Source organism: Xanthomonas sp. LMC-A-07 (genome assembly GCF_030208825.1).
GTDB lineage: Bacteria > Pseudomonadota > Gammaproteobacteria > Xanthomonadales > Xanthomonadaceae > Xanthomonas > Xanthomonas campestris.
This window is the reverse complement of sequence record NZ_JARVTF010000008.1, coordinates 517,687-572,900: the sequence shown is the minus strand read 5'-3', so window position 1 is coordinate 572,900 and position 55,214 is coordinate 517,687. Positions and strand designations below refer to the sequence as shown.

55 protein-coding genes, 2 tRNA genes and 1 other RNA gene (1 of these 58 running past the window's edge) are annotated in these 55,214 nt (G+C 66.5%); 36 read left to right on the top strand and 22 right to left on the bottom strand.

Annotated features, from left to right (window positions below; translation table 11 throughout):
* The first annotated feature begins 168 nt into the window (after window positions 1-168).
* From rpe to QRM89_RS09860, 11 genes are all read left to right on the top strand, one after another.
* The gene (gene rpe / locus QRM89_RS09910; protein ID WP_016945174.1) at window positions 169-870 is read left to right on the top strand and encodes a ribulose-phosphate 3-epimerase; all 702 of its coding nucleotides are present in this window, start codon (window positions 169-171) and stop codon (window positions 868-870) included.
* Window positions 867-1,358: a GNAT family N-acetyltransferase gene (locus QRM89_RS09905; protein ID WP_115575989.1), complete on the top strand. Its 492-nt coding sequence runs from the start codon at window positions 867-869 to the stop codon at window positions 1,356-1,358. The genes rpe and QRM89_RS09905 overlap by 4 nt, the downstream gene beginning before the upstream one ends.
* A 374-nt stretch (window positions 1,359-1,732) precedes the next feature.
* Entirely contained in the window at window positions 1,733-2,662 is a 930-nt protein-coding gene (gene yegS, locus QRM89_RS09900) for a lipid kinase YegS (protein WP_014509219.1), read from the top strand.
* A 468-nt stretch (window positions 2,663-3,130) separates the two neighbouring features.
* Entirely contained in the window at window positions 3,131-4,606 is a 1,476-nt protein-coding gene (gene trpE, locus QRM89_RS09895) for an anthranilate synthase component I (protein ID WP_285447913.1), read from the top strand.
* Window positions 4,606-5,682 (top strand): aminotransferase class I/II-fold pyridoxal phosphate-dependent enzyme, encoded by a 1,077-nt coding sequence (locus tag QRM89_RS09890; RefSeq protein WP_103700925.1) that lies wholly within the window; start codon window positions 4,606-4,608, stop codon window positions 5,680-5,682. The genes trpE and QRM89_RS09890 overlap by 1 nt, the downstream gene beginning before the upstream one ends.
* An 18-nt stretch (window positions 5,683-5,700) precedes the next feature.
* On the top strand, window positions 5,701-6,489 hold the full coding sequence (locus tag QRM89_RS09885; protein ID WP_103700926.1) for an SIMPL domain-containing protein: 789 nt from the start codon (window positions 5,701-5,703) through the stop codon (window positions 6,487-6,489).
* 10 nt (window positions 6,490-6,499) lie between these two features.
* Window positions 6,500-7,078: an aminodeoxychorismate/anthranilate synthase component II gene (locus QRM89_RS09880; protein WP_103700927.1), complete on the top strand. Its 579-nt coding sequence runs from the start codon at window positions 6,500-6,502 to the stop codon at window positions 7,076-7,078.
* A gap of 125 nt (window positions 7,079-7,203) precedes the next feature.
* Window positions 7,204-7,836 (top strand): flavin reductase family protein, encoded by a 633-nt coding sequence (locus tag QRM89_RS09875; protein ID WP_285447971.1) that lies wholly within the window; start codon window positions 7,204-7,206, stop codon window positions 7,834-7,836.
* Window positions 7,837-7,960: 124 nt separating this feature from the next.
* Window positions 7,961-8,998 (top strand): anthranilate phosphoribosyltransferase, encoded by a 1,038-nt coding sequence (gene trpD / locus QRM89_RS09870; RefSeq protein ID WP_115541161.1) that lies wholly within the window; start codon window positions 7,961-7,963, stop codon window positions 8,996-8,998.
* A gap of 123 nt (window positions 8,999-9,121) precedes the next feature.
* Window positions 9,122-9,919 carry an indole-3-glycerol phosphate synthase TrpC gene (gene trpC / locus QRM89_RS09865; protein ID WP_042597307.1) on the top strand — a complete coding sequence of 266 codons (798 nt, stop codon included), beginning with the start codon at window positions 9,122-9,124 and terminating at the stop codon, window positions 9,917-9,919.
* A complete protein-coding gene (locus QRM89_RS09860) occupies window positions 9,912-10,628 on the top strand; it encodes a haloacid dehalogenase-like hydrolase (RefSeq protein WP_014509211.1) in 717 nt (238 codons plus the stop codon). Before trpC ends, QRM89_RS09860 begins: the two co-directional genes overlap by 8 nt.
* Window positions 10,629-10,968: 340 nt before the next feature.
* On the opposite strand, the gene crp is transcribed toward QRM89_RS09860, so the two are convergent.
* Window positions 10,969-11,661, bottom strand: coding sequence for a cAMP-activated global transcriptional regulator CRP (gene crp / locus QRM89_RS09855; RefSeq protein ID WP_011035725.1), 693 nt, complete (start codon window positions 11,659-11,661; stop codon window positions 10,969-10,971).
* Between the two features lie 137 nt (window positions 11,662-11,798).
* Here crp and speD point away from each other — a divergent pair, with 137 nt between their 5' ends.
* On the top strand, window positions 11,799-12,593 hold the full coding sequence (gene speD, locus QRM89_RS09850) for an adenosylmethionine decarboxylase (RefSeq protein ID WP_042597304.1): 795 nt from the start codon (window positions 11,799-11,801) through the stop codon (window positions 12,591-12,593).
* A gap of 163 nt (window positions 12,594-12,756) precedes the next feature.
* Complete coding sequence (locus QRM89_RS09845) at window positions 12,757-13,071, top strand: multidrug efflux SMR transporter (RefSeq protein WP_011035726.1); 315 nt, start codon at window positions 12,757-12,759, stop codon at window positions 13,069-13,071.
* A gap of 329 nt (window positions 13,072-13,400) precedes the next feature.
* Here the strand turns inward: QRM89_RS09845 and coq7 are convergent, their stop codons facing one another.
* Entirely contained in the window at window positions 13,401-14,054 is a 654-nt protein-coding gene (coq7, locus tag QRM89_RS09840) for a 2-polyprenyl-3-methyl-6-methoxy-1,4-benzoquinone monooxygenase (RefSeq protein ID WP_011035727.1), read from the bottom strand.
* 183 nt (window positions 14,055-14,237) lie between these two features.
* On the opposite strand from coq7, the gene rplM reads away from it, so the two are divergent.
* Together rplM and rpsI are read left to right on the top strand one after the other, a co-directional pair.
* Window positions 14,238-14,666 carry a 50S ribosomal protein L13 gene (rplM, locus tag QRM89_RS09835; RefSeq protein ID WP_003483082.1) on the top strand — a complete coding sequence of 143 codons (429 nt, stop codon included), beginning with the start codon at window positions 14,238-14,240 and terminating at the stop codon, window positions 14,664-14,666.
* Between the two features lie 2 nt (window positions 14,667-14,668).
* Window positions 14,669-15,061 (top strand): 30S ribosomal protein S9, encoded by a 393-nt coding sequence (rpsI, locus tag QRM89_RS09830; RefSeq protein WP_011035728.1) that lies wholly within the window; start codon window positions 14,669-14,671, stop codon window positions 15,059-15,061.
* Window positions 15,062-15,870: 809 nt separating this feature from the next.
* Here rpsI and QRM89_RS09825 read toward each other — a convergent pair.
* A tRNA-Gln gene (locus QRM89_RS09825) sits at window positions 15,871-15,945 on the bottom strand.
* A gap of 54 nt (window positions 15,946-15,999) precedes the next feature.
* Window positions 16,000-16,076: transfer RNA gene (locus tag QRM89_RS09820), tRNA-Met, on the bottom strand.
* A 117-nt stretch (window positions 16,077-16,193) separates the two neighbouring features.
* Here QRM89_RS09820 and QRM89_RS09815 point away from each other — a divergent pair.
* The 3 genes from QRM89_RS09815 to bfr all read left to right on the top strand — a co-directional run bounded on the left by QRM89_RS09815 (window position 16,194) and on the right by bfr (window position 17,794).
* Window positions 16,194-16,811, top strand: coding sequence for an RNA pyrophosphohydrolase (locus tag QRM89_RS09815; protein ID WP_011035729.1), 618 nt, complete (start codon window positions 16,194-16,196; stop codon window positions 16,809-16,811).
* Window positions 16,812-16,891: 80 nt separating this feature from the next.
* Window positions 16,892-17,101: a (2Fe-2S)-binding protein gene (locus QRM89_RS09810; protein ID WP_042597299.1), complete on the top strand. Its 210-nt coding sequence runs from the start codon at window positions 16,892-16,894 to the stop codon at window positions 17,099-17,101.
* A 222-nt stretch (window positions 17,102-17,323) separates the two neighbouring features.
* A complete protein-coding gene (gene bfr, locus QRM89_RS09805) occupies window positions 17,324-17,794 on the top strand; it encodes a bacterioferritin (protein ID WP_011035731.1) in 471 nt (156 codons plus the stop codon).
* Between the two features lie 304 nt (window positions 17,795-18,098).
* Here bfr and QRM89_RS09800 read toward each other — a convergent pair whose 3' ends face one another.
* The 3 genes from QRM89_RS09800 to QRM89_RS09790 are packed head-to-tail and all read right to left on the bottom strand — an operon-like array spanning window position 18,099 to window position 23,026.
* Window positions 18,099-20,363, bottom strand: coding sequence for an ATP-binding protein (locus tag QRM89_RS09800; RefSeq protein WP_285447970.1), 2,265 nt, complete (start codon window positions 20,361-20,363; stop codon window positions 18,099-18,101).
* A gap of 39 nt (window positions 20,364-20,402) precedes the next feature.
* Window positions 20,403-22,361 (bottom strand): EAL domain-containing response regulator, encoded by a 1,959-nt coding sequence (locus tag QRM89_RS09795; protein ID WP_285447912.1) that lies wholly within the window; start codon window positions 22,359-22,361, stop codon window positions 20,403-20,405.
* Between the two features lie 38 nt (window positions 22,362-22,399).
* The gene (locus QRM89_RS09790) at window positions 22,400-23,026 is read right to left on the bottom strand and encodes a DUF4126 domain-containing protein (protein ID WP_011035734.1); all 627 of its coding nucleotides are present in this window, start codon (window positions 23,024-23,026) and stop codon (window positions 22,400-22,402) included.
* A gap of 127 nt (window positions 23,027-23,153) precedes the next feature.
* Between QRM89_RS09790 and QRM89_RS09785 the strand changes: the two genes are divergently transcribed.
* From QRM89_RS09785 to QRM89_RS09765, 5 genes are all read left to right on the top strand, one after another.
* The gene (locus tag QRM89_RS09785) at window positions 23,154-23,891 is read left to right on the top strand and encodes a DUF6776 family protein (protein ID WP_116891132.1); all 738 of its coding nucleotides are present in this window, start codon (window positions 23,154-23,156) and stop codon (window positions 23,889-23,891) included.
* Between the two features lie 3 nt (window positions 23,892-23,894).
* A complete protein-coding gene (locus QRM89_RS09780) occupies window positions 23,895-24,347 on the top strand; it encodes a polymer-forming cytoskeletal protein (protein WP_011035736.1) in 453 nt (150 codons plus the stop codon).
* Window positions 24,348-24,426: 79 nt separating this feature from the next.
* Window positions 24,427-24,813 carry an iron-sulfur cluster insertion protein ErpA gene (erpA, locus tag QRM89_RS09775; protein ID WP_011035737.1) on the top strand — a complete coding sequence of 129 codons (387 nt, stop codon included), beginning with the start codon at window positions 24,427-24,429 and terminating at the stop codon, window positions 24,811-24,813.
* A 76-nt stretch (window positions 24,814-24,889) separates the two neighbouring features.
* Window positions 24,890-25,789: an NAD(+) diphosphatase gene (nudC, locus tag QRM89_RS09770; protein ID WP_285447911.1), complete on the top strand. Its 900-nt coding sequence runs from the start codon at window positions 24,890-24,892 to the stop codon at window positions 25,787-25,789.
* Between the two features lie 136 nt (window positions 25,790-25,925).
* Window positions 25,926-26,819: a membrane protein gene (locus QRM89_RS09765; protein WP_012437204.1), complete on the top strand. Its 894-nt coding sequence runs from the start codon at window positions 25,926-25,928 to the stop codon at window positions 26,817-26,819.
* 233 nt (window positions 26,820-27,052) lie between these two features.
* Here the strand turns inward: QRM89_RS09765 and QRM89_RS09760 are convergent, their stop codons facing one another.
* The 5 genes from QRM89_RS09760 to QRM89_RS09740 all read right to left on the bottom strand — a co-directional run bounded on the left by QRM89_RS09760 (window position 27,053) and on the right by QRM89_RS09740 (window position 31,232).
* Window positions 27,053-27,232, bottom strand: a complete 180-nt coding sequence (locus tag QRM89_RS09760; protein ID WP_076053453.1) for a hypothetical protein — start codon at window positions 27,230-27,232, stop codon at window positions 27,053-27,055.
* Window positions 27,233-27,250: 18 nt separating this feature from the next.
* Window positions 27,251-27,661: a DUF2752 domain-containing protein gene (locus QRM89_RS09755; RefSeq protein ID WP_273677322.1), complete on the bottom strand. Its 411-nt coding sequence runs from the start codon at window positions 27,659-27,661 to the stop codon at window positions 27,251-27,253.
* Window positions 27,661-28,005, bottom strand: a complete 345-nt coding sequence (locus tag QRM89_RS09750; RefSeq protein ID WP_014509198.1) for a CD225/dispanin family protein — start codon at window positions 28,003-28,005, stop codon at window positions 27,661-27,663. The genes QRM89_RS09755 and QRM89_RS09750 overlap by 1 nt, the downstream gene beginning before the upstream one ends.
* Window positions 28,006-28,339: 334 nt before the next feature.
* Window positions 28,340-30,262 (bottom strand): MFS transporter, encoded by a 1,923-nt coding sequence (locus QRM89_RS09745; RefSeq protein ID WP_115007246.1) that lies wholly within the window; start codon window positions 30,260-30,262, stop codon window positions 28,340-28,342.
* Between the two features lie 67 nt (window positions 30,263-30,329).
* On the bottom strand, window positions 30,330-31,232 hold the full coding sequence (locus QRM89_RS09740; RefSeq protein ID WP_285447910.1) for a LysR family transcriptional regulator: 903 nt from the start codon (window positions 31,230-31,232) through the stop codon (window positions 30,330-30,332).
* Window positions 31,233-31,333: 101 nt separating this feature from the next.
* On the opposite strand from QRM89_RS09740, the gene QRM89_RS09735 reads away from it, so the two are divergent.
* Window positions 31,334-32,524 (top strand): MFS transporter, encoded by a 1,191-nt coding sequence (locus QRM89_RS09735; protein ID WP_285447909.1) that lies wholly within the window; start codon window positions 31,334-31,336, stop codon window positions 32,522-32,524.
* A 61-nt stretch (window positions 32,525-32,585) separates the two neighbouring features.
* Window positions 32,586-32,651: non-coding RNA, sX9 sRNA (locus QRM89_RS09730), on the top strand.
* A 180-nt stretch (window positions 32,652-32,831) separates the two neighbouring features.
* Here QRM89_RS09730 and yccS read toward each other — a convergent pair.
* From yccS to purH, 4 genes are all read right to left on the bottom strand, one after another.
* Window positions 32,832-35,045 carry a YccS family putative transporter gene (yccS, locus tag QRM89_RS09725; RefSeq protein ID WP_285447908.1) on the bottom strand — a complete coding sequence of 738 codons (2,214 nt, stop codon included), beginning with the start codon at window positions 35,043-35,045 and terminating at the stop codon, window positions 32,832-32,834.
* Between the two features lie 117 nt (window positions 35,046-35,162).
* On the bottom strand, window positions 35,163-36,458 hold the full coding sequence (gene purD / locus QRM89_RS09720) for a phosphoribosylamine--glycine ligase (protein ID WP_285447907.1): 1,296 nt from the start codon (window positions 36,456-36,458) through the stop codon (window positions 35,163-35,165).
* A 33-nt stretch (window positions 36,459-36,491) separates the two neighbouring features.
* Window positions 36,492-37,337: a hypothetical protein gene (locus QRM89_RS09715; protein ID WP_285447906.1), complete on the bottom strand. Its 846-nt coding sequence runs from the start codon at window positions 37,335-37,337 to the stop codon at window positions 36,492-36,494.
* 23 nt (window positions 37,338-37,360) lie between these two features.
* Complete coding sequence (gene purH, locus QRM89_RS09710; RefSeq protein WP_285447905.1) at window positions 37,361-38,944, bottom strand: bifunctional phosphoribosylaminoimidazolecarboxamide formyltransferase/IMP cyclohydrolase; 1,584 nt, start codon at window positions 38,942-38,944, stop codon at window positions 37,361-37,363.
* Between the two features lie 75 nt (window positions 38,945-39,019).
* Here purH and QRM89_RS09705 point away from each other — a divergent pair, with 75 nt between their 5' ends.
* The 8 genes from QRM89_RS09705 to QRM89_RS09670 are packed head-to-tail and all read left to right on the top strand — an operon-like array spanning window position 39,020 to window position 46,966.
* Window positions 39,020-39,634 carry a CDP-alcohol phosphatidyltransferase family protein gene (locus tag QRM89_RS09705; RefSeq protein WP_285446034.1) on the top strand — a complete coding sequence of 205 codons (615 nt, stop codon included), beginning with the start codon at window positions 39,020-39,022 and terminating at the stop codon, window positions 39,632-39,634.
* Between the two features lie 54 nt (window positions 39,635-39,688).
* A complete protein-coding gene (locus QRM89_RS09700; RefSeq protein WP_285447904.1) occupies window positions 39,689-41,452 on the top strand; it encodes a bifunctional alpha/beta hydrolase/class I SAM-dependent methyltransferase in 1,764 nt (587 codons plus the stop codon).
* Window positions 41,449-42,786: a phosphatase PAP2/dual specificity phosphatase family protein gene (locus QRM89_RS09695; protein WP_285447903.1), complete on the top strand. Its 1,338-nt coding sequence runs from the start codon at window positions 41,449-41,451 to the stop codon at window positions 42,784-42,786. The genes QRM89_RS09700 and QRM89_RS09695 overlap by 4 nt, the downstream gene beginning before the upstream one ends.
* On the top strand, window positions 42,783-43,226 hold the full coding sequence (locus tag QRM89_RS09690; RefSeq protein ID WP_285447902.1) for a hypothetical protein: 444 nt from the start codon (window positions 42,783-42,785) through the stop codon (window positions 43,224-43,226). Before QRM89_RS09695 ends, QRM89_RS09690 begins: the two co-directional genes overlap by 4 nt.
* On the top strand, window positions 43,223-44,719 hold the full coding sequence (locus QRM89_RS09685; protein WP_285447901.1) for a TIGR04222 domain-containing membrane protein: 1,497 nt from the start codon (window positions 43,223-43,225) through the stop codon (window positions 44,717-44,719). The genes QRM89_RS09690 and QRM89_RS09685 overlap by 4 nt, the downstream gene beginning before the upstream one ends.
* Complete coding sequence (locus QRM89_RS09680) at window positions 44,719-45,366, top strand: CDP-alcohol phosphatidyltransferase family protein (protein ID WP_161962069.1); 648 nt, start codon at window positions 44,719-44,721, stop codon at window positions 45,364-45,366. The genes QRM89_RS09685 and QRM89_RS09680 overlap by 1 nt, the downstream gene beginning before the upstream one ends.
* Window positions 45,363-45,995 carry a lysophospholipid acyltransferase family protein gene (locus tag QRM89_RS09675; protein ID WP_042597267.1) on the top strand — a complete coding sequence of 211 codons (633 nt, stop codon included), beginning with the start codon at window positions 45,363-45,365 and terminating at the stop codon, window positions 45,993-45,995. Before QRM89_RS09680 ends, QRM89_RS09675 begins: the two co-directional genes overlap by 4 nt.
* Window positions 45,992-46,966 carry a phosphatidate cytidylyltransferase gene (locus QRM89_RS09670; protein ID WP_012437216.1) on the top strand — a complete coding sequence of 325 codons (975 nt, stop codon included), beginning with the start codon at window positions 45,992-45,994 and terminating at the stop codon, window positions 46,964-46,966. Before QRM89_RS09675 ends, QRM89_RS09670 begins: the two co-directional genes overlap by 4 nt.
* A gap of 281 nt (window positions 46,967-47,247) precedes the next feature.
* Here QRM89_RS09670 and fis read toward each other — a convergent pair whose 3' ends face one another.
* The 3 genes from fis to QRM89_RS09655 form a co-directional block, all read right to left on the bottom strand.
* Window positions 47,248-47,520 (bottom strand): DNA-binding transcriptional regulator Fis, encoded by a 273-nt coding sequence (fis, locus tag QRM89_RS09665; protein WP_011035757.1) that lies wholly within the window; start codon window positions 47,518-47,520, stop codon window positions 47,248-47,250.
* A 115-nt stretch (window positions 47,521-47,635) separates the two neighbouring features.
* Window positions 47,636-48,910 carry a DUF3426 domain-containing protein gene (locus QRM89_RS09660; protein ID WP_285447900.1) on the bottom strand — a complete coding sequence of 425 codons (1,275 nt, stop codon included), beginning with the start codon at window positions 48,908-48,910 and terminating at the stop codon, window positions 47,636-47,638.
* 478 nt (window positions 48,911-49,388) lie between these two features.
* Window positions 49,389-49,766 (bottom strand): helix-turn-helix transcriptional regulator, encoded by a 378-nt coding sequence (locus QRM89_RS09655; protein WP_011035759.1) that lies wholly within the window; start codon window positions 49,764-49,766, stop codon window positions 49,389-49,391.
* Window positions 49,767-49,914: 148 nt separating this feature from the next.
* Here QRM89_RS09655 and QRM89_RS09650 point away from each other — a divergent pair, with 148 nt between their 5' ends.
* Window positions 49,915-50,409, top strand: coding sequence for a hypothetical protein (locus QRM89_RS09650; protein WP_285447899.1), 495 nt, complete (start codon window positions 49,915-49,917; stop codon window positions 50,407-50,409).
* Between the two features lies 1 nt (window position 50,410).
* Here QRM89_RS09650 and prmA read toward each other — a convergent pair whose 3' ends face one another.
* The gene (gene prmA / locus QRM89_RS09645) at window positions 50,411-51,331 is read right to left on the bottom strand and encodes a 50S ribosomal protein L11 methyltransferase (protein ID WP_285447898.1); all 921 of its coding nucleotides are present in this window, start codon (window positions 51,329-51,331) and stop codon (window positions 50,411-50,413) included.
* Between the two features lie 409 nt (window positions 51,332-51,740).
* Here prmA and QRM89_RS09640 point away from each other — a divergent pair, with 409 nt between their 5' ends.
* A complete protein-coding gene (locus QRM89_RS09640; protein WP_115007220.1) occupies window positions 51,741-52,661 on the top strand; it encodes a hypothetical protein in 921 nt (306 codons plus the stop codon).
* Window positions 52,658-53,023 (top strand): hypothetical protein, encoded by a 366-nt coding sequence (locus QRM89_RS09635; RefSeq protein WP_228440502.1) that lies wholly within the window; start codon window positions 52,658-52,660, stop codon window positions 53,021-53,023. Before QRM89_RS09640 ends, QRM89_RS09635 begins: the two co-directional genes overlap by 4 nt.
* Window positions 53,024-53,557: 534 nt before the next feature.
* On the opposite strand, the gene accC is transcribed toward QRM89_RS09635, so the two are convergent.
* Together accC and QRM89_RS09625 are read right to left on the bottom strand one after the other, a co-directional pair.
* Window positions 53,558-54,925, bottom strand: coding sequence for an acetyl-CoA carboxylase biotin carboxylase subunit (gene accC / locus QRM89_RS09630; RefSeq protein ID WP_014509173.1), 1,368 nt, complete (start codon window positions 54,923-54,925; stop codon window positions 53,558-53,560).
* Window positions 54,915-55,214: the 3' portion of a four helix bundle protein gene (locus QRM89_RS09625; RefSeq protein WP_223646827.1), read on the bottom strand. Its footprint extends 135 nt past the window's final position; only the last 300 of its 435 coding nucleotides appear in the window; the start codon falls outside the window, past its right edge — the gene reads right to left on this strand; its stop codon occupies window positions 54,915-54,917. Before QRM89_RS09625 ends, accC begins: the two co-directional genes overlap by 11 nt.

The window sequence follows — 55,214 nt, the reverse complement described above, 5'->3', positions numbered from 1 at the left end:
CTGCCGGCAGCGGTTCTAGCCGATGGAGGGCAAAGCGGCCGGTGTTGGCTGCGCTAGGCGCCCATCGCCGGCAGGCAACGCCAAGCCGGCCCGAAGCTCCACCGCACGCCCGCTTGCAGAGCAGCTGCCGCCGCGCTCGGCTTTCCTCGCCGCGCCACGGTTGCGACAATGGGGCTCCTGCATTTTCCCGAGCTGCCCATGCAACCGACGGCGATCGCCCCGTCCATCCTGTCTGCCGATTTCGCCCGCCTGGGCGAGGAAGTGGACAACGTCCTGAAGGCCGGTGCCGACTGGGTGCACTTCGACGTGATGGACAACCACTACGTGCCCAACCTGACCATCGGCCCGATGGTCTGCCAGGCGCTGCGCAAGCACGGCATCACTGCACCGATCGACGTGCACCTGATGGTCGAACCGGTGGACCGCATCGTGCCGGACTTCGCCGACGCTGGTGCCACCACCATCAGCTTCCATCCCGAAGCCAGCCGCCACGTGCACCGCACCATCCAGTTGATCAAGTCGCATGGCTGCCAGGCCGGGCTGGTGCTCAACCCGGCCACGCCGGTGGATATTCTCGATTGGGTGCTGCCCGAGCTGGATCTGGTGCTGGTGATGTCGGTCAATCCCGGGTTCGGCGGCCAGGCCTTCATTCCCTCGGCGCTGGACAAGCTGCGCGCCATCCGCAGCAAGATCGATGCGCTGGGCAAGCCGATCCGCCTGGAGATCGATGGCGGCGTCAAGGCCGACAACATCGGCGCGATCGCTGCCGCCGGTGCGGATACCTTCGTGGCCGGCTCGGCCATCTTCAATGCGCCTGATTACGCGCAGATCATCGCGCAGATGCGCGCGGCGGTGGATGCAGCGCGATGAGTCAGGCGCCGCTGCAGATCCGCTCCGCCACGCCCGCCGATGCGGCGCTGCTGCATGAACTGGTCACCGCGCTGGCGGTGTACGAGCGCGAGCCCGACGCGGTGAAGGCCACGCCGGAGGATCTGCGCGCCAGCCTGTTCGGCGACGGTGCCACCGCGCACGCGCTGCTCTGCGAGCAGGGGGGGCAGGTGCTTGGGTTCGCGGTGTATTTCTTCAATTACTCCACCTGGCTGGGCCGCAACGGCCTGTATCTGGAAGACCTGTTCGTGCGGCCGCAAGCGCGCGGGCAGGGCGCCGGCCTGGCGCTGCTGCGGCACCTGGCGCAGCTGGCGGTGGATAAGGGCTGCGGACGCTTCGAGTGGTCGGTGCTGGACTGGAACCAGCCGGCGATCGAGTTCTACCAGGCCGTGGGTGCGCGCCCCATGGAAGGCTGGACCGTGTACCGGCTCGACGGCGAGCGCCTGGCGGCGTTTGCTGCAGGTAGCTGAGGCGGCGGGGCAAGGGACGAGCCGCGCGTAGGCCGGGCTTCTAGCCTTGCCTGGCGGTTGACGCCCGCTTAGGCGCGCAGCGCAGGCTCTGCCCAGGGCATCCTGCTTCGACCATGCGGCCCGTGGCCAAGCGACCGCGCGTCACCTCGCCACCCCTGCGAAACACGCATAAAAAAAAGGCCGCCCCAATGGAGCGGCCTTCAAGAAAATTTGGAGGCTGATCCTGCCTCCGCCCGTCGTCCCTGCTATGGCCTTCTATCCTCCGGGTCATCGATGACATGCCGATGACAGGTGCGGGCGCTGCGTATTCACGATCCACGCATTTCGCCGCTGCTAGCCTGCGCGCACCACACCTCCTCCCATCGGCAGCGCGCATGGCCCCGTCCCACTGGCGACTGATCCTCAACGGCAAGTCCACCGACAACGAGGATCTGCGCGAGGCGGTGGGCGTGCTGCGCAAGCGCGGCATCCAGCTCGATGTGCGCGTGACCTGGGAAGAGGGCGACGCCGAGCGCTACGTGGCCGAAGCCATCGCCGATGGCGTGCAGACCGTGGTCGCCGCCGGCGGCGATGGCACGCTGAGCGAAGTGGCCGCCGCACTGGCCCACCACCAGGACGACGCCGCCACGCTGCCATCGTTGGGCCTGGTGCCGCTGGGCACCGCCAACGATTTCGCAACTGCCGCCATGATCCCGCTCGAACCGCTCGGCGCCCTGGGCCTGATTGCCGAACGTGCGGCCGAGCCCATCGACCTGCTGCGTATCGACGCCGACCACGGCCCGCACTGGTGCGCCAATGTGGCCAGCGGCGGCTTCGGCACGCAGGTCACCGTGGAAACCGATGAGGGCCTGAAGAAGATGCTCGGCGGGCTGGCCTACCTGATCACTGGCATGTCGCGGCTGGGGCGGATCGACCCGATCAGTGCCCGCTTCACCGGCCCGGATTTCAGCTGGGAAGGCGAATTCATCGCACTGGGCCTGGGCAACGGGCGCCAGGCCGGCGGTGGCCAGGCGCTGTGCCCGGAGGCACTGATCGACGACGGCCTGCTCGATGTCACCATCGTCCCCGCGCTCAACGGCGAGGTCGCCGCCACGCTGGGCACCCTGGTCACCGGCGGCAAGCAGGCCGCGCTCGAACGGGTCGCGGTGCGCACCCGGCTGCCCTGGCTGGAGATCGCCTCCGTGCAACCGCTCACCTTGAATCTGGATGGCGAACCGGAGACCTCGCGGCATTTCCGCGTCGAATGCGTGGCGGCCCGCCTGCGCATGCATTTGCCGATCGATTGCCCGTTGCGGAGCGTTTGAAGCTGGGAATGGGGAATGGGGAATCGGGATTCAAGCGAAGCAACTGCGGCTCAAGCGAAGCAACCGCCAACGCACCGCTGTAAGCCCCTCTCCCTTTGGGAGAGGGGTTGGGGTGAGGGTCCCTTTGCCTACACACATGCCGCTACCAGGTAGCTCGCTCTGCACTGGCGCACGGCAATGTCTCACCTTGTGCGAAAAACGCGCTCCACAACAAGGACGCGCTATCCGGAGCAGATGTCGGTCAGCCTGAGACGCCATAACCAACACCGCCCAACCTGGCACAACCCACCCTCGCAATTCCCACAGTTTTCGCCTTGGCACCTGCTGCCCTAAACCGGCAGTTGCGCTACAGTACCCACGTGTCTCGCCTGACGACCCCACGCTCCTTCTCTTCCGCTCGCCGCTGGTGGCGATGGTGGCCCGTTGCCGTCGTCCGCCCCGCCACAGAGTCCCGGAAGGAAAGTCGTCTTGATCACTGCAGAGCAGTTCCAGCGCCAGGCCGCTGAAGGCCACACCCGTATCCCCGTTGTCCGTGAAGTGCTGTCCGACCTGGACACGCCCCTGTCGGTCTATCTGAAACTCGCCGACGGCGCCTACACCTACCTGTTCGAATCGGTCGAAGGCGGTGAGCGCTTCGGCCGTTATTCCATCATCGGCCTGCCGGCGCGACGCGTGTACAGCTTTCGCGGCCACACGCTGGAAGTCAGCGAACACGGCGAAGTGCTGGAGACCCGCGAAGTCGCCGACCCGCTGGCCGAAGTCGACGCCTTGCGCGCCGAGCATTCGGTGCCTCAGCTCGATGGCCTGCCCGGCTTCACCGGCGGGTTGGTCGGTTGGTTCGGCTTCGAATGCATCCAGTACATCGAACCGCGCCTGGGTAGCGGGGAGAAGCCCGATGAACTGGGCACGCCGGACATCCTGCTGATGCTCTCCGAAGAGCTGGCGGTGTTCGACAATCTCAAGGGCCGCCTGTACCTGATCGTGCATGCCGATCCGCGCCAGCCGCAGGCCTATGTGCGCGCCAACCGCCGCCTGGACGAACTGGCGCATCGCCTGCGCCAGGGAGGCGCCGGCTATCCGCAGGCGCAAATTTCCGATGCCATCGACGAATCGGATTTCCACTCTTCGTTCACCCGCGAGGAGTACCACGCGGTGGTGCGCGAGGCGCAGGAATACGTACGCGCCGGCGACATTTTCCAGGTGGTGCCGTCGCAACGATTGCGTGTTCCGTTCCGTGCACGTCCGGTGGATGTGTATCGCGCGCTGCGTGCGTTGAACCCTTCGCCGTACATGTATTTTCTCGATGTCGGCGGCACCCAGGTGGTCGGCTCCTCGCCGGAAATCCTCGCGCGCCTGCGCGATGGCGTGGTCACCGTGCGTCCCATCGCCGGCACCCGCCCGCGCGGCGCAACACCGGAGCTGGACAAGGCGCTGGAAGAAGAATTGCTGGCCGACCCGAAAGAGCGCGCCGAGCACGTGATGCTGATCGATCTCGGTCGCAACGATGTCGGCCGTGTGGCCGAGCCGGGCACGGTCAAGGTGGGCGAGCAGTTCGTGATCGAGCGCTATAGCCACGTCATGCACATCGTCAGCGAAGTCACCGGCACGCTCAAAGCCGGCCTGAATTACAGCGACGTGCTGCGCGCGACATTTCCCGCCGGCACTGTCAGTGGCGCACCGAAGATCCGCGCGCTGGAAATCATCCGCGAGCTGGAGCCGGTCAAGCGCAACGTGTATTCCGGTGCCGTGGGCTACATCGGCTGGCACGGCGACGCCGATACCGCGATTGCGATCCGCACCGCCGTGATCCAGGACGGCTATCTGTATGTGCAGGCCGGCGGCGGCGTGGTCTACGACTCCGACCCCGATCTGGAATGGCAGGAAACCATGAACAAGGGCCGCGCCCTGTTCCGCGCGGTTGCTCAGGCCGCCAAGGGGCTGTGATGGACGGGCAGGGCAGCGATGCACGCATCAGCTTTCGCAACGATTACAGCGAGGGCGCACATCCGCGCGTCTTGCAGGCATTGGCGCAGGCCAGTGCCGAGCAAAATGGCGGCTACGGCACCGATCGGCATAGCGAACGTGCTGCGGCATTGATTCGCCATGCCATCGCGCAACCGCAGGCCGCCGTGCATCTGCTGGTCGGCGGCACGCAGACCAACCTGATTGCGATCAGCGCGTTTTTGCGCCCGCATCAGGCGGTGATTGCAGTCGAGGCAGGACATATCGCCACGCACGAAACCGGTGCCATTGAAGCTACCGGGCACAAGGTGCTCACCGTGCCCGCGCTGCACGACAAGCTGACGCCTGCCTTGATCGCGCCACTGCTTGCGGTGCACAGCAACGAGCACATGGTGCAGCCGCGGCTGGTCTATCTCTCCAACAGCACCGAGAGCGGCACCATCTACACGCGTGCCGAACTTGAGGCGCTCGCGCAGTTCTGTCGCGCGCATGACTTGCTGCTGTATCTGGATGGCGCGCGCCTGGGCGCGGCATTGACTGCCCATGGCAACGATCTGGATCTACCGACGATTGCCGCGCTCACCGATGCGTTTTACATCGGCGGCACCAAGAATGGCGCCTTGCTCGGCGAAGCGCTGGTCATCGTGACGCCGGCGTTGCAGTCCGATTTTCGCTACCTGATCAAGCAACGCGGCGCGCTGCTGGCCAAGGGCATGGTGCTGGGTGCGCAGTTCGCTGCGCTGTTCAAAGATGGGCTGTTCTTTGAATTAGCCGCGCATGCCAATGCAATGGCGCAGCGGCTGCGTGCCGGCTTGCTGGCCGCCGGCGCCGAATTCACCAGCAACTCGCCGACCAACCAGCAATTCATTGCCGTGAGCGCGCAGCAGGCCGAGCAGATCGCGCAGCGCTACGACTTCGAACGCTGGGAAACGCGCAGCGACGGCCGCCTGGTAATTCGCTTCGTGACCTCGTGGGCCACCACGCCTGCCGCGGTCGATCGTCTGTGTGCGGAGGTTGCCGCGCTTTTGCAAGACCCAAAATTTCAGGACCGTTTGTAGGACACAAGGATGATTACGATGAAAAGAATCGTAGGTTGGATGCTCGCTGGCGCCCTGATGTTGCCCGTGATGGCATCGGCACAGATCAACACGCTGCCCTCCCAACCGCACTTGCTGGTGAAAGGGCAGGCATTTCGTACCGTCGATCCGGATCGTTTCATCGTCGACCTCAAGATCAGCAAGATCGACCTGCAGCCAGATCTGGCACGGCAGTTCGTCGAGGAGCGCGCCAAACTGGTCTTGCAGGGGCTTCAGCGAAATCACGTCATGAAGGATTCGCTCTACGCCTCGGCACTGTCGATCTCTCCGCAATCGCGCTACGAAAACGGCAAGCTGGCTTTCCAGGGAACCCAGGTGGAGCGCAAGATCCGCGGCACCTTCACGTCCTTGAAGGACGTGCGCGCCTTCCTCGGCGGGCTGGATGCCAACGAGAATGTCCAGGTGCTGTCGATGCAGACAGCATTCGCCGACGCGGCCGCCTTGCGCGCAGCACTCAAGCGCGAAGCGGCCACGCAGTCACGCGAATCTGCCCAGGGTCTGGCCGCCGCCTACGGCGTTCGACTTGGCGGGATTTACAGCATCTCCGATGTAGCGCCGAGTTTTGCTTACGGTGTCGAAGCAGGCACTTGGTCCGCCCCTGCAGTGCCCAGGCCCGGCTCGGCAGTATCGCCGCCTTCGCCACAGGCACCGCCCCCTCCGCCGCCACCTGCTCCAGGTGCGGGTGCGCAGGGTCTGGGCGAAAGTCTGCTGACCGGCACCATCACCTACACCGAAAACATCTATGCGGTCTTCCTGATCGCGCAATGAGTCCCTTGCCATGCTGCTGATGCTCGATAACTACGACAGCTTCACCTACAACCTCGTGCAGTACCTGCAGGCGCTGGGTGCCGAGGTCACGGTGGTGCGCAACGATGCGATGAGCGTCGACCAGATCGCCGCGCTCAAGCCCGAGCGCATCGTGATTTCGCCGGGGCCGTGCACGCCGAACGAGGCTGGCATCTCGCTGCAGCTGATCGAGCAACTGGGCCAGACCACGCCGATTCTCGGTGTCTGCCTGGGTCACCAGAGCATTGGCCAGGTCTACGGCGGCGATGTCATTCGCGCCGGCAACATCATGCATGGCAAGACCTCGCCGATCCGCCATGAAGGCAAGGGCGTGTTTGCCGGGCTGCCGGATAGCTACCAGGCCACGCGCTACCACTCGTTGGTGGTAGACAAGACCACCTTGCCGCCAGACCTGGAAGTCACCGCGTGGACCGAAAATCCGGACGGCTCGATGGAAGAGATCATGGGCCTGCGCCATCGCAAGTTTCCGGTCGAAGGCGTGCAGTTCCATCCGGAGTCGATCCTCACCCAGCACGGCCATGCGTTGCTGAAGAATTTCCTGGAGCGATGAGCGTTGCTGCCTGCGCCAACGCGCATGCCGCACAGCACACCATGCCTGGCGCAACGCACAGCTCTTCCCATCGCGGCGCCAACGCATCCACTTCCCGCACTAGCACCGCAATGCCCTGGACCACGATGAACCCGCCCAGCGACACCTTCCATTTCTACGAGCCAGCCAACGGGCACGGGCTGCCGCACGATCCGTTCAATGCCATCGTCGGCCCGCGGCCGATCGGCTGGATCGGCTCGCGCAGCGCCGAGGGCATCGTCAACCTGGCGCCGTACAGTTTCTTCAACGCCTTCAACTACACCCCACCAATCGTCGGCTTCGCAAGCATTGGCTGGAAGGACAGCGTGCGCAACATCGAGGCCACCGGGGTGTTCACCTGGAACCTGGCCACGCGCCCGTTGGCCGAGGCGATGAATGCCAGCGCCGCGTTGGTGCCGCAGGAGGTCGACGAGTTCGAGTTGGCCGGCCTGCAGGCCGCGCCGTCGCGGTTGGTCGACGTGCCGCGTGTGGCGGCCAGCCCGGTGAGCTTCGAGTGCCGGCTCAGCCAGTTGATTCCGTTGCAGGCTGCCGATGGGCAGCCCATCCAGACCTGGCTGGTGCTGGGCGAGGTGGTCGGCGTGCATCTGGCGCACGCAGCGCTGAGCGATGGCATTTACGATCCGGCCGCCGTGCACACCATCCTGCGCGCCGGTGGCCCGGCCGATTATTTTGAAGTGCAGGCGCAGGCGCGCTTTCGCATGCGGCGCCCGGGGCAGTGACCAGCGGGTGGCACTGATTCGGTCCTGCGCACGCAGGCGTACGCACGGGGTTTGCTCGGTCACGCTGGCCCCGCACACTGCGCGCATCGCCTGAAGTCTTTCTTCTTACTCCACGGTTGGTTCCATGCCCATCACCCCACAACAAGCCCTGCAACGCACCATCGAGCACCGCGAGATCTTCCATGACGAAATGGTTGATCTGATGCGGCAGATCATGCGCGGCGAGGTGTCCGATGCCATGGTCTCGGCCATCCTGACCGGCTTGCGGGTCAAGAAGGAAACCATTGGCGAGATCGCCGGTGCGGCCACGGTGATGCGCGAGTTCTCGCGCCGCGTGGAGGTCACCGATCGCCGCCACATGGTCGATATCGTCGGCACCGGGGGCGACGGTTCGCACACCTTCAACATTTCAACCTGCGCCATGTTCGTGGCCGCTGCCGGCGGCGCAAAAGTCGCAAAACACGGTAACCGCAGCGTGTCGTCCAAGTCGGGCAGTGCCGACGCATTAGAGGCGTTAGGCGCGGTGATCGAATTGCAGCCCGAGCAGGTGGCTGCATCGCTGGCGCAGACCGGCATCGGTTTCATGTACGCACCCGTGCATCACCCGGCGATGAAAGTAGTGGCACCGGTGCGCCGCGAGATGGGCGTGCGCACCATCTTCAATATTCTCGGCCCGCTGACCAATCCCGCCGGTTCGCCAAACATCTTGATGGGCGTGTTCCATCCTGATCTGGTGGGCATCCAGGCGCGCGTGCTGCAGGAGTTGGGTGCCGAGCGCGCGCTGGTAGTGTGGGGCCGCGATGGCATGGACGAACTCTCGCTGGGTGCCGGCACCCTGGTTGGCGAGTTGCGCGACGGGCAGGTGCACGAATACGAGGTGCATCCGGAGGATTTCGGCATTGCCATGTCGGCCAGCCGCAATCTCAAGGTGGCCGATGCCGCCGAGTCGCGCGCCATGCTGTTGCAGGTGCTCGACAACGTGCCCGGCCCGGCGCTGGACATCGTGGCGCTCAACGCTGGCGCGGCGCTGTACGTGGCCGGCGTGGCCGACAGCATCGCCGATGGCATCGTGCGCGCCCGCCAGGTGCTTGCCGATGGCTCGGCACGTGCCTGTCTGGACGCCTATGTCGCCTTCACGCAGCACGCCACCGCACAAGGCTGATTCCCGTGTCCAGCCACGCTGGCCGACACCCTCACGGCGGCGCTGGCATGCTGCGCAGCGCGCCCTGGTCAGGTCGCCGCCATGATCTTGACCGATAATGCCCGCCCGCCAGGACCCGACACGATGAGCGATATTCTCAACACCATCCTTGCCCGCAAGGCCGACGAAATCGCCGAGCGCAGCGCACGCGTGCCTCTGGCCGAGCTGGTCGCGCGTAGCGTAGACCTGCCGCTCACCCGCGGATTTGCCGCCGCCATGAAGGCCAGCATTGCCGCTGGCGAGCCAGCCGTGATTGCCGAAGTGAAGAAGGCCAGCCCGTCCAAGGGCGTGATCCGGCCCGACTTCCACCCGGCTGACATCGCGGTCAGCTACGAGTTCGGTGGTGCCAGCTGCCTGTCGGTGCTGACCGATGTGGATTTCTTCCAGGGCTCCGATGCGTATCTGCAGCAGGCACGCGAGGCCTGCACCTTGCCGGTGCTGCGCAAGGATTTCACCGTCGATCCGTACCAGGTCTACGAGGCGCGCGTGCTTGGCGCCGACTGCATCCTGCTGATCGTCTCGGCGCTGGAGGACCAGCAACTGGCCGACCTGTCCGGTCTGGCGATGCAGTTGGGCCTGGATGTGCTGGTGGAAGTGCACGATATCGACGAGCTCGAGCGTGCGGTGCAGGTGCCGGTGCCGCTGGTGGGCATCAACAACCGCAATCTGCGCACCTTCGAGGTGTCGCTGCAGACCACCCTGGACATGCGCGCAGCTGTGCCGCGTGATCGTGTCCTGGTCACCGAAAGCGGCATCGTCACCGCATCCGACGTGCAGTTGATGCGCAGCAACGGCGTGAACGCGTTTCTGGTCGGCGAGACCTTCATGCGCGCGCCCGAACCCGGCGAAGCACTGCGTCAGCTATTCTTCGCGCATGACTGAGTCGTATCCCGCCCCGCGCGAGGACGCACCGCTGGTGGTCTTCGACTTCGATCACACCCTGTACGACGGCGATTCCGGCAGCCATCTGTTTGCCTGGCTGATCCGCCGCAACCCGTTGCGCCTGCTGGTGGCGCTGTTGGCCTCGCCGATCCTGGGGCCCATGGTGGCGATGCTGCCCACGCGTCGGCGCGGCGTGTCCGGGTATGTCTGGATCGCCACCTTCGGCCTGCACCGTGCACGCGAGTTCAATCGCTTCATCGACGCCTACGTGCTCAAGCATGAAGCGCAGATCCGGCAGCGGCTGCTGCCGCACGCACTGAAGGTCTTCACCGAACATCGCGCCGCAGGCGATCGGGTGGTCGTGGCGACCGGTGCGCCGCCGGAGCTGGCGCGCGCAATTCTGGGCTTCGTTGCGCATCAGGACGTGCCGGTGATCGGCACCTTGGTGGGCCCGCGCCTGGGTGCAGTGACCGCACGCCGGCACTGCCACAACGAAGAAAAGATGCGCATGCTGCGCGAACGCGGCTATGCCGATATCGCTATTGCCTATTCGGACAGCACCGCGGATCTGCCATTGCTCAAGGCCGCGCGCGCACCGGTCGTGGTCAACCCCAAGGCCAATCGCGAGAGCCTGTTCCGCCAGGTGCTGCCCGTCGGTACTCCGATTCTCAACTGGGGCTGTCGCGATCGCGGTGGCAAGGCGCTCTAGCCGCGCCGATCACCGGCAGCCCGTACGCGCTTGGTGATCACTATAGAAAGCGTCGCTGCGGTCATTCGATGATCTCGCCCGCGTTCGATGGCGTGGATCACTGTCGAACTGCTGTACGCGGATAACGCAACAACTGTGACGCAATCGATGCGCAGTAGCTGCCGTACATCACCCACAGGTCCTGCAAAGCAATGTTGTGATCTGTGGACTGGGTCGCGCTACGGATGGGCTCGCTAAGGCGATATGCAGCGCTCCGGCGCAGCGTTTGGCCGGTTTTGCGCCGGCGCCACCGGTATTGCGAAGCGATCGGTGCACCAGCGCACCGATCGCCCCCACACGCTTAGCGCGTGCCGTACAACACGACGGTCTTGCCGCGTGCGTGCAACAGGCCATCGGCCTGCAACTTCTTCAGGACGCGTCCGGCCATTTCGCGCGAGCAGCCGACCAGGCGCGCGAGTTCCTGCCGCGAGACGCGCAACTGCGTACCCTGCGGATGGCTCATCGCCTCCGGCTCCTTCGACAGATCGTGCAGCGTGCGCACGATGCGATCGGTCACATCCAGGAACGCCAGGCGGCTGGCTTTCCTTGTGGTATCGAGCAGGCGTTTTGAAAGCTGAACGCCAATGGCGTAAAGGATTCGCGGCGCATCCGGCGACAGACTCGTCTGAAACAGCTGCTGCAGGCGCTCGTAGCTGATTTCAGCCAACTCGCATTGCGTGCGGGTGCGCAGGATCACTTCGCGCGTATCGGATTCGATGAACAACCCCATCTCACCAACGAACTCGCCGCTACCGAAGTAGCCCAGCACCAACTCACGATCGTCATCTTCCTCGGCAATGATGCTCACCGAGCCGCTGATCACGTAGTAGAGGGTGCCAGCGGGGTCTCCCGGCCGGAACACATCGGTCCGGGTCGGATAGCGCCTGCGGTGGCTGTGCGCCAGGAATCGCTCAATGGTGCCCGCGTCCAGCGTCAGTGAGGGGGTAGCGTTACGTACCGTCGTAGTCACAACCGTCGTGTTCCCTAGGCTCATGGTAGTTCCGCGTGTAATTCCTGAAGCTTAACGGCATGAGTCATGCAAGGTAAACCATTCTCAACGCCGGCATTTCGTTGATGAGAGCTTTGGCCCATAATTGCCCCCTTTCCCGTCTTCCCAAAGGACCGACCGCCGTGGTCAAGCCGTTGCCTCGTCTGAGGCTGCAGGGGTTCAATAACCTCACCAAGGCGTTGAGCTTCAACATCTACGACGTCTGCTATGCACGTACCGAAGAGGAGCGTCAGCGCTACATCGAGTACATCGACGAGCAGTACGATGCGGACCGTCTGACCCAGATCCTGACGGATGTGGCCGAAATCATCGGCGCCAACATCCTCAATATCGCGCGTCAGGATTACGATCCACAAGGTGCGTCGGTGACGATCCTGATCTCGGAAGAGCCGGTGATCGACAAGAAGCAGGCCGGCAAGGAGCTCATCTCCGACGCCGTGGTTGCGCATATGGACAAGAGCCATATCACTGTCCATACATACCCCGAGACACATCCTCAGGAAGGCATCGCCACCTTCCGCGCCGATATCGATGTCGCCACGTGCGGCGTGATTTCGCCGCTGAAGGCGCTGAACTACCTGATCGAGAGTCTTGAGTCCGATATCGTGATCATGGACTACCGTGTCCGTGGCTTTACCCGCGATGTGAAGGGCAAGAAGCATTACATCGATCACAAGATCAACTCGATCCAGCACTTCCTCGCCAAGAACGTGAAGTCGCGCTACGAGATGTTCGACGTCAACGTCTACCAGGAAAATATCTTCCACACGAAGATGCATCTGAAAGATTTCGACCTGGATCAGTACCTGTTCGAAGAGCGTGCGAAGAACCTCTCGTTCAAGGAGCGCATGAAGATCGAAGCACTGCTCAAGCGCGAGATCGAAGAACTGTTCCACGGCCGCAATCTGAGCGAATAAGCGCAGCTTCGACCGTTGCGCCGCTGCTTGCAGCTGCGCAATCACATGACACGGCGGGACGGCCCGCCACGCGATGACCTCGCGTTCCATAGCCGACGGCGGCCCGGTGTGCAGACACCGGGTCGCTTTTTTTTTGTCCGTTTTTTCTGTGAGGAGTGATGTGATGCCCTGGATCTATCTGGTGTTGGCCGGCCTGTTCGAAATCGGCTTTGCCCTGGGACTCAAATACAGCGACGGCTTCAGCCGCCTGTGGCCGAGCGTGCTGACGATCGGCCTGGCCGGCGTGAGTCTGTGGTTCCTGACCCAGGCGCTGAAGACCATCCCGGTGGGCACCGGCTACGCCATCTGGACCGGCATCGGCGCACTGGGCGTGACCATCGCCGGGATCGCGCTGTTTGGCGACAGCGCCTCGTGGTCGCGGCTGGCCTGCATCGGCTTGATCGTGGCCGGCGTGATCGGTTTGAAGCTGGTGTCGTAGTTGTAGTCAGTCCCGCTTCGCAGGCCTGCCTCCCGAGGTTTGCTGCGCAAACCTTGGGCCCCACTCCGTCGCAGCCTATCCCCGCGCCTTTGGTGTGCCTCCCCAACAAAAGGGGGCTCTGCTTCAGTGGCGTGCGCCGAGGCATGCGCCGCGATTGGGTCAGGCTGCAGAGTCGTCGTCGGACACTCATACCGAAGTCGCCGTTGGCGTACACGGCATGGCGCGCGTCTCACTGTGCGATCTGCGTGGGGATGCACGCAAGATTCTGATCGCCAGCCGCCAGCCGCCAGCCGCCAATCCCCAATCCCCAATCCCCAATCCCCAATCCCCTAGAAACGGTAGGCGATGGTCTTCATCAGCTTGGAGGCCAGGGCCATCGCGCTGGGGATCGGTGGCGGCAGAATGCGTGCGCCGGCCTGCTCGGCGTGATCGGCGTGGCGTGCTTCGTCGATCTTCATCACGCGCAGGATCGCGCGGCTGCGCTGGTCGGTCTCCGGCAGGGTCTCCAGGTGTTCGTCCAGATGGGCTTCCACCTGCCGTTCGGTTTCCACCACAAAGCCCAGGCTCCAGTCGTCGCCACGCAGCCCGGCGACAGCGCCGAGCGCGTAGCTGCCGGCGTACCAGAGCGGGTTGAACAGGCTGGGGCGGCTCTCCAGCTCGCGTAGCCGGTCCGCGCACCAGGCCAGGTGGTCGGTCTCTTCCTGCGCGGCGGTGAGCAGATGCTGGCGGGTGTGGTCATCGCGCGCCACCGCGGCCTGGCCAAAATACAGGCCTTGCGCGCAGACCTCTCCGACGTGGTTGATCCGCATCAGCCCGGCGGCGTGCTGGCGTTGCGCAGGTGCCAGAGCGGCATCGGGAGTGTCGCCGGCGGGATTGGGGCGCTCGGCCGGCGGATTGCCGAACACCGTGTCCAGCGCGCGCTGGGCTTCGACCAGCAGGCGGTCGAGCGGGCTGTGCAGTCGGGAAGGGGGGATCTGGGTCATGTGGGGATTCTCGCCCCCGGTCGACGTGCTGCCAACCACTGCCGGCCATGTGATGCCTCGACTTGCGCCGCGGAGGGGCGTCCCGTACAATCCCGCCTCTTCTGTTTCGCCTTCACAACGCGTGGCAAAGTTCCAGCGGTCATTGCCGCTGCAATCCGCCCGACCACACTCAAGAGTTTTCTCATGACTACGTTCACCGCCAAGTCCGAGACCGTCCAGCGCGACTGGTATCTCGTTGACGCCGCCGGCAAGACGCTCGGCCGTCTGTCCACCGAATTGGCTCGCCGCCTGCGCGGCAAGCACAAGCCTGTTTACACCCCTCACGTCGATACCGGCGATTACCTCGTGGTAATCAACGCCGAGAAGATCGTGGTCACGGGTAACAAGCTGAAAGACAAGAAGTATCACCGCTTCACCGGCTACATCGGTAACTTGAAGACCGAGAGCCTGGAGCAGGCGCTGCAGCGCCACCCGGAGCGCGTGATCGAAATCGCCGTCAAGGGCATGCTGCCGAAGGGCCCGCTGGGCCGCACCATGTACCGCAAGCTCAAGGTCTATTCGGGTGCCGAGCATCCGCACGCCGCTCAGCAGCCGCAAGTTCTGGATATCTAATCATGGCTATCACGCAAAACTACGGCACTGGCCGCCGCAAGTCCTCCACCGCTCGCGTGTTCCTGCGCAAGGGTACCGGCAACATCACCGTCAACAACCGTCCGCTGGACGAGTTCTTCGGCCGTGAGACTGCGCGCATGATCGTGCGTCAGCCGCTGGAACTCACCAAGAACACCGAGAGCTTCGACATCCTGGTCACCGCCTCCGGCGGCGGCACCACCGGCCAGGCCGGTGCGATCCGTCTGGGCATCGCCCGTGCACTGGTCGAGTACGACGAAACCCTGAAGTCCGAGCTGCGCAAGGCTGGCTTCATGACCCGTGACGCCCGTGAAGTCGAGCGTAAGAAGGTCGGTCTGCACAAGGCGCGTCGCGCGACCCAGTTCTCCAAGCGCTGATCCATCGCGTTTGCTGCGTCCCGGTTCGCCGGGATGCTTCAAAAGCCCCGGCAATGCCGGGGCTTTTGTCGTTTTGGGCACGTCATTTTTTGGTCTGATTATTGGCGGCCGTTGTGTCATGCGGCGTGGTGCTGGTTTGGTCGAACGATCGGGCGTTTGCCTCCGTCATACGCATTTGGGTCTGTGTAAGGCTCGCCTTCTGTTCGACTGGGAGTAGCGGCATCGACGCCGTTTTGAGACTGATGCAGGCAAGTCACAAATCGGATGTGGCGAAGCGTGCCGCTCTGGGATAGCGGTTCTTGCTGGTTGCCGGTGTTGTGGAAATCTTGACGAGGTCGCCGCTGTGGGAGCGCACGTGGGCGCGATGTTTGTGATGGGCGTTACCTGGAAAGCTTCGTCGCGCGCTAGCGCGCTCCTATAGATGCTTGCTTGGCCCGCACTTCCGCGAGTAGCAGCTGTAACGTGGTGGAGCCGTTGCAGCGCGATCGTCGCGCACGAACCGGGTGCTCTAGCCGCGCTGCGGGTTTTCTGATTGCCGGTGTTGTGGCAGCCGTGTCCGCTTGCTTCGGTAGGAGCGCGCTTGAGCGCGATGGGGTTTTACTGGGAAAGCTTCATCGCGCGCGCGCTCCTACAGGCGCTTGCTCTGAACGTGCTTTCGCGCGTGTAAACACTTGCAACGCAGGTCTGTTGCGAGAGGCGATCTCGGTGAGAGCGGGTGCCGCTCTACGCCAGCACGCTGTCGTTTACGTGCAGCGGCGAGATGGCGCGCAACAAAAAAGGCCCGATCGTTAGATCGGACCTCTCGTGTTTGGCTGCCCCGGATGGATTCGAACCACCGAATGCCTGAGTCAGAGTCAGGTGCCTTACCGCTTGGCGACGGGGCAATATAAAACGTGTTGGTCCAAGAGTATCGCATGCCTGTGAGGGCCTGAACACCTTGGTGGCTATGGGTGGACTCGAACCACCGACCCCAGCATTATGAGTGCTGTGCTCTAACCGGCTGAGCTACATAGCCTAGGGAACCGCCAATTTTACGATGGGCGGAGATGTTGTCAAGCATTTCGTTTTCAGCTTGTGAGCCGGGCGTCGCCGTGGCAGAGTCGGTGACAGTAGATTTTCAGGAGTCCGCATCGTGATCGATCCGGACGGTTTCCGGCCAAACGTCGGCATTGTGCTGATGCGTGAGGATGGTCAGGTGTTCTGGGCACGACGTGTGCGCAGGGATGGCTGGCAGTTCCCGCAAGGCGGCATGAATACCGATGAGACTCCGGTGGAAGCCATGTACCGCGAGTTGCGCGAAGAAACCGGGTTGTTGCCCGAGCATGTGGAATTGCTCGGTGCTACCCCTGGTTGGCTACGCTATCGCCTACCCAGCCGGGCGGTGCGTCGCAACGAACGCCAGGTGTGCATCGGCCAGAAGCAGGTCTGGTTCCTGCTGCAGTTCACCGGCCAGGAATCGCACCTCAAGCTCGACCATACCGACAGCCCGGAGTTCGATCACTGGCGCTGGGTGGATTTCTGGTATCCGGTGGAGCACGTGGTGATGTTCAAGCGCGGCGTGTATGCACGTGCATTGCGTCATCTCGCGCCACTGGCCCAGACCGTGGCCGGGCCAGCAGCGGTGGGCGTGATGCCGCAGCGTGCGCTGGAAGCCTGGCTGCCGGGCAGCAGCGCTGCCGGCCACGACCGGCCGCGTAAGCGCCCACGTAAGCGCGGCGGGGTTTTGCCCGTGCGGATTAATAATGATTAACGTTTGGAATTGACACCTATTCTCGTTTGCGGTGCAATCAGTCCCGGTCTCCTCCGGACCGCCAGCACCTGACCGATACCGTGTACGTCTGCATCTGTAATGGGGTCACCGACCACCAGATCCGCGAAGCGGCCGAGAACGGCTGCGCCAGCCTTGCCGAGCTGACCATGCGCACCGGCTGTGGCTCCAACTGCGGGTCCTGTTTGGAAATGGCGGGCGATTTGCTGAGCCAGGCACATGCCAGCCGCACATTGCCCTTGCCGATGTTGGGATTCGCCAGCGCTGCCTGAGTCTGGTTGTTGGCGTAGGTGCTGAGGCGCCACGCTTGGAGGCAAGCGGCGCCTAATCCTCTGCGGCCATCGCGCTTGGTAATGCCATTGGTGGCTGCGGCGACAGCAGGCCAGCGAGTGACGCGCCAGCGGCGCGTTCCGCAACTGATCACGATTCGCGTTCCTTCATGCGCGGCGGCAACGCGTTAGAGTGCGGCCGGCTCACTGTCTCGGAGACATCGCATGAAGGGCGATACCAAAGTCATCGAGTACCTCAACAAGGTGCTCTACAACGAACTCACTGCGATCAACCAGTATTTTCTGCACGCCAAGATGCTGAAGAACTGGGGCCTGAAAGAACTGGCCGAGCATGAGTACAAGGAATCCATCGACGAGATGAAGCACGCCGACAAGCTGTCGGACCGCATCTTGTTCCTCGAGGGGCTTCCCAATTTCCAGGCGCTGGGCAAGCTGCGCATCGGCGAGAACCCGACCGAGATGTTCCGCTGCGATCTGGCGCTTGAGCGCGAGGCGGTCGTGGTGCTGCGCGAAGCGGTGGCCTATGCGGAGACCGTCAAGGACTACGTGAGCCGCCAGCTTTTTGTGGACATCCTGGAGTCCGAAGAAGAGCACATCGATTGGCTGGAGACCCAGCTGGATCTGGTGGCGCGTATCGGCGAACCGAATTATCTGCTGACCAAGCTGGACGACTGAACGCGCTGAGGGCAGCCGCAGCTCCTGCGGCTGCTGTGGTGAGTCGCTTGCGCGCGCGTGGCGTCTGCCCGTGCCCGCCTGCTGTTGCGGCTTCTCAACGTCGGTACCGTGGGCGCGATGATGACCAATGCAGGGGCGCATCGTTATCAACCTGTTGCTGACTTGCGCGCTCAAGCGCGCTTGCCCAGGACTGGCAAAGGCCAAGACGCGGTTGACGCCCGTTGAGAATTACGACGCTCGATTGAACAACTACGACGCTGCGATCTTGAGAGAGAGCTGCGCCACGCAGCCAACCAACCAGCAATCAGCCCGCAGCGCGACTGGCGGCTTGCAAACGTGTGACTTGGCCTAGCAGCGCCAGGCGGGCGCGGGCGTATTCGGCGATGACCAGGGCGACCATGACCGACGGGCGTTCGATGGTGCCGGTGCGTGCGGCCAGTTCGATGCGGCGGGCGGCGTTGGCCAGCGCCTGGGCGCCGACGTTGGCGCTGGAGGACTTCAGGGTGTGGGCCAGATCGCGCAGCTGCATGCTGTCGCGATTGCTGGCGGCCGCTTCCAGCCCTTCGATGATGCCGGGGGCGTCTTCCAGGAACAGCTGCAGGATGCGGATGGTGTCCGCGCCTGCTACTTCGTACAACTCGTCGATGACGCCGCTTTCCAGGATCGGCAGCGCGCGCGCTTGTGCGGCGCTGGCAGCGCTCTCGGCATCCGCGCTGGGGGCTCCGGTGCTTGGGCCTGGCAACAGGGCCTGGCGCGGCAGCCAGCGCTGCAGGCAGGCATCGAGCTGTTCGCGGGCGACCGGCTTGGAGAGATAGTCGTCCATGCCCGCGGCCAGGCAGCGTTCGCGGTCGCCGGCCATGGCGTTGGCGGTCATCGCCACGATCGGGATCGGGCGGCCACCGCTTTCGGTTTCCATGGCGCGCCAGCGGCGGGTGGCGGCATAGCCGTCCAGCACCGGCATCTGGCAATCCATGAAAACCATGTCGTAGCGGGTGGATTCCATGCTGCTCAGCGCGGCTTCGCCATCGGTGGCGGTGTCGGCCTCGAAGCCGAGCACGCCCAGCAGTTTTTGCGCGACCAGCAGGTTGACCGGGTTGTCTTCGACCAACAGGATGCGCACGTCGCGCGCGTGCGCCACTGGCGACGGCAGTGGCTCGGGGATCATCGCGGACGCCAGCGTGGGCGCCACGGGCGGCTTGGGCTCGGGTGGCAGCACCAGCGCGCGCAGGGTTTCGTCCGGGCTCTGGCGCGGCACCAGGGTGGCGTTGGCCTGCAGTTCGTCGGGCACCGGCTCGTCGCCGTAGAGCCAGATCAGCCGTGAGCCGCTAAGGTCTTCCGGCCGTGCCAGGGCGCGATGCACGGCGCGCGCGCTGTAGCGCAGCGTCTCGTGGTCGGCGATGACGCAGCGGAAGCCTTCGTCGTCGGTGTGGCGGCGCACGCGCTCCAGCGCTTCCTGGGTGGTTTCCATCAGCACGTGCGAGATGCCCCAGCTATCGAGCAGGCGCTTGAGCCGCTGCGACAGGCGTGCGTCGGAACTGATCACCATCACGCGTGCGGCGTCGGCGCCGGTGGTCTGTTGCAGGTCGCCGATGACCTTGAGCAGCGGGATCTCGAACCAGAACGTGGCGCCGCGACCGGGCTCCGATTCCACGCCGATGCGGCCGCCCATCAGGTCGATGATGCGTTTGCAGATGGCCAGGCCCAGCCCGGTGCCCCCATACAGGCGGGTGGTGGAGGCGTCGGCCTGGGCGAAGGAGCGAAACAGGCGCGCCTGCTGGTCCGCTGCGATGCCGATGCCGGTGTCGCGGACCTGGAAGCGCAGCAGGTGCTGGGCGCGGGTTTCGCCCAGGCGCCGCAGCTGGATGTCCACGCTGCCGCGTTCGGTGAACTTGATGGCGTTGCCGATCAGGTTGCCCAGCACCTGCCGCAGCCGGATCGGGTCGCCGCGCACCAGCAGGCGCACCGACGGTTCGATGTCCAGGCCCAGGCGCAGTTGCTTGCCTTCGGCGGTGCGCTGCATCAGCTGGGCGACACCGTCGAGCAGCTCGCGCAGGTTGAAGGTGGTGATTTCCAGTTCGAGCTTGTTCGCTTCGAGCTTGGAGTAATCGAGAATGTCGTCGACGATGCGCAGCAGCTGCAGCGAGCTGCCGGTGGCGGTCTGCAGCATGTCGCGTTGGTCCAGGCTGAGCTGGCCACGCGAGATCAGCTCCAGCATCGGGATGATGCCGTTGAGCGGGGTGCGGATCTCATGGCTCATGGTGGCCAGGAATTCGCCCTTGGCCAGCGAGGCGGCTTCGGCGGCCTGCTTGGCGCGCAGCAGTTCCTGTTCCAGTTCGCCGTGGCGCTGCAACTCCTGCTGCATGCGCGCTTGCGCAGTGTTGGTGTCGTCGAGCTGGCGGGTGAGTGCGCCCAGTGCGCGGCTGGCGCGATAAGCAGCAACAGCGGTACAGATGCCGCAAACCAGCGCGAGCACGCTGGCAGCGGTGGTGACGCTCCCCCATGGCCCTGCGATGCCAAGCCACTGCAACGCTGCAGCGGATGCTGCAACCAGTGCGGCGAGGGTGACCAGCGTGCTCCAGCCGCGAAGGCCTCCTGCCCGCGCCGCCACTCAGAGCACCGCGTTCGTGAAGTCGAAGTCCAGTTCCTTGCCGACCGTCTGCACCAGGTTGCCCTGGATGAAGTCCACGCCGCTCATCCACATGGCGGCGGCGGCCTGCGGATCTTCGATGCGCTGGCCGATGATCAGCAGGCCGCGCTGGTGCGCGATGTCGATCACCCCGCGCAACTCGTCGCGCACGGCCGCGTTGCCGTGTGCATCGGCGAAGCGGTTGGCCATGCGCACGAAGCTCAGCGGCAACTGGCTGAGCAGTGCGTTGGCTTCATCGCCGGGTTCGAACTGGCTCAGGCAGAACTGCACGCCGGCCGGCATCAGGCGGGCACAGAACTGCTGCACGGTGACGGCGTGGATCAGCGCATCGTCCAGGCGCAGGTCCACGATCAGCGACTGCCCGGCCACGCCACGCTCGGTGATGGCCTTGAGCAACCAGTCGGCGAAGGCGTCGCGCGCCAGCGTGCGCGGCGATTGCGAGACGAACAGCCGCAGCGGCGGGCTGGCGTGCTGGTACAGATGCAGCAGGCCGAGCGCGTGATCCATGACCTGCTGGTCGAGATCGGCGATACGCCCGGCCGCTTCGGCGGCCGGGATGACCTGACCGGCCGACAGCAAGGTGCCGTCGGCCTGGCGCAGCCGCAGCAGCACCTGGTATTGCGCGGTATCGCCACCGGCCACGGCCACGATCGGCTGGTAGGCCAGTTCGAGCTGGCCTTCGACCAGGCGCAGTTGTTCCTGTTGCTCGGCCTGGCTGGGCGCCAGATAGGTCTGCACGCCGTCGCTGCGCAGGCGGGCCTGCAGTGCGGTGCGCTCGACCGCTTCCAGCGCGCTGCCGGTATCGTCGAAGCCCAGGCCGAGCGGTGCGGCACCGATAGCGCAGCGCACATGCACGGATTCTTCTTCGCGCACCGGGAAGGCATGCGCAGACAGGCGTTGGCGGATCTCCAGCGCGTACGCTTCCAGGCCGGCTTCGTCCATCTCCACGCCCAGCAGCAGAAAGCTGTTGTCGTTGAGGCGCGCCAGCGGATACGGCTGGGCGACGCTGGCCAGGCGATGGCCGGCCTGGGTCATCAGGCGTTCGTAGGCGGCGTAGCCATAACGCTCGCGCAAACCGAGCGCGCTGGCGATTTCGATGAAAAACAGGCCGCCGCTCTGCTTGCGTGCCAGTGCATCGGCGAGCAGTTCCATGACGTGGCCGCGCGTGGGTAGCCCGGTTTCCGGATTGCTGCGCACGCTGACCTGTTCGCCGGCCTGCTGCAGCGCCTGCTGGCGCGCGCGCCGGATGCGGTTGGACACCGCGGCGATCAGGTGACGGGGGCGGATCGGCTTGGTCAGGAAATCGTCCGCGCCGCTGTCGAGCACTTCGAACTGGCGCTCCGGATCCGGGTCGCCGGTGAGGAAGACGATCGGCAACAGCTGCTGGCCGGGTTGCTGGCGGATCAACGTGGTCAACCGGATGCCATCGAGCTCGGGCATGTGCAGATCCATCAGGATCAGGTCCGGGTGATAGTCCTGGATCGCCTGCGGCACGCTGGCGGCGGTCATTTCGACCTGCGCATGCATGCCGGCGCCGTGCAGCACGCTCTGGGCGAACAAGGCCTGCGAGCGGTCGTCCTCGACGATCAGCACGCGATAGGGCGCGTCGGCAGCGACATTGACATTGTCAGCGCCATTGCCGCCAGCTGGCTGCGCGGCAGCGGCCGGCGCAGGTGCGCTGGAGGCTGCGCTGCGCGGCAGGCTGGCAGCGGCTTGCTGGACCGGTGGCGTGACGTTGGCCACTGCGGCAAGCGCGGGGGCGGGAATGATCGTGGCGCTCACCGGCTCGGCGTTGTCGGCGGATGCGGCGTCGTCGGCCCAGCGGCGCCAATAGTCGGCCGGCGGGGTTTCAGCGCGCAGCGCGCGGTTACGTGTCGCGGTGTCGTCACGGGTGGAAGGAACCGGATCTCGGGCGGCCATCGATACTCCCTGCAGTCGCGATGATTATGCGATGAACTTCACGATAGCGGGGAGCGGCGTACAGCCGATGTCGAGGCGGCGCGTAGCGGCGCCACCAATCGGTGCACGCCACGCCACAACAGGCGCCACACCCAGACCACCACCAGCGCGGCCAGCAGGCTGCTGCCCACCGCCACGCTCAACGCCAGCCACGGGTGCGCCACTGCCAGGGCGAGCGCGGCGGCGGTGAGGGTGTCTTCGGCCAGCGAGGCGATCCAGTTGCTGGCCGGCTCGGGCGAGGTGTTGAGCAAGGCCCGCGTGCCGGCCTTGAGGGTGTGGCTGGTCAGTGCCACGCCCGCGCCGGCCGCCAATGCGCCGGTAGCCAGATCGCCGTCTGGCGACAGCGTGGCCGCGGCCAGGAAGGCGCCGGCCGGCACCCGCGCCAGGGTCTGCAGCAGATCCCAGCCCGAATCCACGCCGGGGATCTTGTCGGCGAAGAACTCCGCCACCGCCAGGGCGCCGGAAGTGCCCAGCACCCACCACGATTGCGCGGGCACCAGGGCCGGTGGCAGTTCGATCCAGCCGAGCAGGCCGGCCAACCCGACCCCGAACACGGTGAGATAGACGCGGATGCCCGCCAGCCAGGCCAGCAGGATGCCGATGACGAACAGATGGGCCTCGCTCATGGCGTTGCTCCACGCAAAGGATGCGGAACTATCGGATAACGGCCGGCCGGGCGCCAGCGTGAGGGCCGGCGATGCTCTGGCACACTACGCCGCCGATCACAGACCGGCCCGTCCGGAGCCCACGCCCATGAGACCTACCGCGCGCGTTCAAATCGTTCCACGCGATGCCGGCAGCCCCAGCTCCGGCCGGCCCTGGCTGTGGGCGGTGCTGGTGATCGTGTGGCTGGCCTCGCTGGGTGGGGTCTGGTGGATGGCCAGCCGCACCGCCGCGCCGCGCCTGGTCGAGGCCGAAGCCGGCCTGCAGCAGGCCCAGCGCGTGCAGGCCGAGCAGCGCCGCCAGATCGAGCAACTGCAGCAGCGGCAGGTGAATCTGGCGATGTCCGACAAAATCAGTCGCGCTGCCAACACCGAGGTGCAGGCCTCGCTGGCCGAGCGCGACGAGCAGATTGCCGCGCTGCGCGCCGACGTAGCCTTCTACGAGAGGCTGGTGGGCTCCACCGCGCAGCGCAAGGGGCTCAATGCGCATTCGGTGCAGTTCACTGCCGAAGCCGGCGGCACCTGGAATTACAGCGTGGTGCTCACCCAGAACCTCAACCGCGGCGCGATCAGCCAGGGGCAGCTGCGCTTTGCGGTGGAAGGCGTGCGCGCCGGCAAATTGGTTACGGTGAGCTGGAACGAGCTGCACCAGAAGCCCGATGCAGCCGGCCAGCCGTATTCGTTCCGCTATTTCCAGCAGTTGGACGGCAGCGTGATCCTGCCGAAGGATTTCACCCCGCAACGTGTCAAAATCTCTCTGAGCGGCGATGGGGCGCCGGTCAATCAGACATTCGATTGGAAAGTCGCCGGCAACGGCGCGGGGGAGTAGCTCATGTTCGGAAACAAGTCCAACCGTGGCGCGCAGACCGTGGTCGATACCTTGATCGGACCACAGGTGGTCATCCGCGGCGACCTGACCTTTAGCGGTGGCCTGTATGTGGAAGGCCGCATCCTGGGCAAGGTGATTGCCGAGGACGGCGCCAGTGCCATCCTGACCGTGGCCGAGCAGGGCTGCATCGAAGGCGAAGTGCGCGCACCGGTGGTGATCATCAACGGCCAGCTGACCGGCGACGTGCATGCCGCCGAGCGGGTAGAACTGGCCGCCAATGCGCGCGTGCAGGGCAATGTGCACTACCAGGTGGTGGAAATGAGCGCCGGTGCGCAGCTGACCGGGCGGCTGATCCATGCCGCTGCCGCCGGTGCCACTGCTGCCTTGCCGGCCCCGGAACCCAGCCGCGCCGCCGAGCCGGTCAAGGCCCTGCAGGCCGAAGCGGCCGACGCCTGAGCGCAGCGCCAGCGGCCCCGGGCGCCGGATCCGGGCGCCCCGGCTTGAAGTGGGGGCTCCTGGCCCTCATGCTGACGCCATGAGTACGCTCGTTTCGCTTCCCACTGCCGCCCCGGCGCCGGACTACCAGTCCATCGACCGGCCGCTGAACTTCTCCAATGCCGCTGCCGCCAAGGTGCGCGAGCTGATCCAGGAGGAGGGCAACGCCGAGCTGGCGTTGCGTGTGTATATCCAGGGTGGCGGGTGTTCCGGCTTCCAGTACGGCTTCGAGTTCGATGAGAACCGCGCCGAGGACGACCTGGCCGTGGCCACCGACGGCGTCACCCTGCTGGTGGATCCTTTAAGCCTGCAGTACCTGATGGGCGCCGAGGTGGACTACACCGAAAGCCTGACCGGTGCGCAGTTCGTGATCCGCAATCCCAACGCCAAGACCACCTGCGGCTGCGGCAGCAGCTTCAGCGTCTGAACGCATCCCGGCGCTAGCCGGGGTTGGGTCGGTGCGATGGTTGCGGGCGTTGCCGATTGTCGGCAGGCTTGCGCCGATGTCAGAGCCTCTTTTTTCGTTGTCTGCTTTTGCCTTCACGCATGCGCCGCTCGATCGCGGCGACGTGTTGCGTGACGATCCCGACGCGATTGCGCGTCTATGGCCCACGGGCCGCGTGTTGTTGATCGATGCCAAGGGCACGGCCGCTGCCGATGCCCAGGGCCAGCCGTTGCTCAGCGACGGCGCCGCCCTGGCCGATGCGCCGGGCGCGGCGATCTTCCTGGGCCTGCGCGATGGGGTGGGCTGGTTCGCCCTGGCGGCCGAGCAGGTAGCCACGGAGCTGCCGCACCGCGTGGACCTGCGCCAGGCCGCCGCCGATTGGCCGGCCGAGCTGTCCACTGCGTTTTCCTATGGGCGGGCGATGCTGCACTGGCAATCGCGCACCCGCTTTTGCGGCGTGTGCGGTGGGGCGATCGCGTTCCGCCGTGCCGGCTTCATTGCGCATTGCACGCAATGCCAGACCGAACACTACCCCCGTGTGGACCCGGCGATCATCGTTGCGGTTAGTGACGGGCAGCGCCTGTTGCTCGGGCGGCAAGCCAGCTGGGCGCCGCGGCGCTATTCGGTGATTGCCGGCTTCGTGGAGCCGGGCGAATCGCTGGAGCAGACCGTGGCGCGCGAAGTGTTCGAAGAGACCCGGGTGCAGGTCCAGGGCTGCCAGTATCTGGGCGCGCAACCGTGGCCGTTTCCCGGTGCCTTGATGCTGGGCTTTGCGGCAACGGCCGCACCCACCGAACTGCCGCAGGTCACTGGCGAGCTGGAAGACGCGCGCTGGGTTTCGCACGCGGAGATCGGCGCTGCATTGGCCGGCGAATCGGGCGACACCGGTATTGGCCTGCCGCCGGCTATCTCGATCGCGCGTGCGTTGATCGAGCACTGGTACCGCACGCATGGCTGAGCGCGCCCACCACGCCTGCGAGTTGCTGAACGCCCGCGATTGCGGTGCACCGCGGCATTACGTGCGCAGCACCGGCGCGCGGCTCACGCACGCCGGTTGCGCCCGCTCAGCTAGACTCGGCTGAGGAGGCCCGCCCATGTTTACCACCCTGGTTGCCGTCATCGTTGCGCTCGCGCTGGGGCATGTGCTGCCTGCCCAGGTGGTGCGGCTGCGCCGTTTCGAGTGGTTTGCGCAGTGGCTGCGCCGGCTGGACAGCTACGCAGCCGGGCGCGGTGCGTGGCAGGGCCGCTACGGCGTGCTGCTGGCCTTGCTGCCAGCCCTGGCAGTGGTGCTCCTGCTGCAGTGGCTGCTGGACGATGTGTGGCACGGATTTCTGGCCTTGCTGTTCGGCGTGGCCGTGCTGGCCTGGACCTGGGGCCCGCGCGATCTGGACCGCGATGTGGAAGCGGTGATCGACGCCGATGAGCCGGCGCTGCGGCGCGAGGCCATTTCGCACCTGCAGGCGGCCGGCGGCAGCGTGCACGAAGATGCGCCATCGCTGGTGGAAGCGGTGGTGGTAAACGGCCTGCGCCGCTGGTTTGCGGTGTTGTGGTGGTTCCTGCTGCTGGGGCCGTTCGGCGCGGTGCTGTACCGGCTCACTGCGTTGGCAGTGGAAAGCCCCGTGTCGGTCTTGTTGCCGCCCCGCAACCTGGCCGGCGCGCGCTGGTTGCTGGCCGCGCTGGAATGGCCGGTGGCGCAGTTGATGACGGTGTCGATGGCGCTGGTGGGTAACTTCGACACGGTGTTCCGCGCCTGGCGCGAAGCGCATGGCAATCGCTGGTCGCTGGAGCCGCATTTTCTCGGTGCTGTGGCGCGTGCCAGCGTCAGTGCCGAGCTGCGCGAGGAAGCGCACGACTACACTGATTCGGGCCTGGTGCCGGTCTGGCGCCGCCTGCCCGAAGTGCGCGATGCAATGAGCCTGGTCTGGCGCGTGTTGCTGCTGTGGATGGTGATGCTGGCGCTGTTGGTGATTGCCGGTTGGGTGCGCTAAGCGGTGCGTGCATTGCTATTTGTGAGCACTGCAGAATCTGCGCGTAACGACTTAGAGCAGCTATCAAAACGACTGCGCAGCCGCCTGACAACTGCTCGCTACGTTTTGTTAGCCGCTCTTAATAAAGCATCAACCGATCACGCAGCTGTTCTCTGTCGAGGCCTGCATGCGATTCGAACATCGCGTTCAATTTGCAGAGTTGTTGGAGCAACGATCCGATCAGAGGCGATCTGTTAGTCGTTGCTGCAACCAGTAATCGAAAGCTCAAGCGCATCTTCTTTGACATCAGCGAAGATCCGGCTTCCATCAGTAAACTGGATAACGAGTTCGCTGGATCGGTGGCGCCAGACCGTTTGAACAATCTTTCCTGCGACATGCACGGTCGCGCGGTCTGCTTCTTCTTCAAGCGTCACTGCGTCGTCCTTTCCGTCCTAGCCAGGTGCCAGCAGCGTAAACGGGTACCACGGCAGATTCCGGGCGACCCAATACGTGGGCAGCGCCCACAACCAGAACTTCGGTTCCGACATCACTGCCACTACCGGGGCGAACCAGCGGGCGCGCCAGCCGGCTTTCCAGGCGATCAGGCCGGGCAGGGTGAACAGGCCGAGCACGGCGGCGGGGTTCATGGCGAAGGCGCCGGGCAGATCGAAATGCACCAGCGCATACAACGCGCGGGTCATGCCGCAACCGGGGCAGTAGCACCCGGTGACGGCGCGGAACATGCAGGGCGGGAACGGGCTGTTGCTCGCGTTCGGGTCGAAGCGATACAGCAGCGACACGCCGACGGCGGCCACGCTGGTGGCCGCCCCCAGTCCAAGCCAGTGGCATGGACGCAGCTCCATTACTGCATGTGCTGCAACTGCTGCATGTAGTCCATGTAGCCCTGCATGCCACCGGTGGCAACCATGCCGATGTTGATCAGCAGGCCGATACCGGCCAGCACGGAGGTCACGATGCACCAGGTCTTGGCGGTGTTGGAGGCACGACGCGCGCCGTCGATGTCGCCCTGGTTGAGCAGGTTGTTGACCTTGCTGGCGAACACGATCGCCACGATGCCGGAGATCAGCGCCGGGCAGCACAGGCAGAAGCCGATCACGGTGGACACGATGGCCCAGATCAGGTGATTGGGAACCGGGCCGGGCGCGGCGGTGGACGGGGTATGGATCGGCGGTGGGACGGCACTCATGGTGAAGCTCCTTGGGTGGTGATGAATCCAGCGGTGAAACAAGACACGGTGATCAATGGGCCGGCACCGAAGCGACGTCCCTGGCCGCAGTCAAGCGAACGCGAGCGTGGGCACCATGCGCGCCGTCCGTGACTGGCACAGGCAGCGACCGCCGGCCAGGACCTGCGCCTGCGGCATGACATGTGGACACACGGCACTTCCCCCTTGCTGCGACCTGCTCTCTGCGCGCCGCGGGCAGCGGCGCGAAACGTGCGATGGCGCACAGGCTACTCGCCGGGCGCGGCGGACGCAAAGCCAGCGCCCGCCAGTGCCGGGCACGCATGCGCCCTGGCCGTCAGGCGTGCTCCTGGCGTAGCGCACGTACCCGCTGTTCGAGCAACGCGGCGCTGGCCTGATCGCCGGCAATCGCCGGGCCGGCCACCACTTCGATCTGCGCCCGCATCCGCCGCGGCACGCGCATGCGGCCCAGGCGGGTGTCGCGCCGGCTCCACATGCTCGACCACATGCCGCGCAGCGCCATCGGGATCACCGGCACCTGGCGCCGCTCGAGAATCTTTTCCACACCCGATTTGAACGGCGCGATCTCGCCGTCCTTGGTCAACGCGCCTTCGGGAAAGATGCAGACCAGCTCGCCGTCGGCCAGCGCCGCATCGATGCGGTCGAAAGCCTGCTGCATGAGTGCCGGGTCTTCGCGCGCGCCGGCGATCGGGATGGCCTTGGCGGTGCGGAAGATCCAGCGCATCACCGGGATGCGGAAGATCTTGTAGTACATGACAAAGCGCACCGGGCGCGGAATCACCGCCGAGAGGATCAGCGCGTCCATGTAGCTGACGTGGTTGCACACCAGCAGTGCGGCGCCTTCGTCGGGCACGTGGCGATCGATCTCGTGCGCACGCAGCCGGTACAGCACGCTCACCAGCACCCAGCTGAGGAAGCGCATCAGGAATTCGGGCACCAGGGTGAAGATCCACAGCGCCACCAGCGTATTGGCGATTGCCAGCGCCAGGAACACCTGCGGAATGCTCAACCCCGGCAGCGGAATGCGCACCCCGAACAGCACCAGCTGCGGCAGCTGCAGGGCGATGCCGATGATGGCCGCGGCGACGATGAACAACGAATTCTGGATGTTGAGCCCGGCGATCACGCGCGACAGCTCGGCCTTGGGCGTGCGGCTCTGGATCAGCGCGAACAGCGGCACCACGAACAGGCCGGTGAACAGGCCGATGCCGACCAGGTCCACGATCAGCCGCACGCTGCCGGCCTGCTGCACGAACTGGCCGATCGACAGGTCGCTTGCCAGCGCCGCACCCGGACGCGCGAAATACAGATCCAGCAGGAACGCGCTGATGCCGAAGGCGCCCAGCGGCACCAGGCCGATTTCCACGGTGCGCCCAGACAGCCGCTCGCACAGCAGCGAGCCGACGCCGGTGCCGATCGAAAACAGCGCCAGCGCGAACACGTACAGGTCCTGCTGGCCGCCGAGATTGAGCTGCGCATAGGTGGGAAGCTGCGCGGTCAGCACGGTGCCAATGAACCAGAACCACGACACCCCGAGCACCGCGTTGCGCACCGCCGGCGTGCGCCGGGTCAGGCGCATGATCGCGCGCGATTCGGGGATGGGGTTCCAGTTGATGGTCAACTCCGGCGCACCGGCATCGACCTTGGGCACCAGCCGCGCGACCAGGTTGCCGGTGACGGCAATGGCAATGACTGCGGTGGCAGCGGCCACCGGGCCGTGGCTGCCGGCGATCTGGAAGATCAAGCCGCCGAAGATCATGCCGCACAGGATCGAGATCGAGGTGCCCATCTCGACCAGGCCATTGCCGCCGGTGAGTTCCTCGGGTTTCAGCACCGAGGGCAGGATCGAATACTTCACCGGCCCGAACAGCGTGGATTGCAGGCCGGTGCAGAACAGTGCGATCAGCAGGATCACCATGTTCTCGGTGATGAAGCCCACCGCGGCCAGCGACATGATCGCGATCTCCATGGTGGTGGTGATCACGATGAGTTTCTGCTTTTCCAGTTTCTCGGCGATCTGCCCGGCCAGGGCGGAGAACAGGAAATAGGGCAGGATGAACAGCGCCGGCGCCAGATTCGTGTAGAGCGTGCGTTGCGCCGCGTCGATGCCCAGGTAGAACAGCAGCCCGATGATGGCTTGCCGGTAGACGTTGTCGTTGAAGGCGCCCAGCGCCTGCACGGTGAAAAACGGCAAAAAGCGGCGCTGCCTGAGCAGGGCGAACTGACTGTGACCGGACATGCGGACTCCTTCGCGACGCGCGCAGCCTAGCAGGCTTCAGCGCCGGGCTGGGAGCGCCCGCTGCGGCTCAGCGCATCGGGCGTCGCGCCGGGCGCTGCTGCTCCACCTGCGCGCGCAGCAGGGCGATGAAGGCGCGCGTGGCCGGGGTGGGGTCCGGCCGCCAGACCGCATAGGTGAGGAAGCGGAAGTGTTCCTTCAGCGCCAGCGCCACCACGCCACGCATGGCGCCGGCCATGGTCTGCGGCACGATGCCCACGCCCAGCCCGGCGGCGACCAGCTCGCGTACCAGATCGGCATGGGTGACTTCGTATTGCAGGCGCTGGTGCAGGCCGACCTGGTCGAAGGCCGCGTCGATGATGCCGCGCACGCCGGCGCCGGGAATCAGCCCGGCCATCGGCTCGTCGTCCAGCTCGGCCAATGCCACGCGCTTGCGGCTGGCGAAGCGGTGGCCGGGGGCGACGATCAGCGCCAGTGCTTCTTCGTGCAGCAGCAGGCGCTGCTCCGGCACCACCACCTGCGGACCAACGCCGACCAGGGCCAGGTCCAGCCGGCCTTCGCGCAGGTCGTGCAGCAGGGCGTCGCTCATGGCCGTGCGCAGGTGCACATCCACGTGCGCATGTGCGCTGCGGAAGCGGTGCAGCAGCGCCGGCACCTGCACCGTGGTGAGCGAGGAGATCTGCCCCAGCGTGAGCCGGCCGCGCACGGTGCCCAGCGCCTGGGCCATTTCTTCATGCAGGCGCTCGGCCGCGCGCAGCGTCTGCCGCGCGTTGTGCAGAAACACCTCGCCGGCGGCGGTGGGGCGCACCTGGCGGGTGCCGCGCTCGAACAGACGCGCCCCCAGCAGCTCCTCGATCTTGGCGACCTGGTGGCTGAGCGCGGATTGCACGGTGTTGCAGCGGCGCGCGGCCGCAGTGAAGCCGCCTTCGTCGGCCACCGCCACGGCGAACTCCAGCTGGCGCAGGGTCAACATGCGATCTCGAAAAAAGATGGGAGCGGTGAAAACAATACATTGGAAAGATGGCCCTGTGCCGACCACACTGCGCCCCATCCACTTCACACTAGGTTGCTGCCATGACGTCGGAACCGATTTCCCACCCACCGCCGCCGCGCCGGCTGGTACTGCTGATGGCCGCGGCCACCGGCCTGGCCGTGGCCAGCAATTACTACGCGCAACCGCTGCTGGAGACACTGGCGCAGGCGTTCCAGATCCAGGTGCGCACCGCCGGGGCGGTGGTGACCGCCGCGCAGCTGGCCTACGCGGCCGGCCTGTTGCTGCTGGTGCCGCTGGGCGACCGGCTGGAGCGGCGCGGGTTGATCGTGGGATTGTTTGTGCTCAGTGCGTTGGGCCTGCTGGTGAGCGCGGCCTCGCACAGCTTCGGCATGTTGCTGGCCGGCACGATCGTCACCGGTGCCAGCTCGGTGGCGGCGCAGATTCTGGTGCCGTTCGCGGCCACCCTGGCCGCCCCGCAGGAGCGCGGGCGGGTGATCGGCACGGTGATGAGCGGGCTGTTGCTGGGCATCTTGCTGGCCCGCACCGCCGCCGGGCTGCTGGCCGGCGTTGGTGGCTGGCACACCGTGTACTGGATTGCCGCGGCTCTGCTGCTGCTCACCGCCGGCCTGTTGTGGCGGGGGCTGCCGCGCCATCCAGGCAATGCGCAACTGTCGTATCCGCAGTTGGTGGGCTCGGTGCTGACGCTGCTGCGCGAGGATGCGGTGCTGCGTTCGCGCTCGGTGCTGGGTGGGCTGCTGTTTGCCGGCTTCAGCATGTTCTGGACCACGCTGGCGTTCCTGCTGTCCGGGCCGGGTTATGGCTACGGCACTGCGGTGATCGGTTTGTTCGGCCTGATCGGTGCCGCCGGCGCGTTGGCGGCCAACCGCTCCGGGCACTGGTCCGATCATGGGCACGGCGACCGCGTCAGCTGGGGCGGGCTGGTGATGCTGCTGCTGTCGTGGGGGCTGCTGGCCTTCGCACCGCACTCGATCGTGTTGCTGATCATCGGCGTGCTGTTGCTGGATATCGCGGTGCAGGGCGTGCATATCGCGAACCAAAGCGTGATCTATCAGCGCAATCCGCATGCACGCAACCGCATCACCTCTGCGTATATCACCTGCTATTTCATCGGTGGCGCGGTGGGCTCCACCTTGGGCACTGCGGCGTATGCGCAGGCCGGCTGGAACGGGGTGGTGATCGGCGGCGCCGTACTGGCGTTGGCGGCGCTGGGCTGGGTGGCACTCAGTGTGGCGCGTGGTAGCTGGAAGTAAGCGCAGCGATCAAAACGACTGCGCAGCCGCCAGGCGGGCGCGGCCGGTGCTCGGAATCGGCATGTACCCCCATACATTCCGGTTCCTCCGCGCCCACCTGACGGCTGCTCGCGACGATTTGTTAGCCGCTCTAAGTGCAGCAGCAGATGGGTGAGTGTTGCAGATGCGTGTGGTCTGCAATGGCAGCGGTGCGCGCGAGGGGCACCGCTGAAATACGTTTGATCGTTTGACGCAGGCCTCTCGTGTGGGGCCACCTGCTGACGACATGGCAGAGACGGCGGTGTGCCGATCGCGCACTGCCTGGAGCTTAAGCGCCCTGCAGCGCCTTGGGCGCGGTGGCCTCGACCGGGGCGGCGGTGACCGCCACCGCTGCGGCGCGGAGCTTGGGCAGCAGGCGCAGGGTCAGCGCCAGTTGGTCACGCACCAACCGCTGTTTGGGTGGAAGTTGCACGGCGTGCTGCTCGAGTGCATCGGCCATGGCCAGTTCTTCGGTTTCATCGTGCACAGGTAGCACCTGGCGCAGGCTGAGTGCGTTGGCGATCTCGCCGAGTGTGCGCTGCAGGTAATCGCCGGCCTGTGCAATGCCGGCGTCGTGTTCGCCATCGAGCGCGGCCCGGTGCGCGCCCAGCGCCGACAGATACCCCAACAGCGTGTTGGACAACGCCAGAAAGCGGAAGCCCGCGTCCAGGTTGCGGCGGTAGCGGCCGGGTTCGCGCAACATGTTCGATAGCGCCACCGACAACGCGGCGTCGGCGTTGTGCATGTCGCGCCGGGCGATGCGGTACGGCAGATCATCACGCATGCCGCTGGCGTACTGCTCCAGCACCTGCGCCAGATAGCGCGCGCAGCTGGCCAGCACGGTGGCCATCACCTGGTTGAGGCGGCGGCCTTGCCAGTCCGGCAGGATCAGGAACGAGGCGGCAGCGGCAATGGCGCAGCCGATCACGGTGTCGATCAGGCGCGGCCAGATCAGCACGAAGCCATCGCCGAGCAGGTTGAAGCAGAACAACGCCATCACCGTGATGCCGGCGGTGGCCAGCATGTAGCGGTCGGTGCGGGTGATGAAGAAGATCAGCGCCGCGGCCAGTGCGAGCAACAACTGCACTTCGGTGCCGGGGAACAACTGCATCAACGCCCAGGTGGCGATCAGGCCGATCAAGGTGCCGGCAATGCGTTGCACCAGCCGTAGCCGCGTGGCGCCGTAATTGGGCCGGCACACGAACGCGGTGGTGAGCAGGATCCAGTACCCGTTGTCGGCATGGATCGATTGCATGACCGCGTAGCCCACCACCAGCGCGATCGCCATGCGCAGGCCGTGGCGAAACAGCACCGAGCCGGGCGTGAGTTGCTGGCCGAGGCGAGCGGCCATCTCGCGCACGGTGTGCGGCGAGGAATCGCGCAGGCGGGTGTCGAGGTTGTCGCTGGTGGAATCGAATTGCGCCGCTTCGGACAGCCGCCGCTCGATGGTCTGCAGGTTGGTGACCAGCAATTCCAGCGCGCCGAGCAGGCGGGTGAGCGCGGGGTCGGCGCGGGCGTGCAGGTAGTCCAGCGACTGGCGCAGATCGTCGGTGGCCAGCCGGCTGTGATCGCCGTAATCAAACGGCTGGCGCAGCCGGATTGCCTCACCCAGCGCGGCGCAGGCCTTGCCCTGCAGCGCGAGCAGGCGCTGGCAGCGGTACAGCACATCGCTGTGGAAGAACGCGTCGGTCAGCGCTTCGTACGGGTAGTGCGAGGAGCTGGCGCGTTCGTGGAATTCCTGCGCCATGTAGTACAGCCGGAAGTACAGCCCGGACTGCACGCCCGGCCGGCCGGAGCGGCCGAAGCGGCTCATGATGGCGGTCTTGGCCGCGTTGAGCGCGCCCACCACCTTGGCGTTCTGTTCGGCCAGCGCCAGCCGGCGTGCATGCAGGTCGCTTTGCCGCACCGGTTCGAACAGGTCGGCCTTGAGCGTGAGATAGCGGCCCAGTTCGAAGAACAGCCGCGACAGCCGCTCGCGCACCGGGCGATTGGCGAACAGGATGGTCCACAGGATCGACAGCACGCCGTACCAGGTGGCGCCGCCCAGCAGCAGCGCTGCGCCATGCCAGGCGATACTCGGATCGTGGCTGCCGTGCTGGTCCATGCCGATCATGGCGTAGATCGACAAGGCCACCGTGGCCTGCGCGATCGAAGCGTAGCGCTCGCCCAGTGCGCCCAGCAGGGTGAGCGAGAAGGTGGCCACGGCCATGCCGGTCACGAACGCCAGCGGATACGGGAACAGCACCACCACCGCGGCTGCAGCCGCAGCGAAGCACAGCAGCGAGAGCAGCACCGATTTGCTGCGGCCCAGCCAGTTGTCGTCGGTCTCGGCGATGGCGCTGGCGATCGCGCCCAGGAACAGCGCCGGCACCGCGGTGAGCTGCTGCCAGTGCCAGCACACGCCCATGGCCACCGCCAGCGCGATGAACACACGCAGGCCATAGCTGGCCTTTTCATGGGCCCACAGGCGGCTGAGGCGGGATTCGAACGAAGTGGTGGCCACGGTCTCTGAAGGGCAAGCGTGCCCAGGCATTATTGCCGCAGGCACGCGCCGCCGGTGTGCAGGCCGGCTAGTCCTTTGTCAGTAGGCGGCGTGGCCGCCGCCGCTGCACGCCATGCATCAGGTCTTCGCGTCGCGCTCGCGGGCGATCGCGCGCCAGCCGATGTCGCTACGCTGGAAGGCGCTGGCCCAGTGAATCGGCTGCAGGCCGGCGTAGGCGGTGCGTTGCGCATCCAGCACGCTGTCGCCCAGCGCGGCCACGCACAGCACGCGGCCACCGGCACTGACCACCTCGCCTGCGGCATTGAGCGCCGTGCCGGCATGGAAGACCTTGGCGCTAGCCGGCACCGCGTCCAGGCCGGTGATGACCTCGCCGGTGACCGGGGTTTCCGGGTAGGGCTTTGCGGCGATGACCACGCCCAGCGATGGGCGCGGGTCCCACTGCACCTGCGCGGTGTCGAGGGTGCCGTCGATGGCCGCTTCCACCAGATCCACCAGATCCGATTGCAGGCGCAGCATCACCGGCTGGGTTTCCGGGTCGCCGAAGCGCACGTTGAATTCGATCACCTTGGGCGCGCCGTGCGCATCGATCATCAGCCCGGCGTAGAGGAAGCCGGTGAACGGCACGCCGTCGGCGATCATGCCCTGCACAGTCGGCTCGACCACCTCGCGCATCACCCGCGCATGCACCTCGGGCGTGACCACCGGCGCCGGCGAATACGCGCCCATGCCGCCGGTGTTGGGGCCGGTGTCGCCATCGCCGACGCGCTTGTGGTCCTGGCTGGTGGCCATCGGCAAGGCGTGTGTGCCGTCGACCATCGAGATGAAGCTAGCTTCTTCGCCGTCCAGAAATTCCTCGATCACCACGCGTGCGCCGGCATCGCCGAACGCATTGCCCGAGAGCATGTCGCGCACCGCGTCTTCGGCCTCGCTCAGCGTCATCGCCACGATCACGCCCTTGCCGGCGGCCAGGCCATCGGCCTTGATCACGATCGGTGCGCCCTTCTCGCGCACGTAGGCCAGCGCGGCGTCCACCTCGGTGTGGACCGCGTAATAGGCGGTGGGAATGCCGTGGCGGGCCAGGAAGTCCTTGGCGAACGCCTTGCTGCCTTCCAGCTGCGCGGCCTTGGCGGTGGGCCCGAAGATGCGCAGGCCAGCGGCATGGAAGCGGTCGACCACGCCCAGCACCAGCGGCACTTCCGGGCCGACCAGGGTGAGCGCAACGGCCTCGCGCTGTGCCAGCGCCAGCAGACCGTCCAGGTCATCGACCTTGATCGCCTCGTTGCGGCACTTGGCTTCGGTGGCGGTACCGGCATTGCCCGGTGCGACCAGCACCTCGCTCACGCGCGCGGACTGCGCGATCTTCCAGGCCAGGGCATGTTCACGGCCGCCGGAGCCGATGACGAGGATTTTCAAGAGGGCTGCTCGCTAGTACGGGGGAAAGGGGCGCTACCTGCAATCTTCGCGCTGCAGGGCGTTGGGGAAGGGGTAGGTCCAGGTCTTGGTGTCGAGCGCGAACGTATGCGTGGTGTCCAGCGCAACGCCGCAATCGGTGCCGTGTTCGTGGATCTGCAGCGGCCAGGTGCGCGCCTGGATGTTGCTGCTGTCCACGTCCAGGGTGAAGTCGACATTGAAGGCTTCGGCGCGGCATTGCGCCTCGGTCTGGTCTGGCTCGCGCGCGGCGTCTTCGCAGCTGATGGAGCCGCTGTTGTCGATATGGCTGCGCAGCGAGCCGGCGTTGGCCAGGCCCTTGGGACCGGGCACCACCAGGTCCTGCGATTCGAGCAGCAGGCCCTGGCCCATCCAGAAGCTGTGCACGATGAAGCCATAGAAGTCGCTGCCCAGGCGCAGGATGTCCACGCTGCCGGGCTGGCCATCGCTGCCGAAGGTGTCGGACAGTTTCTCCGCCACCACCTTGAAGCCATCGCCTTCGCCGCGCAGCACGAAGAAGTCGACCAGGCCCGGATTGCCGTGGCCGCCGTCACTCAGGCTGTGGCAGACCGCCAGCAGTTGCTGCACCTGCTCGCCCACCACCACCGGTTGTTCGGCGCAGACCTGGCTGTTGGCCTTGAAGCCATCGGCTTCACCGGCCCAGTCGGCCGACAGGCTGGCCTTGTCGCCATAGCGCGTACGCACGAACGCCTCCAGCCGCGCGGTGCGGCTGAGGCGGGACGTGGCGGCCGGCGTGGCCGGTGCCTGGGTGGCAGGCGCCGCCGCGGGAGCGGGAGCCTGTTTGCATCCACCCAGCAGGGCGGCTGCCGCCAGCAGCGCGGCCAGTGCGTGCGATCGGTGCATCGGGACGGTCCTTGTCGTGTGGATCAATGCCGGAAGTGGCGCACGCCGGTGAACACCATCGCCAGACCGTGTTCGTCGGCGGCGGCGATCACTTCGCCATCGCGCATCGAGCCGCCCGGCTGGATCACCGCCTGGATGCCGGCCGCCGCCGCGGCATCGATACCGTCGCGGAACGGGAAGAATGCATCCGATGCCATCACCGACCCGGCCACCTCGAGCTTGGCTTCTTCGGCCTTGAGCGCGGCGATCTTGGCGCTGACCACGCGGCTCATCTGCCCGGCGCCCACACCAATGGTGCGGCTGTCCTTGGCATACACGATCGCGTTGGATTTGACGTACTTGGCCACGCGCCAGGCAAACAGCAGATCGGCCAGTTCGGCATCGCTGGGTGCGCGCTTGGTCACCACGCTCAGCTCGCCCAGGGACATGCCGCGGTTGTCGGCCGACTGCATCAGCAGGCCAGAGCCAATCCGCTTGGTGTCGTAGTTGTTGAGGCCCGCGCCGTGCGGGATCTTGAGCACGCGCACGTTGGCCTTCTTGGTTGCGTAGTCGAGCGCGCCGGGCGCGTAGTCCGGGGCGATCAGCACTTCGACGAACTGACGATCCAGGATGGCCTTGGCGGTGGCTGCATCCAGCGTGCGGTTGAACGCCAGGATGCCGCCGAACGCGCTGGTGGGGTCGGTGGCATAGGCCAGCTCATAGGCATCGCCGCAGGCCACGCCCACCGCCACGCCGCACGGGTTGGCGTGCTTGACGATCACGCAGGCGCAGCGCTCGAACTGGCGTACGCATTCCCACGCCGCATCGGCATCGGCCAGGTTGTTGTAGCTCAGTTCCTTGCCCTGCAGCTGCTGGAAGGTGGCCAGCGTGCCCGGCACCGGATACAGGTCGCGGTAGAACGCGCCGGACTGGTGCGGGTTTTCGCCGTAGCGCAGGTCCATCACCTTGATGAAATTGGAATTGATCTGCGCCGGGAACGGGCTGCGCGTGGGTACGCTCTCCGCACTGTCGGCCACGGCCGAGAGATAGTTGCTGATCGCCGCGTCGTACTGCGCCACGCGGTTGAACGCGGCCACCGACAGCGCAAAGCGCTGGGCCGCCGAGAGCTGGCCGTTGTTGGCCTCCAGCTCGGCCAGCAGGTCGGCGTATTGCGCCGGGTCGGTGGCCACCGCCACGCGCGCGAAATTCTTCGCCGCGCTGCGCAGCATCGCCGGGCCGCCGATATCGATGTTTTCCACCGCATCGGCCAGCGTGCAGTCGGCCTTGGCAGTGACCGACTCGAACGGATACAGGTTGAGCACCAGCAGGTCGATCGGCGCGATGCCGTGTTCGGCCATTACTGCTTCGTCGACACCGGCGCGGCCGAGCAGGCCGCCGTGCACCAGCGGGTGCAGGGTCTTGACGCGGCCGTCCATCATTTCCGGGAAACCGGTCAACTCGGCTACGTCCTTCACCGGCAGGCCCGCATCGCGGATTGCCTTGGCGGTGCCGCCGGTGGACAGCAACTCGACGTTGCGCGCCACCAGCGCGCGGGCCAGGTCGATCAGGCCGGTCTTGTCGGAAACGGAGAGCAGGGCCCGGCGCACGGGCAGGAAATCAGAGGCCATGGGTGAAAGGGCAGTCGTTGCGGGGCAGCCGATATTGTAGGCTGCGCCAGCGCTCGAATGGACTCAACCACCGGTATGGCCTCGATCTATGCTCTGAAAGGACGCTTCCAGGACCTGCTGCGGCCCATGGTTGGCGCGCTCTACCGCGGCGGCATCACCGCCAATCAGGTCACCCTGATCGCGGCGGCCATCTCGGTGCTGGTGGCCGCGGTGGTGTACCGCGCCGGCGCCAGCTGGCCGCTGCTGTATCTGTTGCTGCCGGTGTGGATGCTGCTGCGCATGGCGCTCAACGCCATCGACGGCATGCTGGCGCGCGAGTTCGGCCAACAATCGCGCCTGGGCGCCTACCTCAACGAGCTGTGCGACGTGGTTGCCGATGCAACCTTGTACTTGAGCCTGCTCGGCGTGCCCGGCGTCAATGCCAGCGCGCTGTGGAGCTTTGCGCTGCTGGCCGCACTGACCGAATACGCCGGCGTGCTCGGGCTGATGGTCGGCGCCGGCCGCCGCTACGACGGGCCGATGGGCAAGAGCGACCGCGCCTTCGTCATCGGTGCGCTCGGTCTGGCGTTGGCGTTTGGCCTGCTCGGTGGGCATGGCGTCACCGGGGTCGCGCTGCTGCTGTGCCTGGCCTGCGCTGCAACCGTGTGGCGGCGCGTGCGCGCCGGCCTGGCCGACGCCGCTGCGCGCTGACGCGCAGCGCCCGGTTTTCTCGATCCCCAACCTCTTTCCCCTCAGGATGATCCGATGCGCACAGTTGTAGAGCGCGAGTTCGCCAGTTTCGACGGTGCGCCCCTGTTTTATCGGCACTGGCCGGTGCAGGCCACTGTCGACGCCGCGACGCCGCCCAAGGCCGTGGTGTTGCTGCACCGTGGGCACGAGCATTCCGGGCGGGTGATGCACCTGGCCGAAGAATTGCAGCTGCCGGACGCGCAGTTCTTTGCCTGGGATGCACGCGGCAACGGGCGCTCGCCCGGCGCGCGCGGCGACGCGCCCGGCTTCGACGCGCTAGTGCGCGACCTGGACAGTTTCATTGCGCACATCGGTGCCACCCACGGCATCGCGGTGCAGGACATCGTGGTGATCGCGCAGAGCGTGGGCGCGGTGGTGGCATCCACCTGGGTGCATGACTACGCGCCGCCGCTGCGCGCGCTGGTGCTGGCCTCGCCGGCGTTCAAGGTCAAGTTGTACGTGCCGTTTGCACGCGCGGGGCTGGCGCTGATGCAGGCGCTGCGCGGCAACTTCTTCGTCAACAGCTACGTCAAGCCGCAGTGGCTGACGCATGATCCGGCGCGCGTGGAAAGCTACCGCACCGATCCGTTGATCACCCGGCCGATTTCGGTGCGTGTGCTGCTGGGGTTGTACGCGGCGGCCGACCGCGTGGTGGCCGATGCGCAGGCGATCACCGTGCCGACCCAATTGCTGGTCTCCGGCGCGGATTTCGTGGTGCATCGCGGCCCGCAGGACCGCTTCTACGAGAACCTGCGCTCGCCGATCAAGCAACGGCATTTTCTGCCCGGGTTTTTCCACGACACCTTGGGTGAGCGCGACCGTGCGGTGGCGATTGCGCAGATCCGTCAGTTCGTCAGCGAGCGCTTTGCGCAGCCACCGGTGCGCGCGGACCTGCGCGACGCGCATCGTGCGGGACCGAGTTTCGAAGAAGCCGAACGCCTGGCCTGGCCGCCGCAACGCAACAGCCTGCAAGACCTGCGCTGGCGCGGTGTGCGTGCGGGCCTGCGGCTGGGTGGCACATTGTCCGAAGGCATCGCGCTGGGCCTGCAGACCGGCTTCGATTCCGGCAGCACGCTGGATTACATCTATCGCAACCAGGCGTGTGGGCGCGGGCCGCTCGGCCGCATGATCGACCGCAATTACCTCAACGCCATCGGCTGGCGCGGCATCCGCATCCGTGGCGCGCATCTGGGCGAATTGCTGCGCGCAACCGCCACCCGCCTGCGCCAGGCCGGGCAACCGGTGCGCGTGTTGGACATCGCCGCCGGGCATGGCCGCTACGTGCTGGAAGCGCTGGGCAGCGGCGCGCAACGTGCCGATGCGATCGTGCTGCGCGACTTCAGCCCGCTCAATGTCACTCAGGGCGCGGCGTTGATCCAGGCGCTGGGTGCAGGTGACATCGCGCGCTTCGAGCAGGGCGATGCGTTCGATCCGGTCTCGGTGGGCGCGGTGGACCCGGCGCCCACGCTGGCGGTGGTGTCGGGCCTGTACGAACTGTTTGCCGACAACGACCAGGTGGCGCGCTCGCTCGCTGGCGTGGCTGCAGCGGTGCCGCCCGGCGGTTATCTGCTCTACACCGGGCAGCCCTGGCATCCGCAGCTGGAATTCATTGCGCGCGCACTCACCAGTCATCGCGATGGCGTGGCCTGGGTGATGCGCCGGCGCAGCCAGCAGGAGATGGACGGCCTGGTGGAAGCGGCCGGGTTTCGCAAGGTGGACCAGCGCATCGACGCGTTCGGCATCTTCACCGTGTCGCTGGCGCAGCGGATCAACGCATGAATGCAGGCGCGCGCCCGTTCGCTCGCGCCGCGCTGTGGCTGGCGGTGCTGGGGCCGTTCTTCTTCCTCAGCTACGGGCTGGCCAATACCTTGGCCGGGCGCGCGGCCAACGTGCCGGCGGTGGTGTTCGGCTGGGAACACGGCATGCCGTTCTGGCCGTGGACCATCGTGCCGTACTGGTCCATCGACGTGTTCTACGCGGTATCGTTTTTTACCTGCCGCACGCGGCGGCAACTGGACACGCATGCATTGCGCCTGTTCACCGCACAGCTGCTGTGCGTGAGCTGTTTCCTGCTGTGGCCGTTGCGCTACAGCTTCGTACGGCCCGACACCGATGGCGTGTTCGGGTGGTTGTTTGCGGTGCTGATGGGCTTCGACAAGCCGTACAACCAGGCGCCATCGCTGCACATCGTGCTGCTGGTGGTGCTGTGGGTGCGCTACGGCGCGCAGCTGCAGGGCGTGTGGCGTTGGCTGCTGCATGGGTGGTTCGCGCTGATTGGCGTCTCGGTGCTCACCACCTATCAGCATCATTTCATCGATGTGCCCACCGGGCTGGCAGCCGGGTGGCTGTGCGTGTGGCTGTGGCCCGAGCGCATCGCAGCACCGTGGACCGATGCATGCCTTGCGCGTGACCCGCGGCGCTGGCGGCTGGCGGCGCTGTATCTGGGTGGCGCAGGCGTGACGGCTGGCCTGGCGCTGTGGCTGGGCGGTGCGGCACTGTGGCTGCTGTGGATGAGTGGCGCGCTGCTGCTGGTGGCGCTCAATTACGCACTGCTGGGGCCGGGCGGGTTTCAAAAGCGCAGCGATGGGCAACTGAGCCTGGCCGCGCGCTGGTTGTATGCCCCCTATCTGCTGGCGGCGTGGTGCAACTCGCGGCTGTGGACGCGGCGCGCGCCGTTGCCGCGTGCGGTGTGCGACGACGTGTGGTTGGGGCGGATTCCGTTGCCGGCGCAGCGCGCGGCATTCGCGGCGGTGGTGGACGTCAGTGCGGAACTGTCGTTGCGCCATGCGCATGCGAACGACCGCATCATTCCGATGCTGGATCTGGTGGCGCCGGCGCCCGCCAGCCTGCGTGCTGCCGCGCAGGCGATCGAGGCCGCGCGCGCGCATGGGCCGGTGTTGGTGTGCTGCGCGCTGGGCTATTCGCGCAGTGCAGCCAGCGTGGTGACGTGGCTGGTGCTCAGCCAGCGCGCGGCCAGCGTGAGCGAGGCCATGGCCTGCGTGCGCGCGGCGCGCCCGTCGATCGTGCTAGGGCCTCATCACCAGGCGGCGATTGCCGCTGCGTGTGCCAATGATGCTGCGGCCGATGCGCTTATCGCGCAGGTGCCGGCATGACCGCGGTGATGATGCTGGCCAGCATGCGCGCGCTGTTGCGCCAGGGCGCGGCAATCGACCGCTGCGCGTTGCTGCTGCTGGCCGCTGCCGTGTTGTTGCTGGGCATCACTGATGCACCAACGGTTGCGCAAGTTGCCTATGCGCTGAGCGCGTTGGCCGGCCTTGCGCAGCGCTATTGGGCGTTTCGGGTGGGCTTGGACGCCGATCTGCTCGACGCGGTGCTCGGCCAGCTGGAACGCGGTCATACCGATGACGCCCAAGCCGCCCAGCAACTCGACCAGGCCTTGCAAGACATCGGGCTGCTGCGCCATGCACCGCCTGTACGTGATTGGAGTGCGCGTTGGCGCGGCATGCGCGGCCTGCTGCGCACGCAGCTGCTGTGCGCCGCGTTGCAGGTACTGGCGTTGGCAATCGGTCTGCTGGCCAAGGGGATGCTGTGACCGCCGCGCCCACAGTGCCACTGCAGGCCACACCTGAGCAGCACGCGTTATGGCTGCGGCTGCAGGCGTATGCCTTCGGCCCCGATGCGGATGCCTTGCCTGCCTTCGAGCGCCGCGTCGCCCAGCAGGCGCACTGCAGCGTGGCGGTGGCGCAGCAATTGGTAGAGGAATACCGGCGCTTCTGTTTTCTGGCCTGCACCAGCAGCGCGCAGGCCACGCCCAGCCCCTTGGTCGATCAGGTCTGGCACACCCATCTCACCGACACCCGCGAGTACTGGGACAGCTTTTGCCCGCAGGTGTTGCAGGCCACGCTGCATCATCAACCCGGCCGCGGTAGCGCCGCCGAGGATGCGCGCTTCCAGCAGCAATACCGCACCACGCTGGCGCGGTATGAGCTGCAGTTTGGCGCGCCGCCGGCACTGCTGTGGCCGGCCCCGCGGCCGGCTCCCACAGCCGTGCCGGCGGCGCACGATGACGCTTCCGAGGCCGCGTTGCGTGCGCTGCGCGGCGAGCCAGCGCCGCCGTCGGTCAGGCGACTCCCGCGCGCAGTCATGGGCTGGGCACTTGCCGCGGCGGTCGCCGCCTGGCTTGCCTACTCGGCCAATGGCGGCATACCGCAGCCGTTGCAGTGGCGCGGGGTCCACTTCCTGCCGTTTTTCATCACGCTGATCGGGCTGGGCTGGTCCACGGCGGCATGGTTGCGGCGGGCGTTGCGTGGTGGCCGCGCACGCGTGGTCGATGCCGTCGATGCCAGCGAATTCGCCTACCTGAGCGGTGGCGCCGATCGCGTTGCCGATCTGTTGTTCACCGAGTTGCTGGTGCGCAACGCGGTTTACCTGGACCGCGATGAGGATGCACAGGCACGGCGATGGGTGCGATGGCAGCCGCGCATTGCGGTGCCCCCTGCACTGGAACCGGCGCTGCAGGCGCTGCGCAGTGCCGAAGATCCCACCGTGGCCTGGCAGGCCCTGCGCGGGCTTGCCGGACCGGTCAGACAGCAGCTGATCGACAAGGGCCTGTGGCTTGCGCCTGGCGCTGCGCGCGGGGTGCGCGTTGTCAGCACCCTGCCCGTGGCAGTGGTGTGGGTGCTGGGCGCATGCAAGCTGGTGATTGGCGTGCAGGGCGGGTCTCCGGTGGGGTACCTGCTCGGCTGCCTGGTGCTGACCAGCGTGCTGGTCCTGGGCTTTTTGCTGGTGCCGGTGCGGCGCACCCTGGCCGGCGATGCGCGTCTGCAGGCGCGCCGCCAGGCAGTGCGCCGCGATGCTGCGCGGACCGGCGCCGATCCGGGCGAGGCCGTGGCGCTGTACGGCACGGTGGCGTTGGTCGGCACACCCTGGGCCAGTTACCACGAGATCCGCGCACCGAACTCGCATCACCACGACAGCACGGGTAGCAGCTGCGGCGGTGGTGGTGACGGCGGCGATGGAGGAGGAGGCGACAGCGGCGGCGATGGTGGCGGCGGCTGTGGTGGATGTGGCGGGGGAGGCGACTGATGGCACACGAGACAACCGGGCTGCGTGCGCGGCAACGGCAGCTGGCACGCGCGTTGCGCGGACGCGGCGCCACACCCAATGGCGTGTCGTGGGTGGGCATCGCCTTCGCGGCGCTGGCCGGGCTGATGTTCTACATCGGCTTGAGCGCGCCGGCGCGCGAAGGTGCCGCACCGCTGCTGCTGGCCTTGCTCGGGCTGCAGGGGCGGTTGTGGTGCAACCGCCTGGATGGCGTGCTGGCGCGTCAGGCGCGGCTGGTGTCGCGCGCCGGTGAGGTCTACAACGACGCACCGGATCGCCTGTCGGATGTGCTGGTGTGCATCGGCCTGGGCTACGGGCTGCAGGCCAGCGTGCCGTGGGCCGCGCAACTGGGTTGGGCCGCGGCGCTGTGCTGCGTGGCCACTGCCTACGTGCGCATGCTCGGGCTGGCCTGTGGCACCGCCGAGCCGCGGCAGGGGCCGATGAGCCGCGTGCAGCGCATGCACTGGTTGTCGTTGATGACCGTGCTGGCACTGCCGCTGCAATGGATGGGCCAGCCGCGTGCGGCGGCGTGGGTGTTGATTGGCGCACTGGCGGTGTTGATCGCCGGTGCGGTGCTGACGGTGGTGTTGCGGCTGCGCATGATCGTGCGCGCATTGGAGTGGACATGATTGCCCGTTTGATCGCGCGTGCCTGCAGTGGCGCCATCCGCACCCTCACCGGTGCCCGCGCGTTGTGGCGCGGCTGCGCGCCGTCCAACGAACGCCGCGTGTACTACGGCAACCACGCCAGCCACGGCGACTTCGTGCTGATCTGGTCCTCGCTGCCGGCCAGCCTGCGGCATGAAGTCCGCCCGGTGGCCGCGGCCGATTACTGGCAACGCACTGCGCTGCGCCGCTACCTGATCCACGCGGTGTTCAACGGCGTGCTGATCGAACGCGATGCGGCGCGCCGCACCCGCGACCCGATCGAATGCCTGTGCGATGCGGTGGACGCCGGCGATTCGCTGATCCTGTTTCCCGAAGGCACGCGCAATCCCGACGAGGGCGTGTTGCCGTTCAAGAGTGGGCTGTACCACCTGGCGCGGCAACGCCCGGAACTGGAGTTCGTGCCGGTGTGGATCGATAACCTCAAGCGCGTGATGCCCAAGGGCAAATGGTTGCCGCTGCCGCTGCTATGCACCACCACCTTCGGTGCGCCATTACGGCTGGAGGCCGACGAAGACAAGCAGGCATTTCTGGCACGTGCGCGTGAGGCGCTGCTGGCGTTGTCGCCGGATCAGCTGGAGGCGCGCGCATGAATCCGTATGCGTTCAGTGGGCAGCTGCAGCAGTCCTCAATGCACCAGCAGACGCTATGGTTGTTCAGCGGCATTGCGCTGGTGCTGGTGGTGGCCACGCTCATTTCCGAAACCTTGCGTTGGCGTGCGCGCGCGCAGCCCAGCGCAGTGCTCGACAACCTGGTGGCCCGCATCCGCGCCTGGTGGGTGATGGCCGGCGTGGTGGGCATTGCGTTCGTGTTCGGGCGCGCCGGGGTGATCGGGCTGTTCGCGCTGGTGTCGTTGTTCGCGCTACGCGAGTTCATCACCCTCACGCCCACCCGGCGCGGCGATTACTACGCGCTGCTGGCGGCGTTCTACATCGTGTTGCCCTGGCAGTACGGGCTGGTGTGGACCGGCTGGTATGGCATGTACACGTTGCTGATCCCGGTCTATGCGTTCTTGGTGCTGCCGATCCTGGCCACCATCGGCGGCGACACCACGCGTTATCTCGAACGCACCGCCAAGGTGCAGTGGGGCTTGATGATCTGCGTGTTCTGCATTTCGCACGTGCCGGCACTGCTGAATCTGGAGATCCCCGGCTATGCCGGGCGTAACCTGCTGTTGATCGCCTTCCTGGTGATCGTGGTGCAGTCCTCGGATGTGTTGCAGTACGTGTGGGGCAAACTGGCCGGCCGGCATCTGATCGCACCGAAGCTGTCGCCGTCCAAGACCGTGGAAGGCTTCATCGGTGGCGTGCTCTCGGCCAGCCTGCTCGGCATGGCGCTATGGTGGATCACCCCGTTCGCACCGTGGCACGCGTTCGGGCTGGCGCTGGTGGCCAATCTGATGGGCTTCTTCGGCGGGCTGGTGATGTCGGCAATCAAGCGCGATCGCGGCATCAAGGATTGGGGCCACATGATCGAAGGCCACGGCGGCGTGCTCGATCGGCTGGATTCGGTGTGTTTCGCCGCGCCGGTGTTCTTCCACCTGATTCGCTACGGCTGGGCGTAAGCGGCATGCAGCAGCGCGCCGTCGGCAAGCAGTGACAGCGCTTAAACAATCAGACGTCGCATGTGCCCAAGTCCTTGCGCCATCGTGGTGCAAACCTGGCGTTTTTCATCGCACGGGAACGCACACGTCGCGCAAAACCGCCGTTGCGATTCCCGATTCCCCACTCCCGATTCCCAAACCTAATCGTAGTGCAAACCACGCGTCTTCATGCGCACAGGAAACGCACACATCGCGCGAAACCGCCGTTGCGATTCCCCAATCCCGATTCCCGATTCCCAAACCTACGTCAGCCCATACTCTTTGAGCTTCTTGCGCAGCGTGGCGCGGTGAATGCCCAGCATGGCCGCGGCGCGGCTCTGATTGCCTTCGCAATGGTTGAGCACTTCGACGAACAACGGGATCTCCATCTCGCGCAGCACGATTTCATATACGTCGTCGGCATCGCTGCCATCCAGATCGCGCAAATAGCGGCGCACAGACTGCGCGACGTGTTCGCGCAGCGGCGACTTCGGGGCGCCACGACTGCTGTCAGGACGAGAGGGGGCTGCGTTCAAAGGAGGTTCCCAGTGTCACGAAGCCGGGACGCGTGGCCGGCGAGGGGGAGTGAGTCTAGCGCGTGACCTCACCGCTCGCCACGCCCATGTGGGGTGGCGGTCAGGTCGCGTCCGCTCAACGGAAATCAAAACTGAAGGCAGCCGTGCTCGCGGCCGGTTCGCGCACGCGAAACGCCACCTGCACCGCCTGGCCGGGCGCCAGCGTGTCCTGCGCGGCGGGCGCCTGGCCCAGGTAATCCTGCGGGCTGAACACCCGCGTGCCGATCACCCGGCCGTCGGCATCAGACAGCGACAGCTGCAGCCACGGCCAGGCCTGTGCCCAGCGTGCATCGTTGCGGAAGCTGGCCTGGATCTGCAGCACGCCGGGGTAAGCGGGCAGCGGGCGCACGTCGCGCGTCAGCAGGGTCAGCGTGGCCGGGTCGCGCCACGGCGGCAGCGCGCAGCGCGCAACGGCACAGGCCGCATTCACCAGCGGCCGCCAGCGCGCGTCGCCGGCCAGGCGCGCGCGGTCGGCGATCACGATCTGCAGGCCCAGCAGCAGCACCAGGCCGACCAGCACCGCCCATTGCCAGCCACTGGCGCGCAGCCGCGGCCGGGCCAGGCCGCGACGGGCGAAGGCGGGTTCCGGCGTGGGGGCCGGGGTTGGGGAGGGGGATGGCGACGTTGGTGTGGATGCCGATGCCGGTGTGGACGTGGGTGCGGTGACGTCCCGATCTGCCTCTACCTCGGCCTCGGCCGGTGCACCTGCTTCTGCTTCCGGTGCAGGGGCCGCTTGGCGAGCGGCTGGGGCAGGCAGGCCGTCTTGATTGGCCGGGGGGGACGCCTGCGGCGTTTGCGTGATCGTGGCGCCCGGCGCGCTCGCAGCGGACTGCGCTGCAATTGCAGGTTGGTCGCGGACGTTGGTTGCGTGCGCTGCTGCTGGAGCTACCTGAGCTGCTGGACCTGTAGAAGTTGCTGCAGCTCCGGCTGCTACCGGAGCGATCGCCGCCGCTGCAGTTTGCCGGTCGTCTGCACTGTGGCGCATGGCCGGGTCCGCAGTCTGTGCAGACGAATGCGCCGGCACCGGTGCGGGTGGCGTAGCAGGCAACGGCAGGGGTGACGCCGACAGCGGCGCGTCTCGCCGTGCGGGTGCAATCAGGGTGTCAGGCGCACGTGCAGCGGCGCCTGGCGGGGCGGCCTCCGGGCTGCGCGGTGGCGCTGGCAACGGACGTACCGGCGCCGGAGCAGGCGCGGTCAGCGGCGCTGCCACCGGCGCGGACTCGGGGGCAGGCACTGCGGTGTCGGCCGGCTCGGTCGAAGGCGCGGGCGGGGTCGGGACCAGCGGCGGGGCGGCCGGGGCCGCACGCAGGAACGTGGCAAGCGGGCGGCGCGGAGGCGGAGTCTCGGACATCGGCAGGCGTGCAGCGGGAAGACCGCTATTCAACCACGCGCGCGCCGCATGGCGAACCCGCTGCCGCGGTCAGTGACCGCCGCACCCACCTGTTGCGTGCGGCGCCACGGCGTAGTGCTCAGGGACGTGCCCCCCATGCCGCAGGCGTCTTCAGACAGGCCGACGTTTTCTCGTGAGCACTGTTTCCAGCGAACACTGCCCTGCGATGAAAATGGATTAGGCGCCGCCGCCGCGCCGCACAGGCTCAGGCGACTGGCCCGCGGAGCAGAACAAGACTCGGCGTCTGGTCCAGTGCCGCAAGCGTTGCTTGCGTTCGGTCAGGAGCAGATCGAGAGCGGGCCAGTGCGCTGGCGTGGGGCCAACGCGTCGAAGCGCGACAGCAGCACGCGCTGCTGCTCATCAGATGGCGCTATTGCGCAGGTCCTTCGGCAATCGAAAACACCAGCGGGTGCGACCACGCGCTTGCCGCGGCCGGGCCTCAGCGCCGCCGGCGCGGCTTGCCTTCGGCCAGCAGCAGATCGAGCAAACCGGTGCGCTGGCGCGGGGCCAATGCGTCGAAGCGCGACAGCAGCACACGCTGCTGCTCGTCCAGATGGCGGTATTGGGCAGGTTCTTCGGCGATCGAGGACACCGGCGGGCCGAACACGCGCTCGCCGCGGCCGGTGGCCAGATATTCGAACGTCATGCCGCTGCGTTTGGCCAGGCCGATCAGGTTGTCAACCGACGGCGCGGTGCCTTCGGCCATCTCCCATTGCGCCACCGCGCTGCGGGTCACGCCCAGTTCGCCGGCCAGGGCTTCCTGGGTCAGCTTGGTCAAGCTGCGGGCCTCGCGTACACGCTCGTATAGCTTGCTCACACGGACACCGGTGGCGGGAACGGGCCGGGAGATATAGCGCCAGCGACGCAATCAAATAGTTCGTATGACTTTCATATCGAAAGATGTTTGCGATACTGGCGTTCGCTGGGTGATCACGACATCACAGCGAACTCAAGGAGGAGCCGTCATGTGCAAACGTCTGTGGGGCCGGCGCGCGGCGCCGCGTCCGAAAGCTGTACCGCCGACACCCTGGCCGGCCTATTCGCCGCTGGATCCAGCGGTGGCGCGCTTTGCGGGTGCGGCCCGTTACCTGGTCTGGCGCCGCGACCAGGACTGGACCGCGGTGATCGACGGGCTGCACTGGGGGCCGGCGCTGGCGCCCCGATGGTGGGCATGTCGACATCGCCATTGGCGGCTGCTGGCCGCCGGCATGGGCGTGCTGGTCAGTGCGGGCGGGCTATGGCTCGCCGGTGCATCCGCCGGCGGCTGGTTGCTGGCCTGGGCGGCGCTGGGTCTGGTCGAGCTGGGCATGCGCGCGTCTGCGGTGCGGCAGGCCAGCCGCTGGCGGTGCGCGGCCCTGCAGCGTGCTGGCTGGCAGCCGGTGACCCAGCTGCGCGCCATCAGCGTCGAGGATGCCGTCACCACCGCGCGGATCCGCAGCGGTGAACTCCGGCCGGAGTGAGTCAGTGGCGGCGAACGCCGTCGATGCGTACCCATTCCGCGTCGTGTTCGCAGTGCAGGTGCTCGAACCAGGGCGTGTAGCGCTGCACCAGGTCCTGCTCCTGGCCCTGCATGATGCCCGACAGCGCAATGCGCCCGCCGGGCGCCACGCGCGCGGCCAGGGTCTCGGCCAGCGCGTCCAGTGCGGTGGCCAGGATATTGGCCAGCACCACCGGGTAAGTCTGCACGGGTTCGTCCTGCGGCAGGTACACCTGCATTTGCGCTTCCATCGCATTGCGCTCGGCATTTTCGGCCGTGGCCAGCAATGCCTGTGGGTCGTAATCCACGCCCACCGCGTTGGCCGCACCGAGCTTGAGCGCGGCCAGGGCCAGGATGCCGGAGCCGCAGCCGAAATCCAGCACGCTGCGGCCCTGCAACTGGCCCTCGCCGGCCAGCGCATCCAGCCAGCGCAGGCACAGCGCGGTGGTCTGGTGGGTGCCCGAACCGAAGGCCAGGCCCGGATCCAGCCGCACCACCGCCGCGTCGGGCGTGTTGGCCTCTTCGGGCAGGTCCTGGTTCCACGGCACGATGAAGGTGCGCGCGCCAAAGCGCATCGGCTTGAACTGGTCGATCCAGGCCCGTTCCCAGGCGCTGTCCTCCACGCTGCGAAACGTCGCATGGCGCGTGTCCAGGCTCGGGTCGAAGGCTTCCAGCGCGGCCAGCAGCATCAGCGGGTCGCTGTCGCCGTCGAACAGCGCGGTGAGCGCTGTCTCCTCCCACACCCGCACCTCGCCCACACCCGGCTCAAGGATGGCGCGCTCGTTGACGGTGCCGGCATGGGCATCGAGCATGGTCACGGCCAATGCGCCCACATCCTCCAGCGCGTTCTCGAAACGGGGCTGGGTGGCGCGGGTGCAGGGCAGGGTCAATTCAAGGAACGGCATCGGGACGGTCGCGGCGGTAAAACGTGCATCGTAGACGATTCGCGCGCCGCGCCCTGAGCGGCGCGTGGCAGCACGGCCCATCGCCTGTGCTGGGAAACGCGTTGTCTGCGGCTTTACGTGTTTGCTGGAGGGAAGGAGAGCGGCAGCCTTCTGCGTGTGTGGCCCGCTTCGCACCGATCATGTGGATGGAACGAATCACCGAATCCCAAATCCCAAATCCCAAATCCCAAATCCCCGATTCCCGATTCCCAATTCCCAATTCCCAATTCCCAATTCCCAATTCCCAATTCCCAATTCCCAATTCCCACAAAAGCGCTAGCGCCCGCTTCAGCGCCGACCCGCAGCAGCGCCGGTGATAGACTCCGCGCCGTCGCTGCGGGACGTTCCCGCGCCAGGCCTGTTGCCGTCCATGCCGCTCGTTCGTGCCCGCCATCTCTGGCTGTTGCTCGCTCCCGCCGCGCTTGCGGCGGCGTGGTGGCAGGCGCGTCCGCAGACAGCGGGCATCTCGCCCGCGGCCGTCGTGGAGACCGCGGCTGCGCACGTCGTACCCACAGCCGGCCAGCCGCACGCGGTGCCCGAGCGCAGCGCCGCGTTGCAGCTGGCGCGCGGCACCGCAGGCGAGCCGCCGCAGGACCTCTACCGCTACGCGCAGCAGCTGCAGCAACAAGTGCGCGCCGGTGACGCACAGGCCGGTTGGCGCCTGAGCCGGGTCTACGACTACTGCGCCCCCTATGCGGTGAGCCCGGCTGGCTACGCGGCCGATAGTGCCTGGATCGCCAGCCAACCCGCGCCCGGCGTAGCCGCCATGCACGCCGCACGCGAACGTGTGGCGCAGCGCTGCGCCGGCTTCGCGCCCAGCGATGGGCTGAGCCCGCGCGTGGTGGCGCAGCAACGTCAGGCCGCCGCGCGTGCCGGCAGCCTCGCTGCGGAAGCGGCCATGCTTGCGTTGGGCGAACCCTTGCAGACCACGCCCGGCTACAAGCGCGCGCTAGTGCAGCGCGTGCTGGCCTCGCGCGACCCGGAAGCGTATCTGGCGCTGGCGCCGGCGATGGGCGCGCGCGCCAGTGGCGATGACAGCCTGGACGGTTATGTGGCGGGCGACCAGTTCGCCGAGCTGGCCTGGCAGGTCGCCGCGTGCCGGCTGGGCCTGGATTGCAGCGCGCAAAGCACGCTGGTCACCAGTTATTGCGCCAACGCGGGCATCTGCTCGCGCGATAGCGCACAGGATTTCGTGTCGTTCGTATTCGATGCCGCGGTGCCGCGGCAGGGAGCAGACAAGGTGGATGAGATGGTCGATACACTCGTAACGCGGTCGGAGACACAGTCATGAACTACCGTCGGTTGGCGCACGGCGCCAAGTTCTGGTTCTGGGTGGCGCTGTTCGTGGCGTATTCGGCCGCAGCGGTGGGCATCGTGATGATCGACACCGCCGATCACCGCTACCAGCCGTTGTCGGTCAAGCGCATCACTGTCGGTGCCGACGCGCAGCTGCGCCAGCACGGCGCCAGCCAGGTGGCCGCGGTGTATCGCGCCAGCAGCGGCATGCCGTTCGCCTCGTTGCCGGCCGGCGCCACGTTCCAGGTGGTGTGGCCGGATGGCTCCACCGAAACCATGACCGTGGTCGACCCATCCTCGCCCAGCGGCTCGGTGCCGGTACCCGGCAGCCAGCAACCGGCAGCAAAGCGCCGTTGAGTGCCGCGGATGTGCAGTGATGCGCGATTGCGCGTGCAAGCGGCCAATGGCCGCGCGCGCGATGCGCTATACACGTCGAAGCCGGTCACGCAGTTCGGCGCGCAGGCGTGACGCGCAGGTGGTTCGCCACGCAGTACTGACGCATGGCCACGCACGCGAAGCGCTCCATGCGATGAAGCCGGTCACGCAGTTCGGCGCGCAAGCATGACGCGCAGGTCGTTCGCCACGCAGCACTGACGCATGGTCACGCACGCGATGCGCTCCATGCGATGAAGCCGGTCACGCAGTTCGGCGCGCAGGCGTAACGCGCAGATCGTTCGCCACGCAGTAGTGGCATGGCCGCGCACGCGAAGCGCTCCATGCGATGAAGCTGGTCACACGGTTCGGCGCGTAGACGTGACGCGCAAGTCGTTCGCCAGATAACACGCCGGCGTAATGCCGCGGCCCCGCAGTTTGAACACCACGCTCCCGGCGCACACGCAGACACGAAAAAGGCGGGTTTCCCCGCCTTTTTCTTGGCCAGCGCTACCGCGATCAGACCAGCGCGATGGACTTGTTCTTGCGCTCGGCCAGGCGCTTTTCCAGGTAGTGGATGTTCTGCCCACCGGCCTGGAAGCCCTTGTCGCGCATGATGCGCTGCTGCAGCGGGATGTTGGTCTTGATGCCGTCCACCACCATCTCGCTCAGCGCCACGCGCATGCGCGCGATCGCGGTCTCGCGGTCCGGGCCGTGCACGATCAGCTTACCGATCATCGAGTCGTAGTTCGGCGGCACCTTGTAGCCGGCATAGATGTGCGTATCCACGCGCACGCCCGGGCCACCCGGCGGATGGAACGCGGTGATCAGGCCCGGGTTGGGCATGAAGGTTTCCGGGTCTTCGGCGTTGATGCGGCACTCGATCGCATGGCCGCGCAGCACGATGTCGCTCTGCTTGATGCTGAGCTTGTGGCCGGCGGCGATGCGCAGCTGCTCGCACACCAGGTCGATGCCGGTGATGCGCTCAGTCACCGGGTGTTCCACCTGGATACGCGTGTTCATTTCGATGAAGTAGAACCGGCCGCCTTCGAACAGGAATTCGAAGGTGCCCGCGCCGCGGTAACCGATGCGGATGCACGCATCCACGCAGACCTTGCCGATCTCAGCGCGCAGTTCTTCGGTGATGCCCGGTGCCGGTGCTTCTTCCACCACTTTCTGGTGACGGCGCTGCATCGAACAATCGCGCTCGCCCAGATGGATGGCGTTGCCCTGGCCATCGGCAAGCACCTGGATTTCCACATGGCGTGGGTTCTCCAGGAACTTCTCCATGTAGACCTGATCGTTGCTGAAAGCGGCCTTGGCTTCGGACTTGGTGGTTTCGATCGCCGCCTTCAGCGCGGCCTCCGAATGCACCACGCGCATGCCGCGTCCACCGCCGCCGCCGGCGGCCTTGATGATCACCGGGTAGCCGATTTCGCGCGCGATCTTGGTGTTGGCCACGATCTCATCGCCCAGCGGGCCGCCCGAGCCGGGCACGCACGGCACGCCGGCGGCCTTCATCGCGCGGATCGCCTCGACCTTGTCGCCCATCAGGCGGATGGTGTCGGCCTTGGGGCCGATGAAGATAAAGCCGGATTCTTCCACCCGCTCGGCAAAATCGGCGTTTTCCGAGAGAAACCCGTAGCCGGGGTGGATGGCTTGCGCGTCGGTGACCTCGGCCGCGGCGATCAGCGCCGGGATGTTGAGGTAACTGTCGCTGGACGCGGCCGGGCCGATACACACCGACTCGTCGGCCATGGCCACGTGCTTGAGGTTACGGTCGACCGTGGAGTGCACCGCGACCGTGCGGATGCCGAGCGTGTGGCACGCGCGCAGGATGCGCAGCGCGATTTCACCTCGGTTGGCAATGACGACTTTATCTAGCATGGGATTGGGGATTCGAGATTGGGGATTCGTAGAGGGCGCCGGGCTCGCGGAGATGTCGCGACTCGTCCAGCGTGCGGATCAATGCGTTGAGCCTGGCAAACGTACGATTCAAGAGATCGAGAATTGCCGCATCGGGTGAAGCGAACTGCAGCCGCGTTGCGATCTGCAGTTGCGTGTCCAGCTCTGCCAACGAGCCGCGCGCCATCGAGAGATAACGCAGGTACTCGGCAGTGGAGCGCCGTGCAGCTCCTTCGGCGATATTGGAAGGAACGCTGATCGCCGCGCGCCG

What these genes read in the sequence shown, in the direction of transcription:
- trpC (WP_042597307.1), top strand. Translation starts at nt 9,122, where the DNA reads ATGAGCGATATTCTCAACACCATCCTTGCCCGCAAGGCCGACGAAATC.
- QRM89_RS09745 (WP_115007246.1), bottom strand. Translation starts at nt 30,262, where the DNA reads ATGTCCGGTCACAGTCAGTTCGCCCTGCTCAGGCAGCGCCGCTTTTTG.
- trpD (WP_115541161.1), top strand. Translation starts at nt 7,961, where the DNA reads ATGCCCATCACCCCACAACAAGCCCTGCAACGCACCATCGAGCACCGC.
- QRM89_RS09695 (WP_285447903.1), top strand. Translation starts at nt 41,449, where the DNA reads ATGAATGCAGGCGCGCGCCCGTTCGCTCGCGCCGCGCTGTGGCTGGCG.
- QRM89_RS09635 (WP_228440502.1), top strand. Translation starts at nt 52,658, where the DNA reads ATGAACTACCGTCGGTTGGCGCACGGCGCCAAGTTCTGGTTCTGGGTG.
- QRM89_RS09740 (WP_285447910.1), bottom strand. Translation starts at nt 31,232, where the DNA reads ATGTTGACCCTGCGCCAGCTGGAGTTCGCCGTGGCGGTGGCCGACGAA.
- QRM89_RS09875 (WP_285447971.1), top strand. Translation starts at nt 7,204, where the DNA reads ATGAACCCGCCCAGCGACACCTTCCATTTCTACGAGCCAGCCAACGGG.
- QRM89_RS09715 (WP_285447906.1), bottom strand. Translation starts at nt 37,337, where the DNA reads ATGCACCGATCGCACGCACTGGCCGCGCTGCTGGCGGCAGCCGCCCTG.
- bfr (WP_011035731.1), top strand. Translation starts at nt 17,324, where the DNA reads ATGAAGGGCGATACCAAAGTCATCGAGTACCTCAACAAGGTGCTCTAC.
- accC (WP_014509173.1), bottom strand. Translation starts at nt 54,925, where the DNA reads ATGCTAGATAAAGTCGTCATTGCCAACCGAGGTGAAATCGCGCTGCGC.
- coq7 (WP_011035727.1), bottom strand. Translation starts at nt 14,054, where the DNA reads ATGACCCAGATCCCCCCTTCCCGACTGCACAGCCCGCTCGACCGCCTG.
- QRM89_RS09790 (WP_011035734.1), bottom strand. Translation starts at nt 23,026, where the DNA reads ATGAGCGAGGCCCATCTGTTCGTCATCGGCATCCTGCTGGCCTGGCTG.
- QRM89_RS09680 (WP_161962069.1), top strand. Translation starts at nt 44,719, where the DNA reads ATGGCACACGAGACAACCGGGCTGCGTGCGCGGCAACGGCAGCTGGCA.
- QRM89_RS09675 (WP_042597267.1), top strand. Translation starts at nt 45,363, where the DNA reads ATGATTGCCCGTTTGATCGCGCGTGCCTGCAGTGGCGCCATCCGCACC.
- QRM89_RS09670 (WP_012437216.1), top strand. Translation starts at nt 45,992, where the DNA reads ATGAATCCGTATGCGTTCAGTGGGCAGCTGCAGCAGTCCTCAATGCAC.
- QRM89_RS09690 (WP_285447902.1), top strand. Translation starts at nt 42,783, where the DNA reads ATGACCGCGGTGATGATGCTGGCCAGCATGCGCGCGCTGTTGCGCCAG.
- erpA (WP_011035737.1), top strand. Translation starts at nt 24,427, where the DNA reads ATGAGTACGCTCGTTTCGCTTCCCACTGCCGCCCCGGCGCCGGACTAC.
- purH (WP_285447905.1), bottom strand. Translation starts at nt 38,944, where the DNA reads ATGGCCTCTGATTTCCTGCCCGTGCGCCGGGCCCTGCTCTCCGTTTCC.
- QRM89_RS09660 (WP_285447900.1), bottom strand. Translation starts at nt 48,910, where the DNA reads ATGTCCGAGACTCCGCCTCCGCGCCGCCCGCTTGCCACGTTCCTGCGT.
- QRM89_RS09705 (WP_285446034.1), top strand. Translation starts at nt 39,020, where the DNA reads ATGGCCTCGATCTATGCTCTGAAAGGACGCTTCCAGGACCTGCTGCGG.
- QRM89_RS09860 (WP_014509211.1), top strand. Translation starts at nt 9,912, where the DNA reads ATGACTGAGTCGTATCCCGCCCCGCGCGAGGACGCACCGCTGGTGGTC.
- rpsI (WP_011035728.1), top strand. Translation starts at nt 14,669, where the DNA reads ATGGCTATCACGCAAAACTACGGCACTGGCCGCCGCAAGTCCTCCACC.
- QRM89_RS09735 (WP_285447909.1), top strand. Translation starts at nt 31,334, where the DNA reads ATGACGTCGGAACCGATTTCCCACCCACCGCCGCCGCGCCGGCTGGTA.
- QRM89_RS09905 (WP_115575989.1), top strand. Translation starts at nt 867, where the DNA reads ATGAGTCAGGCGCCGCTGCAGATCCGCTCCGCCACGCCCGCCGATGCG.
- QRM89_RS09785 (WP_116891132.1), top strand. Translation starts at nt 23,154, where the DNA reads ATGAGACCTACCGCGCGCGTTCAAATCGTTCCACGCGATGCCGGCAGC.
- QRM89_RS09885 (WP_103700926.1), top strand. Translation starts at nt 5,701, where the DNA reads ATGAAAAGAATCGTAGGTTGGATGCTCGCTGGCGCCCTGATGTTGCCC.
- rpe (WP_016945174.1), top strand. Translation starts at nt 169, where the DNA reads ATGGGGCTCCTGCATTTTCCCGAGCTGCCCATGCAACCGACGGCGATC.
- QRM89_RS09650 (WP_285447899.1), top strand. Translation starts at nt 49,915, where the DNA reads ATGTGCAAACGTCTGTGGGGCCGGCGCGCGGCGCCGCGTCCGAAAGCT.
- QRM89_RS09780 (WP_011035736.1), top strand. Translation starts at nt 23,895, where the DNA reads ATGTTCGGAAACAAGTCCAACCGTGGCGCGCAGACCGTGGTCGATACC.
- prmA (WP_285447898.1), bottom strand. Translation starts at nt 51,331, where the DNA reads ATGCCGTTCCTTGAATTGACCCTGCCCTGCACCCGCGCCACCCAGCCC.
- crp (WP_011035725.1), bottom strand. Translation starts at nt 11,661, where the DNA reads ATGAGCCTAGGGAACACGACGGTTGTGACTACGACGGTACGTAACGCT.
- QRM89_RS09700 (WP_285447904.1), top strand. Translation starts at nt 39,689, where the DNA reads ATGCGCACAGTTGTAGAGCGCGAGTTCGCCAGTTTCGACGGTGCGCCC.
- QRM89_RS09750 (WP_014509198.1), bottom strand. Translation starts at nt 28,005, where the DNA reads ATGAGTGCCGTCCCACCGCCGATCCATACCCCGTCCACCGCCGCGCCC.
- QRM89_RS09880 (WP_103700927.1), top strand. Translation starts at nt 6,500, where the DNA reads ATGCTGCTGATGCTCGATAACTACGACAGCTTCACCTACAACCTCGTG.
- QRM89_RS09755 (WP_273677322.1), bottom strand. Translation starts at nt 27,661, where the DNA reads ATGGAGCTGCGTCCATGCCACTGGCTTGGACTGGGGGCGGCCACCAGC.
- QRM89_RS09890 (WP_103700925.1), top strand. Translation starts at nt 4,606, where the DNA reads ATGGACGGGCAGGGCAGCGATGCACGCATCAGCTTTCGCAACGATTAC.
- rplM (WP_003483082.1), top strand. Translation starts at nt 14,238, where the DNA reads ATGACTACGTTCACCGCCAAGTCCGAGACCGTCCAGCGCGACTGGTAT.
- QRM89_RS09795 (WP_285447912.1), bottom strand. Translation starts at nt 22,361, where the DNA reads ATGGCCGCCCGAGATCCGGTTCCTTCCACCCGTGACGACACCGCGACA.
- QRM89_RS09845 (WP_011035726.1), top strand. Translation starts at nt 12,757, where the DNA reads ATGCCCTGGATCTATCTGGTGTTGGCCGGCCTGTTCGAAATCGGCTTT.
- yegS (WP_014509219.1), top strand. Translation starts at nt 1,733, where the DNA reads ATGGCCCCGTCCCACTGGCGACTGATCCTCAACGGCAAGTCCACCGAC.
- QRM89_RS09640 (WP_115007220.1), top strand. Translation starts at nt 51,741, where the DNA reads ATGCCGCTCGTTCGTGCCCGCCATCTCTGGCTGTTGCTCGCTCCCGCC.
- QRM89_RS09765 (WP_012437204.1), top strand. Translation starts at nt 25,926, where the DNA reads ATGTTTACCACCCTGGTTGCCGTCATCGTTGCGCTCGCGCTGGGGCAT.
- nudC (WP_285447911.1), top strand. Translation starts at nt 24,890, where the DNA reads ATGTCAGAGCCTCTTTTTTCGTTGTCTGCTTTTGCCTTCACGCATGCG.